This is a genomic window from Streptomyces sp. NPDC007875, assembly GCF_042868035.1.
GTDB classification, from domain to species: Bacteria; Actinomycetota; Actinomycetes; order Streptomycetales; family Streptomycetaceae; genus Streptomyces; species Streptomyces antimycoticus.
Genome location: NZ_JBIADZ010000003.1, coordinates 97,590 through 150,463 on the forward strand (window position 1 = coordinate 97,590; position 52,874 = coordinate 150,463).

Genomic DNA, 52,874 nt, shown 5'->3' on the forward strand with positions numbered 1-52,874 from the left:
CCCCGCCCCGCCCCTCCCCCAGGCCCGCGCGCCGCCCCCCGCCCACCCCGGCCCGCTGCAGCCCCGCCCCCCCCCCCCGCCCGCCCGGGGCGCCCCCCCCCCCCCCCCGGCGCCCGAGGGCCCGGGATCAGGGGCGGAGCCCCGGCAGGCCCGCGGCGTGGGTCAGGCCCGCGACGCCGTATCCGGTGCGACCCGGCGGGCCTTGCGCAGCCACAACAGGCCCGTGACCGGCAGGAAGATCGGGATGAACAGATAGCCCATCCCGTAGTCGGACCACACCGTCTGGTCGGGGAAGGCCGAGGGGTCGGCAAGGGTCCAGGTCCCCACGGTCAGTACCCCCACCAGCTCCGCCGCACAGCAGATCATCGCCGCCTTGCGCGCGCCCTCGCCGCCGCGCACCAGCGAGACCGTGATGAACGCGTACACCACGGCGGAGACCGCCGAGAGGATGTAGGCGAGCGGGGCCTCCTGGTACTGGGCGATCAGCTGGTAGATCGAGCGGGACGCGGCGGCCACGGTGAAGACCCCGTAGAGCAGCACCAGCAGCCGCCCGGGGCCCTGCCCCAGTCCGGTGCGCGCGGCCGGTTCCGGCTTTCCGGCCGTCGTCCCGGCCGCCGAGTCCTCGGCCACCGACGCCTCCCGTGCTTCAGCCACCGACGCCTCCCGTGCCTCCTGTGAATCAGCCACCGACGCCTCCCCAGATGTCGTACAGCCGCACCTCGAGCACGGCCAGTACCACGGCCGCCGCGGAGACCGTCGCCGAACCCCAGCGGGTCCGCTCCGTGAGCGACATGAACGCCGCGACCGGCACCGCGAGCGCCGAGCCGATGAGATAGGCCACGAAGATGGCCACCCCCTGCTGCGGGTCGGCACCGCCCGCCAGCCGCACCACTCCTATGACCAGCTGCACGATCGCCAGCAGCGCCACCACGGCCATGCCGATGAAGTGCCAGTCCTTGGTCGGCTGGTCCCGGTAGGCGGCGAAGCCGCACCACGCGGCGAGGAGGAGCGCGGTCACACCGAGCGCGACCGTCAGCGCGTCGATCAACGGGACCTCCGCGCGGTGCGGCGGCGCACCCGAGGGCGGCGCACACAGGGAGTGACAAGCATGGGACGAGGGTAATCGGCCCGCCCGCCCGCGCTGCGCTCGGCCCCGCGCCCGAGGGCGTCCGCGCCCTCCACGTACGCTGCGGCTCATGAAGATCTCCGCTGACGCGCTGCTGTTCGACAACGACGGAACCCTCGTCTCCTCCCTGGACTCGGTGCATCGCTGCTGGACCCGCTGGGCCGAGGAGCAGGGGATTCCGGCGGAGGACTTCGCGGCGGTCGAGCTGCACGGCCGCCCGGCGGACGACATCATCGCCGATCTGCTCCCCGCCGACCGCGCCCCGCGGGCCCGGGCGCGCATCGACGAGCTGGAGCTGGAGGACGTACCGGGCGGGGTGAAGCTGCTCCCCGGCACCGCCGAGCTGCTGGCGGGGCTGCCCGCCGCACGCTGGGCCGTGGTGACCTCCGCCAACCGCCCGCTGGCCGAGGCCCGCCTGGCCGAGGTGGCGATACGCCCTGGGACGCTGATCACCTCCGACGACATCACCCGCGGCAAGCCCGACCCCGAGCCGTTCCTGCTCGCGGCCGAGCGGCTCGGAGTCGACCCGGCACGCTGTGTGGTCTTCGAGGACGCGCCCGCCGGGCTCGCGGCAGGCCGCGCGGCCGGGATGCGGACCGTGGCATTGACCACAACGACCGCCCGCGAGGAGCTGGTCGCCGACATCGTGGTCGAGGACCTGTCGGCCGTGTCCGCGCGGCTCCTCGACGGGGGCGTGGAGATCACCTGCCGGGTCTGAACCGGGTCCCGGCCACCCCCTTCCACCGTCCACGGACCGGTCAACGACGTCCGCTATGCGGACATGCTTGATGGGCCCGTACGGGTGTCTGCTTTACTTGCAGCCATGACCACGACGAGCTGCCGCATCCCTGCGACCGAGGCGAACCCCACGCCCGGTGCTCGTTGTCGGTGTCGAATGTGTGACTGCTGAGGGCCCCCGCCTGAGCCTCGCGCCCCGAAGCGAGACCGGCTGAGCCGGACCCGCGTGCCCAGCGCGCCGGACCGCGCCGCCCCGCGTCACCGGAACCCGAACCGCGCCCACACATCGCGCAGCTCCTCGGGTCCGCCCTGCCGCGTTCCGAAATGAACGAGCCGTGCCCGGCGGCACCAACCGCCGTGCACTCAACAGTGACGGAAACCCTGTGATCACCACCACGGACCTGACCAAGGTCTACCGCTCACGAGGCCGCGAGGTCACCGCCCTCGACGGCGTCGATCTGCATGTCCGCGAGGGCGAGGTGTACGGCGTCGTCGGCCAGAGCGGCGCCGGGAAGTCCACCCTCATCCGCTGCGTCAACCTCCTGGAGCGCCCCACCTCCGGCACGGTCACCGTGGCCGGCCAGGACCTGACCGCACTCGCCGGGCGCCGCCAGAGCGCCGGCTCCGCGCTGCGCCAGGCCCGCAGCCGTGTCGGCATGGTGTTCCAGCACTTCAACCTGCTCTCCTCGCGCACCGTGCGGGACAACGTCGAGCTGCCCCTGGAGATCCTCGGCGTCTCCGGCAAGGAGCGCACCCGCAAGGCCCTGGAGCTGCTGGAGTTGGTGGGGCTCAGCGACAAGGCCAGGGCGTACCCCGCGCAGCTCTCCGGTGGTCAGAAGCAGCGCGTCGGCATCGCCCGTGCGCTCGCCGGCGACCCCAAGGTGCTGCTCTCGGACGAGGCGACCTCCGCGCTCGACCCCGAGACCACCCGCTCGATCCTCCAGTTGCTGCGCGACCTCAATGAGCAGCTGGGCCTGACCGTGCTGCTCATCACGCACGAGATGGACGTCGTCAAGACGATCTGCGACTCGGCCGCGCTGATGCGCGACGGCCGGATCGTGGAGTCCGGCACGGTCAGCGAGCTGCTGGCGACGCCCGGCTCCGAGCTGGCCCAGGAGCTCTTCCCGGTCGGCGGGGTGCCCTCGGGCGAGGACCGTACGGTCGTGGACGTCACCTTCCAGGGCGAGGCGGCCACCAAGCCGGTCATCTCCCAGCTGTCCCGTACGTACAACATCGACATCTCGATCCTGGGCGCCGCGATGGACACCGTCGGCGGCCACCAGGTCGGCCGGATGCGGATCGAGCTGCCCGGCCGGTTCGAGGAGAACGTCGTACCGATCGGCTTCCTGCGGGAGCAGGGCCTGCAGGTCGATGTGGCGGCCATCGCCGACGGCCCGCGCGCGAACCCGACCCCGCTGCTCAAGGAGGGCGCCAAGTGACCTGGTCCGAGATGGAGCCCCTGCTGGAGCAGGCCTGTTGGGACACCCTCTACATGGTGGGCTGGTCGGCGGTGATCGCGGTCGTCGGCGGACTGCCGCTCGGCGTGCTGCTGGTCCTCACCGACCGCGGCGGAGTGCTGCAGAACGTCGTGGTGAACAAGGTCGTCGGGCAGATCGTCAACGTCGCCCGCTCGATGCCGTTCATCATCCTGATGGTCGCCCTGATCTCCTTCACCCGGGCGATCGTGGGCACCACCATCGGCCCCGAGGCCGCGATCGTGCCCCTGGCCATTGGCGCCATCCCCTTCTATGCCCGGCTCGTGGAGACCTCGGTGCGCGAGGTGGACGGCGGGCTGGTCGAGGCCGTGCAGGCGATGGGCGGCTCCACCTGGACCGTCGTCCGCAAGGTGCTGCTGCCCGAGTCGCTGCCCGCGCTGATCTCCAGCGCGACCACCACGATCGTCGCGCTCATCGGCTACTCCGCGATGGCCGGCACGGTCGGCGCCGGCGGCCTCGGTGACCTGGCGGTCCGCTACGGCTATCTGCGGTTCGAGACCAAGCTGATGTGGATCACCGTCGCCATCCTCGCGGTGGTCATCTCCGTCATCCAGTTCGCGGGCGACCTGGCCGCCCGCGGCCTGTCGCACCGCGGCCGCTCCTCGGTCGCCCCGCGGCTGGTGCTGCTGCGCGGCGGCGCGTCCCGGGCCGGGAAGCCCGCTCCGGCCCCGCAGCCGGATGCCGCGCCGGCCGAGATCGAGTCCGTGGAGCCGACCAAGGTCCCCTGAGCCCCCACCCACCTCCCGTCCCCTCCTCTCCTCCGTATCACCCCGCCCGTCATTCCGCTTCCGCACCCGCGGCGGATCCGTGCGCCCTCAAAGAAAGGCACTTTTCGTGCGTAACACCACCAAGACCGTCACCACCGTCCTCGCCGCCGGCGCGCTCGCCCTGGGCGCCGCCGCCTGCAGCCCCTCGTCCTCCGACGACAAGAACGGCGCGCTGGTCGTCGCCGCGAGCCCGGTCCCGCACGCGGAGATACTCAACTACGTCAAGGACCACCTGGCCGACAAGGCGGGCCTCAAACTGGAGGTCAAGGAGTTCACCGACTACAACACGCCGAACCTCTCCACCCAGGACGGCTCGGTCGGCGCCAACTACTTCCAGAACCAGCCGTTCCTGGATGACTTCAACAAGAAGAAGGGCACCGACATCGTGCCCGTCGTCACCGTGCACCTCGAGCCGCTCGGCCTCTACTCGCACAAGGTGAAGAAGGCCGGCGAGCTGGGGAAGGGCGCCACCGTGGCCGTCCCGAGCGACACGGTCAACGAGGCCCGCGCGCTGAAGCTGCTGGACGCCAACGGGGTCATCAAGCTCAAGAGCGGTGTGGGCAACGAGGCCACCCCCAAGGACATCGTCACCAACCCCAAGGGCCTGAAGTTCAAGGAGCTGGAGGCCGCCCAGCTGCCGCGGTCGCTCGACGACGTGGACGCCGCGGTCGTCAACGGCAACTACGCCATCGAGGCGCACCTCAAGCCCGCCAAGGACGCCATCCTCCTCGAATCGCCCAAGAACAACCCGTACGCCAACTTCCTGGCCGTGAAGAAGGGCAACGAGGACGACCCGCGCGTCAAGAAGCTGGCCAAGCTCCTCACCTCCCCCGAGGTGAAGAAGTACATCGAGGACCAGTACCAGGGCTCCGTGCTGCCGTCCTTCTGATCCCCGGCGCACCGCGACACCACCGCAACGATCGCGCCAACCTTCCCGCCCACCGGCGGATCCCCAGGGCTCCGCATCCGGACCACAACCGGATGCGGGGCCTTCCGATTCACCCCCCGTGCTGCATTTCCCCTGCGTGATGCTGCATGCTGGGCCTCTCTACGGCCCTGAAACGACCCCCGGTTACGGAGCGGCGCATGACATCCACCTTCCCGGACATCTCCATCAGCACGGAACGGCTGGTGCTGCGCCCGTTCGAGGAAGCGGACATACCCGCGCTCGCGGACATGATGAACGACGAACACGTCATCGCCTGGACCCGGGCGCCCAATCCGTACAGCCCCGCCGACGCGCGCGACCAGGCGCTGCGGCTCGCCCCGGCGGAACGGACCACGGGCCGGGGCATCGTCTTCGCGGTCGCCGAATTCCTCACCCAGCGGCTGGTCGGCATCGTGCATCTGAGCCATACCGACTGGAGACTGCTGGCGACCGAGGCCAGCTATATCGTCGCCCCCTGGGCGCGTGGTGAGGGCTATGCCTCGGAGGCGGTGCTGGCCGTGGCCCGCTGGCTGTTCCAGGACCAGAAGTTCGAGCGCCTGGAGCTGCGCACCGCCGCCGGCAACACCGCCGCCCAGCAGGTCGCCCAGAAGGTCGGCTGTATCAGCGAGGGTGTGTTGCGCAACGCCTGGATAGCCCGCACCCAGACGGAGGACGGCGGCTGGACCGATATGCGCACCGACCTCATCGTCTGGAGTCTGCTCGCCGAGGACCTCGACGGCGCCCCCGACCGGATCTCCGGGCCCGAGGGCTTCGGCGTCTATCCCACCTACTCCGACTGGGGCTGACGCCCCACCGGGCCCCGGCCGGGGCGGAGATCCGGCGCATTCGCGCGGTCCGCGCCCCCGGCGCACCACCCCCGCGCCCGCCCCCGCTCCAGCGGTCCGGACCAGCCGGGGTACTCTTCGTCCGCGCCGAGCACCCGCGCCTTGGCCGCATCCGGGACCGTGCCCCGCGCATCCGCGGCGCACCGACCGCGACCCGCCCGTGAACCCTCACAGGCACACCATGCGACGCACGCGGCCCACCGCGACGCACCCGACAGACCCGAACCCGCCACACATAGGGGAGAACAAGGACGATGGCCGACCGCGTCACGGTGATCGGTTGGGACGGCACCCCGCTGACGGACGCGGCCCGCTCCGCCCTCGCGGCGGCCACCCTCGTGGCCGGCGCCGCCCACCACCTGGCGCGGCCCGAAGTCCCGCCCGGCGCCGAACGGATCCGGCTCGGCAGCGTGGACCTCGCGGCCCGCAGGATCGCCCAGCACCGCGGCTCCGCCGTGGTCCTGGCCGACGGCGACCCCGGCTTCTTCGGCGTCGTCCGCGCCCTGCGCGCCCCCGAGCACGGACTCGAGGTCGAGGTCGTCCCCGCCGTCTCCTCCGTCGCCGCCGCCTTCGCCCGGGCCGGGATGCCCTGGGACGACGCCCAGGTCGTCGTCGCTCACAGCCGCGATCTGCGCCGCGCGGTCAACGTCTGCCGCGCCCACACCAAGGTCGCCGTCCTCACCTCGCCCGGCGCCGGCCCCGCCGAACTCGCACTGCTGCTCGGCCCCGTGCACCGCACCTTCGTCATCTGCGAGGCGCTGGGCACCGAACGCGAGCAGGTCACCGTCCTGACCTCCGACAAGGCCGCCGACCACGCCTGGCGTGACCCCAACGTCGTCATCGTCATCGGCGGCTCCGGCATAACTCCCGTCCACGGCGGCCCGGCGGCCGGCGCCGCCCGCGGCGCGCTGCAGAGCGGCGGCTGGATCGCCGGGCGGGACCCCGGCTACCCGGGCGCCGTCCGCGGCTGGGCGCTGCCCGGCCCCGCGTACGGGACCGTGCTGGGCGAGAGCGAGTCCCCGCAGCTACGCGCCCTTCAACTCGCCCGCATCGGCCCCCGCCTGGGCGACCTGGTCTGGGACATCGGAGCGGGCAGCGGCGCGGCGGCCGTCGAGACCGCCGGGTTCGGCGCCGCCGTCATCACCGTCGACCGCGACCCGGACGCCTGCGAGCGCACCGACACCCTGGCCCGCCGCTTCGGCGTACAGCTCCAGGTCGTCCAGGGCGTCGCCCCCGAGGTGCTGGAGGACCTGCCGGAGCCGGACGTGGTGCGGATCGGCGGAGGGGGCGCACCCGTCGTCGCCGCGTGCGCCGCGCGCCGCCCCGAGCGCATCGTCACCCATGCCGCGACCCGTGACGAGGCCGAGGCCATCGGCCGGGCGCTGGAGGACGGCGGCTACGCCGTCGAATGCGTGCTGCTGCAGTCCGTCGAGTTGGACACGCGGGGCTGGACCGAACGGGAGCGCGCGGTCGCCTTCATGCTCTGCGGCCACCGCCCGCACCAGTGATTTTGTCCTTGTGACGTTCGCCCCGAGCTTCGCCCCGGTGACCTGCCCGGGGCACCGCGCGGGGTAGGCTGGCGGATCGTTGTACTGCCTGTACCGCTGCCCGGCGTTCGGCGCTTTATTGGCCAAAGGCCGGAAAATGCTCCTCCCTTGGAGGGGTGGCGGTAGGCAAGCCTCGGGCGTGTCTACGTGCCGCGCACGGCGCATGCTCGTTCTTGCTCAGGGGGCTTGCTCTCGGCGGTAGGCGGTTGGAAGGAGCACTAGCGATGGGCGAGGGGTACGCATGACCGACACCGGCCAGGTCCCGGGAGAGGGACTGCCGGAGAACGCAGGCGGACGACTCGGACATCCGCACCCGGCGGATGTCCATGCCCCGCCTGCCGACGCCGGTTACATCGAACAGCCGCATCCCGGTGTCGCTCCCGGCGCCGCCTACACCTTCCTCGACGGGCCCGAACACGTCGGTGAGGAGGACGATCTGCTGCTGATGCCGGGCGCCCAGGGTGCCTGGAGCGAGCAGCAGGCCCAGTACCAGACCGGGGCGTACGAGGCGGGTGCGCTCGACCCAGGCGCCGCCGCGTACGCCGAGACTCAGATGCCCGAGCCGCAGCCCGTGGCGGAGCAGCCCGTACCGCAGTCGGCCCCCGCCCAGGCCGCGTACGCGGCGCCCGCCGCCCCCGCCCGGCGGCCGCTCCACATGGGCCCGCCGGTGCCCGACACCTCCAACGGCGTGGTGCGTTCGCTCGCCGACCGGGGCCCGGCCGCGGGCCGGCACGCCGCGCCCGTACGCCAGCCGGAGCCCGAGCCGCAGGCCGTGCCGGAACCGGAGCCGGAGTCGCAGCCGCAGGTGCCGCACCAGGTCGCCTCCCAGCCCGAGTACGGGGCGGGGCCGCAGCAGGGCGTTCCGGCGCCTGAGCAGGACGGGATGGCGGAGCAGCAGTCCGCCGGGCCCGAGCACTTTGCCGGGCCTGAGCAGCAGCAGTTCGCCGAGGGCGCGCAGTTCGCTGAGCCCGAGCAGCAGTTCGCCACTCCTGAGCAGTTCGCTGAGCCCGAGCAGCAGTTCGCCGCGCCTGAGCAGTTCGCCGCGCCTGAGCAGTTCGGCGCGCCTGAGCAGTTCGTTGTTCCCGAACAGCCGGTCATGCTCGAGCAGCCGCTGGCGGCCGACTACTCCACCGCGCCCCAGTACGCCGCCGGGCCGCAGTACTTCACCCCGCAGCCCGACGACCTGAGTCGGCTCCCCGGGCCCCAGCTCGCGGACCTCCCGCAGATGGCCGACGCCCCGCAGCCGGGGGACGCCTGGGACTCCACGCCGCCGGCGCAGCAGGCCGCGCAGGCCGCTGCGCCCGCGCCCGCGCCCGCGCCCGCTCCGGCGGAGACGGCCGGTACGGCCGAGGAGCCTCAGGTCGTGGAGGGGCCCGAAGCAAAGCCCGCTCCCCAGCAGTTCGTCCAGCCCGAGGCGATGGCGCCGGAGGCACAGCCGGTCGCGATGGACCAGGCGTACGGGGATTCGGCGGTCGCGGACCCGCACCCGATGGGCGCGACCATCCCGGCCCAGGCCGGGGAGCCCGTCATGGAGCCCGCCCCAGAGGCAGCCGTGGCCGAGGGGCAGGTCCTCGACATCCCGACCCAGGCGCAGACCGAGCCCATCACCGGACAGGCCGAGGCCCGGCCCGCCCCCGCCCCGGTCGCGGAGGTCACACCCGAGATCCCGGCGCAGTTGGCCCATGAGCCGGTCACGGCCGAGGAGCCGTACGCTGCCGCCGCCGAGGCCCCCGCCCAGGACGCCGTTCAGGAACTCCCGGATCAGCCCGCCGAATCGGTGGAGCCGATCGCTGTGGACCCGGCTCCCTCGATAGTGGCCGACGTGGCCGACGAGACGCCTCAGCCCGAAGAGGCCGCCGCCGAGGAGCCCGCCGCTGCCGAGACGCCTCGGCAGGAGGCGCCCGTCGAGCCGGAGGCGGAGGTCGCGCCCGAGGCGGAGGCCGTCCCGGAGGCGGAGGCGCCTCGGCAGGAGGCTCCCGCCGAGACGCCTGAGCAGGCGGCGGCAGAGCCGGAGCCCGAGCCCGAGCCGATCGCCGAGGCGGAGACCGCGGAGACCGCGGAGACCGCGGCCGAGGCTGAGGAGCAGTCCCCGGAGGAGCAGGCTCCCGAGGCCGAAGCGGCGGACGCCCCGGAGGCCGAGGCCACCGAGAGCGAAGCCGCTGAGGCGGAGGCACCCGAGACCGCCGAGGCCGAGGCGGCGCCCCCCGAGCCGGACGCGGAAGCGGCGGCCGAGGCAGCGCCCGAAGCCACCGGGCCCGAAGTCACCGGGCCCGAAGTCACCGGGCCCGAAGCCACCGGGCCCGAAGCCACCGGGCCCAAGGCTGAGGCAGGGACGGAAGTCCAGCCCACCGAGCCCGAGGCCATGACGCCCGAAACGGCGCCCGAAGCCGAAGCCACCGAGCCCGAAGCCCCCGAGCCCGAGGCCACCGAGCCGGAAGCCACGGAGCCGCAGGCCGGTGCCCCCGAGGCCGATAGCTCGGAGGCCGCCGAACCCGAGGCCGACGTGACGGAATCCCCCGAGCCCGAGGCCGGGACCGCCGAACCGGAGCCCACGGACCCGGAAGCCGCCGAGCCCGCGGCCACGGACGACCCCGAGGCGCACACCCCGGAGCCGGAGCCCGAGCCCCAAACGGATCCCGAAACGGCCACCGATCCCGTAACGGACGAGGCCCAGGGATCCACACCGGAGCCCGAGACCGACACCGAGCCCGAGCCCGAGCCCGAGCTGATCCCCATCCCCATCGGCCCCCGCGCCGAGGGGTACGACGAGGCCGAGCGCGCCGCCGTCCACCGCGTGATGCGCGAGCGCCGGGACATCCGTAACGGCTTCCGGTCCGACCCCATCCCGCACGAGGTGCTGCTGCGCGTTCTCGAAGCCGCGCACACCGCGCCCAGCGTCGGGCACTCCCAGCCGTGGGACTTCGTCGTCATCCGCTCGGCGGAGACCCGGCGCGCCATGCATGAGCTGGCCATGCGCCAGCGGGACGCGTACGCCAAGTCCCTCCCCAAGGGCCGGGCCAAGCAGTTCAAGGAACTGAAGATCGAGGCCATCCTCGAGACCCCGGTCAACATCGTCGTCACCGCCGACCCCACCCGCGGTGGCCGCCACACCCTCGGCCGGCACACCCAGCCGCAGATGGCGCCGTACTCCTCCGCGCTCGCGGTGGAGAACCTCTGGCTCGCCGCCCGCGCCGAGGGCCTCGGCGTCGGCTGGGTCAGTTTCTTCGACGAGCGCGAGATGGTGCGGGAGCTCGGGCTGCCCGACCATCTGGAGGTCGTGGCGTATCTGTGCGTCGGATACGTCGACGAGTTCCCGCAGGAACCGGAGCTGATGAAGGCCGGGTGGTCCAAGCGCCGCCCGCTGTCCTGGGTCGTCCACGAGGAGACGTACGGCCGCCGCACCCTGCCCGGCGGCGATCCGCACAACCTGCTCCAGGAGACCCTGCGCGGCATCCGCCCGCTGGACGCCAAGGCGCTCGGCGAGGCGTGGGAGCGGCAGAAGCGGATGACCAAGCCGTCCGGTGCGCTCGGCATGCTGGAGATCATCTCCGCCCAGCTCAGCGGGCTGTCCCGGCAGTGCCCGCCGCCGATTCCGGAGCCCGCGGCCGTCGCGGTCTTCGCGGGCGACCACGGGGTGCACGCCCAGGGCGTCACCGCCTGGCCGCAGGAGGTCACCAGCCAGATGGTGGCCAACTTCCTGGGTGGCGGCGCGGTCTGCAACGCCTTCGCCGCCCAGGTGGGCGCCGAGGTGTGCGTCGTGGACGTCGGGGTGGCGAGCGATCTGCCCAGCACCCCCGGGCTGCTGCCGCGCAAGGTGCGGGCGGGCACCGGAGACTTCACCGTCGGCCCCGCGCTCACCCGCGAGGAGGTGCTGCGCGCCATCGAGGTGGGCATCGAGACGGCCCGCGATCTGGTGGCCGCCGGGAACAAGGCGCTGCTCACCGGAGAGATGGGGATCGCCAACACCACCGTGTCGGCCGCCTTGGTCTCCATCTACACCGGCGCCGACCCGGCCGAGGTGACCGGGCGCGGCACGGGCATCAACGACGAGATGCACGCCCGCAAGATCGATGTCGTACGGCGCGGTCTCGAGCTGCACCAGCCCGATCCGGCCGACCCGATCGGCGTCCTGTCGGCGATCGGCGGCCTGGAGCACGCCGCGATCACCGGGCTGCTGCTGGGCGGCGCCTCGCTGCGTACGCCCGTGATCCTGGACGGGGTGAGCGCGGGCGCCGCCGCGCTGGTCGCCCGGGCCATCGCGCCCGAGGTGCTGGCGGCCTGCATCGCGGGCCACCGCAGCGCTGAGCCGGGCCATGTGGCGGCCCTGAACAAGCTGGGTCTGCGCCCCCTGGTCGACCTGGATCTGCGGCTCGGCGAGGGCACCGGGGCGCTGCTCGCCCTTCCGGTGGTGCAGAGCGCCGCACGGGCGATGCACGAGGTGGCCACGTTCGACTCCGCAGGGGTCACGGAGAAGAACTGATGCGCGCCCCCGCCGCGTAGGGTGTCGGCGGGGGCTCCGCCCCAGAGTCGAGCAAGCCCCAGCCGATCAGCCGCTCCAGCGCCGCAGCGGCCGCGCATTCGCACGAGGAGAGCCGCACCGCCATGTCCGAACACTTCGCATACCCCGTCGGACTGCGCCTTTCCGGGCGGCGTGTGGTCGTCCTCGGGGCGGGGCAGGTCGCCCAGCGCCGGCTGCCCGCGCTGATAGCGGCCGGTGCGGACATCCTGCTGATCTCGCCGTCCGCCACCGCCTCCGTCGAGGCCATGGCCGAGGCGGGGGAGGTGCGCTGGGAGCGCCGCCGCTACCAGGAGGGCGACTTCGAGGACGCCTGGTACGTCCTGATCACCACGGACGACCCGGAGGCCAACGCCACCGCGTCCGCCGAGGCCGAGGCGCGCCGCATCTGGTGCGTCCGCAGCGACGACGCCGAGGCCGCCTCCGCCTGGACCCCGGCCACCGGGCGGAGCGAGGGCGTCACCGTCGCCGTGCTCACCGGACAGGACCCGCGCCGCTCCGCCGCCGTCCGGGACGCCGTGGTGGAGGGGCTGCGCGACGGCACCCTCGCCGCGCCCCGCCACCGCGTCCGCGGCCCGCGGGTGGCGCTGGTGGGCGGCGGGCCGGGCGATCCGGACCTGATCACCGTGCGCGGCCGCCGCCTCCTCGCCGAGGCGGACGTGGTGGTGGCCGACCGGCTCGGCCCGCGCGATCTGCTCGATGAACTTCCGCCGCATGTCGAGGTGATCGACGCGGCGAAGATCCCGTACGGCCGCTTCATGGCCCAGGAGGCGATCAACAACGCGCTGATCGAGCACGCCAAGGCGGGCAAGTCGGTCGTCCGCCTCAAGGGCGGCGACCCCTTCGTCTTCGGGCGCGGCATGGAGGAGGCGGAGGCGCTCGCGGAGGCCGGTATCCCGTGCACGGTCGTCCCCGGCATCTCCAGCTCCATCAGCGTCCCGGGCGCGGCCGGGATCCCGGTGACCCACCGGGGCGTCGCGCATGAGTTCACGGTTGTCAGCGGCCATGTCGCGCCCGACGACCCCAGCTCCCTGGTGGACTGGGCGGCGCTGGCCCGGCTGCGCGGCACGCTGGTGCTGCTCATGGCCGTGGAGAAGATCGGCGCCATCGCCGCGACCCTCGTCGCCCACGGCCGGGCCGCCGACACCCCCGTCGCCGTGGTCCAGGAGGGCACCACCCCGGCCCAGCGCCGGGTGGACGCGACCCTCGCCACCGTCGGGGAGAAGGTCGCGGCCGAGGGCGTACGGCCCCCGGCGGTCGTGGTGATCGGCGATGTCGTCGCCCTCTCGCCCCGTGACCACCGCTGACGTAAGCGGACGTAACCGCCGGTAACTTATTCGCGTCGGGCTCATTGGCACCGCATCCAGGACAAGGCAGTATCACTTAAGTGGCTGATCTCATCACCGTCGATGATCCGGACGACCCGCGGCTGCGCGACTACACGGGTCTGACCGATGTGGAGCTGCGACGCAAGCGGGAACCGGCCGAGGGCCTGTTCATCGCCGAAGGCGAGAAGGTGATCCGGCGCGCCCGCCTCGCCGGCTACGAGATGCGCTCGATGCTGCTGTCGTCCAAGTGGGTCGATGTGATGCGGGACGTCATCGAGGACGTCCCCGCCCCCGTCTACGCCGTCAGCCCCGAACTGGCCGAACGCGTGACCGGCTACCACGTCCACCGCGGCGCACTCGCCTCCATGCAGCGCAAGCCGCTGCCGGACGCGGAGTCGGTCCTCCAGGGCGCCCGGCGCGTCGCCATCATGGAGTCCGTCAACGACCACACCAACACCGGCGCGATCTTCCGCAGCGCGGCGGCCCTCGGCATGGACGCCGTGCTTCTCTCGCCGGACTGCGCCGACCCCCTCTACCGGCGCTCGGTCAAGGTCTCCATGGGCGCCGTCTTCTCCGTGCCGTACGCCCGCCTGGAGAGCTGGCCGCGCGGGCTGGAGGCGGTCCGGGAGGCCGGGTTCAAGATCCTCGCCCTGACCCCCGACGAGAAGGCCACCACCATCGACGACGCGGCTCCGCACCGCCTGGAGCGGGTCGCGCTGATGCTGGGCGCGGAGGGCGACGGGCTCTCCACCCAGGCGCTGATGGCCGCGGACGAGTGGGTCCGGATCCCGATGGCCCACGGCGTGGACTCCCTCAACGTGGGCGCGGCGGCGGCGGTCGCCTTCTACGCGGTCACCTCGGGCAGACCGGGGCTCTGACCCCTACCGGCCGTCCGGCCCGGCCGCCGCCTCCGCCGAGTGCGGGGCCTGCGCCGAGTGCGGCGCCTGCGCCGAATATGGCGCCGCCGCCGAGACCGACCCCGTCGGCCCATGCGGTGCGCCCAGGCCGTTCGCCGGGCCCTGACAGCCCTGCGCCGCCGCGATCCCCAGCGCCACCAGCAGCGTCACCACGACGAACACGGTCAGCCGCTGACGCAGCAGCCGGCGGTTCGGCCCGCTGGGGCGGCGTCCGCCCGGCGAGGTGCGAACGGTGTTGGCCGGACGACCCGAGCGGTCCGTGCGCGCGGGCGGCCGCGGGGTCCGGCGCTGTGCCTGCGCCGGACGCGCCGGGGTGTTCCGCCCCGTGTTCCGCCCCGGGGCCCCGCCCGTACTGGCTCCCGGCCGCGGGGACGGCGACCCGTTCCGCGGCGTCGGCGTACTGCCGGGGCGCCGCTCCGTGTGCTGGTCGGCGTATGCCTCGGGGCGCCGCGCCGGGGGGCGGCTCGGCCCGTCGCCGTAGCCCCCGGCACCGTGCCCGTGCCCTTGTGCCTCGCGTGCCGCGATCTCCTTCAGCCGCAGCGACAGTTGCAGGGTGCTCGGCCGGTCCTCCGGATCCTTCGCCAGACAGGCGTGGAGCAGCGGCGCCAGGGCGTCGGGAACGCCCAGCAGCTGCGGCTCCTCGTGCACCACCCGGTACAGCATCACCTCCGAACTGCCGTGCCCGAACGGCGAGTCCGCCGTCGAGGCGTACGCGAGCGTGGCGCCCAGCGCGAAGACATCGGTCGCCGGGGTCACCGCCGCGCCCCGCACCTGCTCGGGCGCGAGGAAGCCGGGCGAGCCGACCGCCGTGCCGACGTGGGTGAGGGTGCTGGCCCCGGTCGCCCAGGCGATACCGAAGTCGATGATGCGCGGGCCCTTGGGGGAGAGCAGGATGTTCGAGGGCTTGAGGTCACGGTGGACGACCCCCGCCTCATGGACCGCCAACAGCCCCTCTGCCAGCGCCGACCCGATCGACGCGACCTGGGCGGCGGGCAGCGGGCCCTCCTCGTTCACCTTGTCGTGGAGGGAGGGGCCCGGTACGTACTGGGTGGCGAACCAGGGGCGGTCGGCCTCCAGGTCGGCGGCCACCAGCCGGGCCGTACAGCCGCCGCGAATCCGCCGCGCGGCGGAGACCTCCCGGGCGAACCGCGACCGGAACTCCCGGTCCTCGGCGAGATCCGGCCGGATCACCTTCAGGGCCACCCGCTGGCCGCGCCGGTCGGAGCCGAGGTAGACCACCCCCATGCCGCCCGCGCCGAGCCGCCGGTGCAGCCGGAAGGAACCGACGACACGCGGGTCCTCGCGCCGGAGCCGCATCATCGCCATGTCCGTCCCCTACCTCCGGTGGGGAGCCCCTCCCTTAACCCCTGGTGGGGAGCCCCATCCGCTGCCGTCTGCTTGCCGTTTGCCGCTGATCTGACGTCAGTCCGCCGCAGTTGTCCGTCGCCGTCCGTCTGACGTGCACAGCTTACGGATTGACAGCCCCGCGCGCTGAGAGGCCGCGCATGCGTCGGCCGATGGATTGTCAGTGGTGCCTGAGATCCTGGAGAAGTGGGCCGGAATCGTGGCAATCCACGCTCGGCTCCGTGCTGCGTGATCTCAAGAGGCCGTCTCAGAAGGGGGATTGAGACCGTGAAGGGTGATCGTGTGGAGATAGTCGTGGATGCGGGGGACACGACGCGGACGTATGAAGTGGTGGCCAGCAGGGCGGGCCGGAGGGTCGAGACAGCGGTCCGGCGGGGGGTGGTGGAAGTGAGCGAAGTCACCCGTAATGGGTCCGTGGTGCGGACGGCCCGTTTCATGGCCAACCGCGTCCTGGCACTGGTGGAGCAGCCGGTACCGCGGGGCGAGGAGGGAGACGGTGAGTAGAGCTCGCACGCGCTCGGAGGGGCACACTCCGTGGACTCCGGAAGGGCTCCGGAAGGATCGATTCCCCGGACCCCTCCGGGAAGACCCCAAGGCGTGAGGGCGCATCTCCACCCAGGGGAGTAGTCGACGCCTCCCGGGGTCATCCTCCGGGAGGCCCGGCAATGGGTACGAAGGCATGACGCCGAGCACCGGGGTGCGCGCCTAATGTTGTGGTCAAGCGGCGGGCGCAGCACTCGTCCCCCGAGGTCAGACGCTCGCCGCCCCCAGATGTGACGGAGGAGGGACGATGGCGGACACGGCTGGACGCACGGTCATCCACACGCGTCGTCGCAGGTCCATTCGTGCGGCGGCCGACGCCTTCGGCGGCCCGCAGACCGGCACCCGCCACCCTCTGGTCGCGGCGGCGATGGTGCTGCCGATGGCCATCCTCCTGACCATCACCTTCGGCGGCTGGGAAGCCGTCGTCACACAAGCGTCGTCCGTGGCGGGAATGCTGGGGCGCTGAGCGCCCCAGGCCCGGGAGAGCGGCCCGGGCCGGGGACTTCCGGCCATTAACCCCGTGGGGACGGGGGTGCGGCGGACGGCACGAATGCCCGGACAGCTGGGCACCTGTTGCGGTAAAACATCCGCAACGGTGACTAGCTCCGGACCTGCGAAAACAGGTCCGGGTCCGGGCGTCGAACGGGCCCTGTTCGGCATCGCTGGGGAGCGATGGCGAGCAGGGCCCGGTGCGTTTGGGCGGCGGCCCGGACAGGGGCCCCGGCCGCCCCCTGGGGGATTAAGGGGCAACCGGGCCGGTATGGGGGCTATGCGATCAGCTCAGCTCGGCAGACCACTTTCCGCGGCCGAGGAACGTACGACCGTCAGGTGTGATGTCCACCCGGGCCCCTCGTACCGGTAGCTCGCCGTTGCTGAGCCAGTAGTCGCGGACCTTGTCGAGGGCGTCCCACAGCCGACGGGGGCCGCCCTGGTGCACGGTGGGCCGCTCGTTCCCGGTCGCCGTGGCCCGGGCCCACGATCCGTCGGCATGTGCCATGAGCGCGACACGCTGCTCGCCGTCCTCCCGGTACTCGTGCTCGACACCGGGCACCGTGATGTCCAGCATGGACGCGAGGTCCCACGCGTCCGCCACGTCGACGACGGGATACGGACCGCGCGTTACTTCATCTCCGTCCAGCTCCGCGGCCTTGGCGAGGCGAACGGCCGCACTGGGCGGATAGTCGTCACCGTGGCGAGCGTGCATGAACCCTGCCCGGTCCCACTCGACGCGCCCCGTCGCGCCTCCGTCCTTGTCCTTCTCGGCTGTGACGAGGAGGGAGGTACCGGCGATCGCGGTCACCAGCCGACCGCCCGGAAGCAGACCGGTACGGGCGCCGGCCGCGTGCTGGTGGGCGCGGGCGAGGTAGGACACCCCGACCCCTGGCCACGCCAACGACACGGGCACACCCCGGTCACATGATCGCCCGGACACGTCTGTTGGCCGCTTTCGGCAGCGCACATGGCGCTTGGCCGCAGCGGGATTCAGAACGTCACGCCACTGGGCCCAGGTGCCGGGTCGTCGCCCACAGCAGCAGGGCTGCGCAGCTGAATGCCGCTCCCAGGGCGGACACCGCTGTCCACCCGGCCGCCGCGTACGCCGCGGAGGAGCCGATGGCGCCGAGGGCGCTGCCGGCCGAGTAGAAGACCATGTAGCCGCCGATGATTCTGCTTCCCGCGTCCGGATGGACGGCGTAGATGAGGGACTGGTTGGTGACGTGCACGGCCTGGACGGCGAAGTCCAGGAGGACCGCTCCGATGGCCAGGGCCCAGAGCGACTGCCGGGTGAAGGCCAGGGGGAGCCATGACACGGCGAGCAGGACCAGCGCGGCACCCGTGGTCCGCTGGGCGAGGCCGCGGTCGTTCCATCGGCCGGCGGCTCCCGCGGCCGCGGCTCCGGCCGCTCCGGCGAGCCCGAACGCGCCGATCGCGGTGTGCGTCAGCGACCAGGGGGGACTGCTGAGCGGCTGGACGACGCCGCTCCACAGCGTGCTGAAGGCCGCGAAGACCAGCAGCGCCAGCATGCCGCGGACCCGGAGCAGAGGGTGGCGGGCGAACAGGGCGACGGTCGATGTCAGCAGACGCCGGTACGGCATGGTGACGGTCGGCGGCCGGTCGGCCGGCAGGGCGAGGCGCAGGAGCACGGCGAGCGTCGCGGTCACCACGGCCGAGAAGAGGTAAACGGCGCGCCATCCGGCCAGGTCGGCCAGGACGCCTGCCACCGTGCGGGCCAGCAGAATGCCGGTGATCACCCCGCTGGTGACCGCTCCGACGACCCGCCCCCGAAAGGCGGGAGCGGTGAGGTGGGCCGCCGCGGCGACCATGGTCTGGGCGACGACGGCGAGCGCACCGACCGCCGCGAGGGCGCTCAGCAGCGCGGCGGTCCCGGGTGCCAGACCCGTGAGCAGCAGCGCGGCGGCGAGCAGGCCGAGCTGGAGTGTGATCAGCCTGCGCCTGTCGACGAGGTCGCCGAGCGGGACGAGCAGGAACAGACCCGCGGCGTATCCGAGTTGGGTGATGGCGACGATGGCGCCGAGCAGGCCGGGGCCGAGCGCGAACTGCTCGCCGAGCGTGACCAGCAGGGGCTGGGCGAAGTAGACGTTGGCCACCGCGCTGCCGCAGGCAACGGCGAAGAGCAGGATCAGGCGCGCGGACGGCGGCCCGGATGGAACGAGTGCGGTAGTCGCGGCCGTCCGGCCGCCGGCCGTCGAGCAGTCGCTCGGCATACGGCGCCTCCCCCTCATTGATGGTTGCAACTTGCTACCTGCCGGACCTTAGGGCAGGAGGTAGCATGTTGCAACCGAATGTGGTGCGAAGGAGGAAGCGCGATGGTCGCCCGCACGCGATTCGACGCCGAACCGTGTCCCGTTGCCCGGTCGATCGACGCCATCGGCGACTGGTGGTCCCTGCTGATCGTGCGCGACGCGTTCGACGGCAGTCGCCGCTTCGGCCAGTTCCAGCGAAGCCTCGGCATCGCCAAGAACATCCTCACCAGCCGGCTGCGCACGCTGGAGCAGACCGGAGTGATGACAACCGTGCCCGCCTCCGACGGCAGCCGCTACCAGGAGTACGTGCTCACGGAAAAGGGCCGCGCGCTCTTCCCCGTCGTCGTGGCGCTGCGCCAGTGGGGCGAGGCGCACTGCTTCGGCCCAGGGGAGGAGCACTCACGACTCCTCGACCGTCGGAACGGGCACCCGCTGAGCCCGCTGGAGATCCGCTCCAGCGACGGGCGCTCCGTGGGCCCGGACGAGACCGTCGTCGAAAAGCTCAGCAGTACGGACGACATGGGCTGACTCGACCGACGGCCACGGCGCAGCCCGTCCCTTTGCGGACGGATCAGCGGGAGCGCAGGCCGTTGACGAGCAGGGCGCAGACGGACTCCAAGGCGGCCTCGGCGCCCGGGGTCTGCCACTCGGGGGCGTGCGCGGGGTGGTGGTAGGCCGTCGTGGCGTCGAAGACGGTCCGGGCCGTCGCGGCGGGGTCGGCACAGGTGAAGTCACCGCCGGCGACGCCGTCGGCGATGATGACGCGCAGCTGCTCGATCAGATCGGCCACATGGTCGGCGGCCGCGTCACTGTGCTCGGCCGCCAGGACCCGGTAGGTGGCGAAGAGCTCCGGGTCCTCGGACAGCAGCTTCCGCTTGGCGGCGAACAGCGTGGTGAGCCAGGTGCGCAGTCGCTCGGGCGCGGCCTGCCGGGTGTCGGCCGCGACCGCCGCGATGTCCTCGCGCGCCCGGCCGAGCCAGCGCCGCGTGACAGCTTCGCGCAGCGCCGCCTTGGACGAGAAGTGCCGGTAGACGCTGGCGTGGCTGACCCCTAGCGCCCGCGCCACGTCGAGCACCGTGGCCTTCGCCGGTCCGTGACGGCGCAGCACGTCCTCGGTGGCCGTCAGGATGGTCTCGGCGTCGAGCGCCGGGCCCGAACGCATCAGCGCTCGCCGTTCCGTACGAACCGCACCGTGCGGCTCCCGGCCCCGGCGGCGGGCACCGGCTGCTCCCTCACTGCCAGTTCCTCCTAGTGGCCCGTCAGAAGACCGCGAGCGGGTTGACGGGCACCCCGGTCAGCCCGTGGATACGTGGCGGCGCCACCGTGAGCAGAAAAGCATAGCGGCCCAGCTCGGCGCAGACGGTGGCGAGCTCGTCCACCTCGGCGGCGTCGATCAGCGGCAGGCCCATCATCGGCAGAGCGATCCGGTGCAGCGGCAAGGGGCAGGCGGGGTCCAGGTCCGGGTGCGCGTCGCCGACGTCGCCCGCGTAGAGCGACACGCCGCGCCGGTGCATCCAGCGCACCGCGTCCAGGCTCATCCCCGGCATCGGCCGCTCGGGGTCGGGCGTCATGGGCCATCCGCAGCGCACCACCAGGGCGTCCCCGGACTCCAGCCGTACGCGGTGACGTTCCTCGGCCGCCTCGAGGTCCCGTGCGGTGACCGCATGTCCACTGGGCAACGGGCCGTCGGCCGCAAGGTCGAGCAGGATCCCCCGGGTGGCGAGCCCGGCGGCGAACGCCGTCGTGGAGCCGTGCCGGGCGCCGGCCGGTGTCACGGCCTCGTCCACGGGCCGCCCCGGATAGACCCGCCCGTCGCGGATCGCGTGCCCCAGCGCGTCGAGGTGCGTCGAGCGCGGGTGGTGATTGGTCACCAGCATCACGTCCGCCATCGCCGGCGCCGGGGAACCGACGTAGACCATCATCTGCTGAACGGGCGAGGCGTCTTGGGTGGACGGTGCGAAGGGGCCGCTGATGAGCGGCGTCGGCTGGACCGGAACCGCGAGGGACACCGTCCGCCCGGTGCGGGCCTCCGAGGCGCCCCTGGCCCGGGCCCCCGCGGTGATGAGGTTGAGCGTGCCGAGTTGGTCGTCCTCACCCCACCGGCCCCAATTGTTCGGCAGATCCTCTGAGTTGCTCGTTCCCGTATGCGATGCGTCCATGGCGCCGAACCGTATCGGGTTGAGGTTACAGAATCCAAACTCTGTAACCGTGGAGCGTGACGCCGCATGCGCCCACGGCCCGCACTCGGGTGAGCGCCCGACACCAGGAGGGGTGGAGCACCGGCACCCCGCCCTGCAGGGGCTACGATCCCGGGGCAGCCGATGACATGGGGGAGCCGTGAGCCAAACCGCGGCGCAGCTCGTCGCCGCCCTTCGCCGGGGCCGGCGTGATGCCACCGCCGAGGTGACCGTCCTGGCCGACCGGCCCGACGCCACCGTCGTGCGGTGCGGCCATGTCGTCGCCAAGGCGCACCCGCCCGGCACGGACCCGGCCGAGCTGGCCGTCCGGCTCGGGGTGGCGGCCCACCCCCGGTGCGCGGGGATACTGCTGCCGCCGGTCGACGGGATGGGAGCGCTGCCCGACGGACGGCAGGTCACCCTCTGGCCGTACGGCGAACCCGTGGCGCCCGACGCGCCGGACGCCGCCCCGTGGGTCGAGGCGGGGAAGCTGCTGGCCCGGCTGCACGCCGTGCCGGTCGCCGAACTGCCCGGCCCCCTCCCGGCGATGCGCGGCCCGGTCAAGGCGGCCCGCGCCATCGCCCGGCTGCGGGCGGCGGCGCTCCCCGACAGCGCGGCCATCCGGGCCGTGTTGCACGCCTGGGCCGGTCTGCCGGGCTGGGCGCGAGGCGTGGACCGCACGGACGACCGTACGGACCGCGTGGACCTGGACCGCACGGACCGCCGGGACCCCGGGGATCGCCGGGATCGAGCCGACCGGCAAGAGGCCGACCGGCTCTGCCACGGCGATCTCCACCTCGGTCAGCTCATCCGCCACCGCGCCACCGACTGGCGGCTCATCGACATCGACGACCTCGGCCTCGGCGACCCGGCCTGGGACCTCGCGCGGCCCGCCGCCTGGTACGCCGCCGGACTGCTCGCCCCCGAGGACTGGGACCGGTTTCTGGGGGGGTACCGGGCGGCGGGCGGTTCCGCCGCGGGGCAGGGCGACCCCTGGCCGCGGCTGGACGTGCCCGCCCGCGCCCTCACCGTGCAGACCGCCGCGCTCGCGCTCGCCAAAGCGGCGGCCGCCGGACGAGCGTTGGACGAGGCCGAGGAGGCGATGGTGGAGGCGGCTGTCCGCATCGCCCGGTACATGGAGGCCGTAGGGTGAAGTCCACGCGGTCGGACGGATGTTCCGGCGCGTTGTTGTCCGAAGCATGAGGAGTTGAGCGGACCATGCAGTGTCCCAAGTGCCATGCGCCGATGCACACGTATAACCGCAATGGCGTGCAGATAGAGCAGTGCAGCGGCTGCCGGGGGATCTTCCTGGACTACGGGGAGCTGGAGGCGCTGACCCGCCTTGAGACGCAGTGGACCCAACAGATGCCGCCCGCCGCGCCCGGCCCGCAGGGGTACCCGGCCGCGCCCGCGCCCGCGTGGGGCGCGCCGCAGCACGGGCACCACGGTGGTCACCACGGCCACCACAAGCGGGGTTTCGGGCACATGCTCTTCTCGTCCTGAGGACCGAGAAACGTCGGAGGGCCGGAGCTCTTCGCTCCGGCCCTCCGACGATCAGTGTGGACGATACTGGGATTGAACCAGTGACCTCTTCCGTGTCAGGGAAGCGCTCTCCCGCTGAGCTAATCGTCCGCGGGACTGCGTGCGCGATACTGGGATTGAACCAGTGACCTCTTCCGTGTCAGGGAAGCGCTCTCCCGCTGAGCTAATCGCGCAGGTGGATCCGCGAGGATCCGAGTGGACGATACTGGGATTGAACCAGTGACCTCTTCCGTGTCAGGGAAGCGCTCTCCCGCTGAGCTAATCGTCCGAGGTGGAGACGGGATTTGAACCCGTGTAGACGGCTTTGCAGGCCGTTGCCTCGCCTCTCGGCCACTCCACCAACCGTGGAGGTCGAAACCCCCACTCCGAGCGGACGACGAGATTCGAACTCGCGACCCTCACCTTGGCAAGGTGATGCTCTACCAACTGAGCCACGTCCGCAGGTGCCGTATGTCCGGGGCGCTTCCGCGTCCCGGCGACGTGTTGAACTCTAGCGGATTCCCCGGCCAGCTCAAATTCCGTTTCCGCAGCGTGCTGCCCTGCTCGGGTGCCGCGCGCCCTCCCGAGGCCGCCCTGACCTGGGCACCATAGACTCGCAACCGTGCACGATCTGCCCCCGCTCGCCCGCTTCGGCGGCCTGCTCGCCACCGATCTACGCGATGTGACCAGCGACCCGTCGGCCCTGGACACCCGGGGTTTCTGGGCCGTTGTCGCGGACTTCGAAGGCCGTCTGGTCTGTGCACGCTTCGGGGACGTACGCGCCGAGCCCGTGCCGCCCCCCGCGCCCGGGGGCTGGTACGGCCCCGCGGCCGGGGAGTGGACCTCGTCCCTGGACCGGGCCGCCTACACCGCGGGGGTGCGTGACATCCGGCGGCGCATCGCGGCCGGCGAGGTCTACCAGGCCAATCTCTGCCGGGTGCTGACCGCGCCGCTGCCCGATCCGGCAGGGGCCGATGTGGACGCGCTGACCGCGCTGCTGGCCCTGGGCAACCCCGCCCCGTACGCGGGCACCGTAAGGCTGCCCGGCCACGGGGTGGAGGTCGCCACGGCCTCGCCCGAACTGTTCCTGCGGCGCACCGGGCGCACCGTGGAGTCCGGCCCCATCAAGGGCACCGGCCGAGGCCCTGAAGACCTGCTGGAGAAGGACCACGCCGAGAACGTGATGATCGTGGACCTGGTCCGCAACGACCTGGGCCGGGTCTGCGCCACCGGCTCGGTGACCGTCCCTGCCCTCTGCGCGGTCGAACCGCATCCGGGACTGGTCCACCTCGTCTCCACGGTGCGGGGCGAACTCGCCCCCGGCACCGGCTGGCCGGAACTGCTCGCGGCCGCCTTCCCTCCCGGATCGGTCACCGGCGCGCCCAAGTCCAGCGCGCTGCGCGTCATCGAGGAGCTGGAGACCGCGCCCCGCGGCCCGTACTGCGGCGGCATCGGCTGGGTCGACGCCGACCGCGGCACCGGTGAGCTGGCGGTCGGGATACGCACCTTCTGGATCGACCGCGGCCCGGCCGGGGCCGTGCTGCGGTTCGGCACCGGGGCGGGCATCACCTGGGGCTCCGACCCGGAGCGCGAATGGGACGAAACGGAACTCAAGGCCGCCCGGCTGCTCGCGGTAGCGTCGGGCGTACAGCAGCCGACGGGAAGGGCGACGCGATGAAACCGGCCATCTGGCTCGATGGATCCCTCTGCGACGCGGACAGCGCCAGGGTGTCCGTCTTCGACCATGGGCTCACGGTCGGCGACGGTGTCTTCGAAACCGTCAAGGCCACCGAGGGACAGCCCTTCGCCCTCACCCGCCATCTGCGGCGGCTGGCCCGCTCCGCCGAGGGCCTGGGGCTTCCCGAGCCGGACCTGGACGAGGTGCGGCGGGGCTGCGAGGAGGTGCTCAAGGCCCACCCGGTGCCGTTCGGGCGGCTGAGGATCACCTACACCGGCGGGCTCTCGCCGCTCGGCTCCGACCGGGGCACGGCCGGACCCACCCTGGTGGTCGCGCTGTCCGAGGCGTCCCGCCGGCCCGACGCCACGGCCGTGATCACCGTTCCGTGGGCGCGCAACGAGCGCGGGGCGCTCACCGGCCTGAAGACCACCTCGTACGGCGAGAACGTGGTCGCGCTCGCCCGCGCCCGTGAGCACGACGCCTCCGAGGCCCTCTTCGGCAACACGGTCGGCGCGCTCTGCGAGGGCACCGGCACCAACGTCTTCGTGGTCCTCGACGGCGAGCTGCACACCCCGCCGCTCGCCTCCGGCTGCCTCGCCGGGATCACCCGCGCCCTGGTGCTGGAGTGGGTGGGCGCCAAGGAGACCGATCTGCCGCTGGAGGCGCTGCGCCGGGCCGAGGAGGTCTTCCTGACCTCCACGACCCGCGACGTACAGGGCGTGCACCGTGTGGACACCCGCACCCTGCCCGGCGCCCCCGGTCCGGTCACCGCCGAGGCCCTGCGGATCTTCACCGAGCGGGCCGCCGCGGATATCGACCCCTGACCGGCCGGTAGCGGCGGATCCGCGCGGAAAACGGGTGACGTCGGCCCGGCGGACCGGTAGAACACCCTCGTGACCACCACTCTGCGGCCCATCGCGCCCGAACAGCACACCGAAGGCGGCGGGCGTGCCCGCTCGTACGAGGTGTGCGTCAACAGCCGCCCCGTCGGCTCCGTCCAGCTCACCACCGACGCCCGCCTGGGCCCGGCGGCCGGGCGCATCGAGCGGCTCCACATCGACGAGGGCGAGCGGCACCGGGGCCGCGGCACGGTCGCCGCGCTCGCCGCCGAGGAGGTGCTGCGCGGCTGGGGCTGCACCCAGCTGGTGGTGAGAGTCCCCGCACCGGCCACGACCGCCCTCGGGCTCGCGGCCGCGCTCGGCTACCGCGAGCGCGGTCGCAACATGCTCAAGCGGCTCACGGAGCCGCCCGAACTGCCCGGGGACAGCGCGATACGCCCCATGGCGGACGCCGAGTACCCGGCCTGGCGCGCCCGCGAGCGGGCCGGATACATCGCCGACCTGCTGGAGCGCGGAGTCACCCGGCAGCAGGCCGAGACCAAGGCGGACACCGACTACGCGACGCTGCTGCCGCAGGGCCCGGACACCCCCGGGGCCCTGCTGCGCGTCCTCGCCCACGGCGGTACGGACGTGGGCACCGTCTGGGTCGCGCTGCGCGAGGGGGAGGCCGACGCCGCAGAGAGCGGGGAGGCGTACGTCTACGCCGTCGAGGTCACCGAGGCGCACCGCGGCCGCGGACACGGCCGCACCCTGATGCTGGCCGCCGAGCGCGCGAGCCTGGCGCACGGGGCGCGCAGCCTGGGCCTGCATGTCTTCGGCGGCAACACCCCGGCGCTGCGGCTGTACGATTCGCTGGGCTACGAGCCGACCGAATACCAGCTCTACAAGCCGCTGCTTTGAAGGCCTGCTCCGAGGGCCTGCTCCGAGGGGACAGCTCCAAGGCCTTCCGGGGCCCTGCCGACGGCCTTACGGCCGCTCGGCGATGAGGCGGGCGGCGATCTCCTCGACGCGCTCCCGCAGCCCCTCCTGGCTCTTGCCGCCGTCCAGCCGCTCGCCGCCGATCACATACGTGGGGGTGCCGGTGACCCCGATCGCCTTGCCCTCGGCCTGGTCCGCGTCCACGATCAGGATGTGCCGGCCGTCGACCAGCGCGGTGTCCATCTCCTCGGCGTCCAGCCCCAGTTCCCGGGCCACCTCCACCAGCAGCGGCTCACCGCTGGTCCCGAGCTCCTCGGCGCGCTCCAGGACGGCCTCGACATACGGCCAGCCGCGCCCCTGCGCGATGGCCTCCTCGGCCGCCTGGGCCGCCGCGTGGGCGTGCTGGTGGCGCTCCAGCGGGAAGTGGCGCAGCCGGATGTCCAGGGCGTCCTGGAAGCGCTCGCGCAGCGCGCGCAGATCGCCCAGGGCGGTACGGCAGTCGGGGCACTGCAGCTCGCACCAGACGTCGAGAACGGGGCGAGGGGAGGGGTCGGTGTGGCTCATGGGGCCAGTCTTCCAGCCCCTGGTCCCCGCTCCGTACCCGGAGATGTCCCTGATCCCGGGCCAGGGCCATGGCCCCCGCCGCCTTACGGGGTGCACGATGGACATACCGGAACGCCAGTCGCGGGAGGAACGATGCTGACCGACACCATCTGTGCCGCGCTGTCCGCGGCCGGTCTGGGCATCGCCGGGCTGACCGCCTACCGCAAGCGGTTCCTGGCCGCGACCCGGATCGCCGCCTACGCCCTGGTCCCGCTGGGCCTGGCGATGACCGGCATCCTGGACTGGATGGCGGACCTGGTCTTCAAGCCGACCGTCTGGCTGGGCTTCGGCGTGCTCGGCCTCTCCTGGGTGCTGTTCATGATCAGCCGGGCGGTCGAGCGCCGCTCCGGCGGCACCCGTAAGGAGCGCCGCGCGGCGGCCGCGGCCGAACGGGCCGGGGTGTCCGCGGGCGCCTCGGAGCCCGCGCTGGGGCCCGGCCGAGGAGCCGCCGGGGCGAAGGCCGCAGAGAGGCCGAAGGCCAAGGGCGGAACGAGCTCGGGCACAGATGACTTCTCCGACATCGAGGCCATACTCAAAAAGCACGGGATCTGACAAGCGACCGATCAAAAAACGATCACCGGTCGCAGGCGGGGTGAGGGCTGGGTCATGATCTCCGCGAGATGTTGCAATCACCGCCCGGGGAACAATCCCCCATCGAAGGACCCCCTGTTCCGCCGAGCGACGAGACCCGTGGCTGTCTCTTCGCCCTCTCGCAGCCGCCGCTGATGCTGTTCCTGGCGTTCATCGGCACCCTGCTCTTCGTGACCGCCGTTCACGACCTCCACCGGTGGTGAGGCGGCACTCCGCCCGGCCGCCGACCGCCGGGCGCGGGCGGTCAGCTCGCGGCCTCGCGGCGCCGGGCGCGGTACGCGGCGACATGCAGCCGGTTGCCGCAGGTGCGGCTGTCGCAGTAGCGCCGGGAGCGGTTGCGGGACAGGTCCACGAAGGCGTGACGGCAGTCCGGGGCCTCACAGCGGCGCAGCCGCTCCTGCTCGCCCGCCACCACGAGGAACGCCAGCGCCATGCCGCAGTCGGCGGCGAGGTGGTCGGCGAGCGAGGCCCCGGGCGCGAAGTAGTGCACATGCCAGTCGAAGCCGTCGTGGTCGGTGAGCCGGGGTGTGGTGCCGGCCGCGGCGATCATCGCGTTGAGCAGCTCGGCGGAGCGGCGGGTGGCGGCCTCGTTCCCGGCCGCCGAGAAGACCTCGGCGAACCGGTCCCGTACGGCCCGGACGGCGGCGAGGTCGCGTTCCCCGAGCGTGCCGATGTCGCTGATGTCATTGCGCTCGACGAACCGGCGCAGGGCGGCGACATCGGCGAGGTCATCCTGGTCCGCACCCTCGGGCGCGGTATTCACCAGATCGACGACCGCGTCGAGCGCGCACCGGGTGTCGTGGTTGATCAGCACGATTGGCTCCCTGGCCGGCTGGGTCGGCGGCTGCCCCTGGGCTGCCCTCGATCTGCCCGACTCTAGCTCTGCCGGGCGCCGGGCGGTCACCGGACGGCCCGGGCGGGCACGCGACGGTGCCGCGCGCGGCATCACGACGGTGCCGTCGCCGCGGGGGGTGCCGCGGCGACGGCACCGTCGCCTGCCTCTGCCGTTGTCGGGTTGCCATGGTCGGGATGGTCGGTACTGAAAGGTTGCGCATGTCACGTAGATCGCGCCCAGGCTTGCGCCGTCTCCCCGAGTCGGACGGCCGAGCGCTCAGCTCTCGCCGGGTCTCAGCTCTCCGCCAGGATGTGGGAGAGCTCTGTGTCGAGGTCGAAATGGCGGTGTTCGGTACCGGGTGGCACCGCGGCGTCGGTTCGCTTCAGGAACGACTCCAGGGCCCGCGCCGGGGCTTCGAGCAGTGCCTCCCCCTCCGGGGAGCTCAGGGCGATGCAGACGACTCCCTGGCCGTGGCTGCGGGACGGCCACACACGGACGTCGCCGGTGCCGGTGGGCCGGTGCAGGCCCTCGGCGAGAAGATCGCGGGCAAACACCCATTCGACCGTCTCTTCGGCTCCGGTGTGGAAGGTGGCGTGCACGGCGTAAGGGTCGGCCGTGTCATACCGCAGGCCCGCGGGTACAGGCAGTGAGGATTCGCTCGACACAACGAGGCGCAGGTGCAGCTCGCAGCTGACCGTGGTGTTCATAAGCGCCAGGGCCTTTCGCTCAGTGTGCGCTCGGGGATTCGCACGTCGGCGAAATCGACATGCCACCTACGGTGCCGTTGTAAACCCCTCTGACCGTTTTGCGGCGCTTCCGGTAGCTCTTGCGGCCCAGCTCCGACATGGGTACTGCCGCCGTTCCGGTGACTTCAAATGATCAGGTAGGTTGGGTCACATGAATGCGGAGAGTGACGGGCGGCGGGGGGCTGCCGAAACGGCACCCCAGGCCGCGACGGGGGGCGACGGGTCGAAGCGGGAGCCGGTGTGGGGTTCCCGGGCGCCGCAGTTCATCAAGCGGTCACGCCCGCTCCACCTGAGCTGGCAGGTCGGCGTCTTCATCGTCGGCCTCGGGGTCGTGGGCCTGGGCATCATTCTGCTGCCCCTGCCCGGTCCGGGGTGGCTGGTGATCTTCGCCGGAATGGCGATCTGGGCGACCGAGTTCGTCTGGGCCCAGCTGGTGCTGGCCTGGACCAAGCGCAAGGTCACCGAGGCGGCGCACCGCGCCCTGGATCCGAGGGTGCGCCGGCGCAATCTCATACTGACCACGATCGCGGTGGTGATCTGCGCCGCGGCGGTGACGGTCTACGTGTGGAAGTTCGGCATCGTGATGCCGTGGAAGATCGAGCAGTGACCGGTCCGGGGTCGTAGGACTGGTCATGAGCACGGTCCGGCATGCGCTAATGTTGGCCGTGCGCCAGGGCGATTAGCTCAGTGGGAGAGCGCTTCGTTCACACCGAAGAGGTCACTGGTTCGAACCCAGTATCGCCCACCCTGGACCGGGGGCCCGGAAGGCATCTGCCTTCCGGGCCCCCGGCGTTCTCGCATGTCCGAAGCTGTCCGGCGGCTGTCCGAAGGTGTCCGGCGACAGGAGGCCGTCGATGCCGTCCCCAGTGATGTAGTCGAAGCGCTTCGCCTCAATCCTGATCGATCCTGTCCGAACCGTTGACGCGCGCGTCGTTGGTCCTTAGCTTGTCCCGGCAAGCGCTTGCCTAAAACGTTTCAACCAACGGGGGCGGTCGGACGGCCTGCCCGGGAGGGGCGTGTCATGGGTGCTCGGCGATGGACGGCGAGAGCGAGAGGGGCCCGCGCGGTCGCGGCCGTGGTGGCCGCGCTGGGGCTGCTGGTCACCGGCTGCGGCGGGGGAAGTGACTCGGGGGGCGGCAAGGTGACCATCCGCTACTCCTGGTGGGGCGCCAAGGATCGCGCCGAGCTGATCCAGAAGACGGTGAAGCTGTTCGAGAAGGAACATCCGAACATCAAGGTCAAGACGGACTTCTCGGAATACACCGACTTCTGGAGCAAGTTCAACACCCAGGCCGCGGGCGGAAACGCACCGGACGTCTTCCAGAACTCCTACGCCTTCCTGCGCAAATACGGCGACAAGAATCTTCTCCTGGATCTGAATGGTCAGGCCAAGGCCGGAAATCTCAGCCTGAAGGGTTTTCGCGATGGGCTGGAGAAGGCCGGGGATATCGACGGCAAGCTTCTGGGAGTGCCGGTCGGCGCCAATACCTTCGCCCTCTTCTACAACCCGGACGCGTTCAAGAAGGCCGGAGTGACCGTCGAGGACGGATGGACCTGGGACGACTTCTTCGCGGCCGCCAAGAAGGTGCGCAAGAGCGACGACACGCTCTACGGGGCCAGCGACAACGCCAATGTGATGTATCTCTACGACCTGTACCTGCGGCAGAACGGCAAGGCGTTCTTCACCAAGGACAGCAAGCTCGGCTTCACCGAGGACGACCTCACCGAGTGGTGGGGCCGGTGGCAGCAGCACGCCAAGGCCGACGAGCTGGTGCCCGGCAAGAAGTCCGAGCAGGCCAAGCCCAAGGCGTCGATCAGCGCCGACCTGTCGGCCTCCGAGTTCACCTGGGACAACTTCCTGGTCCGCTTCGCCGCCGAGACCAAGACCGACCTCGACCTCGGGCCCATCCCGACCACCGACGGCAAGCGGACCGGCCAGTACCTCTCCTCGCTGATGCTCAGCGGCTCCGCCCGCACCCAGCACCCCAAGGAAGTCGCCCAGTTCATCGACTTCATGACCCACGACCCCGAGGTGGGCAAGGTCATGGGCTACAACCGCGGCATCCCGGCCACCAACTCCCAGTACGACGCCTACCGGCCCCAGGGCGTCGACGCCAAGATCGCCGCGTATGAGAAGAGCGTGAGCGCCGAGCTGGAGCCGATCACCCCGCATCCGGCGGGCGCCGATGTCGCCGAGGCCGCGTTCCTGAGGATCTACACCCAGGTCGCGCTGGGGCAGACCTCGATGGGCAAGGCCGTCGACCAGTTCTTCAACGAGGCCGAGTCCGCGCTCGGCTCGTGAGGAGAGCTTCCGTGACACCGACCACGACGCGTGCGACGGATGGAGCGCGGCCTCCCACCGGGAAGCCCCGGGCCAAGGCCGCCCCCGGCACCCGCCCTGCCCCCGCGGCGGGGCGGCGCCAGGGCCGCCGCGAGAACCTCGCGGGCTATCTCTTCCTGACGCCCTGGTGCATCGGGATCCTGCTGCTCACCCTCGGCCCGATGCTCGTCTCGCTCTATCTGGCGTTCACCGACTACAACCTCTTCGACTCGCCGCGGTGGATCGGGTTCAAGAACTTCCAGGACCTCTTCCAGGACGACCGCTGGTGGACCTCGGTCCAGGTGACGCTGAAGTACGTACTGATCGGCACCCCGCTGAAGCTGGCCGCGGCGCTCGCCGTGGCGCTGCTGCTGGTCAAGCCCCGTAAGGGCCAGGGCTTCTACCGTTCGGCGTTCTACGCCCCCTCGCTCATCGGCGCCAGTGTGAGCGTCGGCATCGTCTGGCGGGCGATCTTCAACGACGACGCGATCGTCGACAAGTCGATGAACCTGTTCGGATGGGATGTCGGCGGCTGGATCGGCGACCCGGACTGGGCGCTGCCTACCCTCATCACCCTGACCGTCTGGCAGTTCGGCGCCCCGATGGTGATCTTCCTTGCCGGGCTGAAGCAGGTACCGGGCGAACTGTACGAGGCCGCCGAGATGGACGGCGCCGGCCGCTGGCGGCGGTTCCGGTCCATCACCCTGCCGATGATCTCGCCGGTGCTCTTCTTCAACCTCCTGCTGGAGCTCATCCACTCGTTCCAGGTCTTCACCTCGGCGGTGGTGATCGCGGGGTCGGGCACCAACACCGGCGGACCGGGCGACTCCCTGCTGGTCTACGGCTGGTACCTCTACGAGCAGGGCTTCCGCAATCTGCGCATGGGCTACGCCGCCGCGATGGCCTGGATGCTGATGCTCGGCATCGGCCTGGTGACCGCGGTGCTGTTCAAGACCCAGCGCGGCTGGGTGCACTACGAGGAGGATGCCAGATGAGCGTGTCCCGGCGCGCTGCGCGGGCTGGACTGGGGAGCCGCGCAGCGACGAAGGAGCGGGCAGTGACGAGGGAAGCCCGCGCAGGGGAGCGCGCCGGGACTGAGCGGGAGGCGCCGTGAGTGCTTCTGCGACGGTCGGGCGGCAGCGCGGGGCGCGCTCCGTGATCTGGCATGTGGGGGCGCTCGCCGTGCTGGCGGTGATCCTCTACCCCGTGGTGTGGGTGATCGGCGGCTCGTTCAAGCCCGGTGACCAGATCATCGGCAGCCTCCAACTGCTGCCCACCGACCCGATCACCGACAACTACCGTCGGCTCAGCGACGGCATCGCGGACGTGCCGATCTCGACCTTCTTCACCAACTCGCTGCTGTTGGCGGGCGGTTCGGTGATCGGCGTGCTGTTCTCCTGCTCACTGGCGGCCTACGCCTTCGCCAGGATCCGCTTCGTGGGGCGCGACGCGCTCTTCACGCTCATGATCTCCACCCTGCTGCTGCCGTTCCAGGTGCTGATCATTCCGCAGTACATCCTGTTCCAGAAGCTGGACCTGATCAACACGTATGTGCCGCTGCTGCTCGGCAAGTACCTGGCGGCGGACGCCTTCTTCGTCTTCCTGATGGTGCAGTTCATGCGCGGGCTGCCCCGGGAGCTGGACGAGGCGGCCCGGCTGGATGGCTGTGGCCATCTGCGCATCTACTGGAACATCGTGCTGCCGCTGTGCCGCCCGGCGCTGATCACCAGCGCGATCTTCACCTTCATCTGGTCGTGGAACGACTTCATCGGGCCCCTGCTCTATCTCAACGAACCGGACAAGTACACGGTCTCGCTGGGCCTGAAGCTCTTCATCGACCAGGACTCCGTCGCCGACTACGGAGGCATGGTCGCCATGTCGCTCGTCGCCCTGCTGCCGGTGCTGCTGTTCTTCCTGGCCTTCCAGCGCTATCTGGTCGAGGGCGCGGCGACCTCCGGGCTGAAGGGCTGAGGCCGCCATGGGACAAGCCACGGGAAGCGCCATGGGACAAGCAGCGGGAGCCGCCATGGGCCAAGCCGCCGTACGACGCACCGCGCAGCGGCCCGCCCGCGGCACACTGCGCTTCGCGCTGTTCGCCGAATGCCTGCTGACCGGCGTCTGGATGGTGCTCGCCGCCCTGCCGGTGATCACCCTGCTGCCCGCCTTCGCCGCCGGCTGTGCGCACCTTCGCCGCCATCTGGACGGCGAGCGGTCCACCTGGCGGGACTTCCTGACCGGGCTGCGGGAGGCCACCCGCAGCGGCTGGCGGTTCTCCCTGCTGTGGTGGTCGGCGCTCGCGTTGCTCGCCTTCGATCTACGGGTGGCCCGCACCGGAGCGCTGCCCGGCGGGCCCGCGCTGATCGCCGTCAGCGTGGCGGGCCTGCTCGCGGTGCTCGTCCTCGGACTGCGGACGGCGACCGTAAGGCGGCCCGGCACCGCCTGGCCGGCCGCCGCCCGTACCGCCGCACGCCAGGGCCTGACCGCCGACCCCGGCGGATCGCTGCTGCTCATCGGCGGGCTCGCGGTGCTCGCCGTCGCCGCCTGGCAGATGCTGCCGCTGATCGCCCCGGCGGCGGGCGCCCTCGCGGGCTGTGCGGTCGCGGTGGAGCGCCGCGCCAGCATCTGACCCGGCGCCACCCGCCTCCCGGCGCCGACCCCTCCCGCCCGGCCCCGCTCATGTCATGCACCTGCCCCGTACGAAAGGTGAAGCGGACATGCCCCCGATCGCCCGACGCAACCTTCTCAAGGCCGCCGCCGTCACCGGCGCCGCCGTGCCGTTCTCCTGGCTGCTGGCCACGAACGGCCCGCAGGCCGCCGCCGACAGCCCCGCCGAGAAGTTGGCCGCCGAGCCCGTGGACATCACCTGGCTGGAGGACGGCGGCCTCGGCGCGGCCGCGGGCTCCACCTTCGGCGTCCCCTGGCCCAAGGGCACCCACCCCGGCGACCGGACCTTCACGCTGACCACCGCCGACGGCAAGGCGGTGCCCCTGCAGACCTGGGCCACCGCCCACTGGCCCGACGGCTCGCTCAAGTGGACCGCGCACGCGGCGGGGGAGGGGCTCACCGGCAGCGCCTACAAGCTCATCACCGGCACACCCGCCGCGCCCGCCAAGAAGGTCACCGTCGCCGAGAGCGGCGGCCGGATCACCGTCGACACCGGGGTGATCCGGGCCGTGATCGGCAAGGGCGGCGAGCAGCTCGTACGCTCTGTCACCCGCGGCTCCACCGAGATCGCCCGCGACGGCCGACTGGTCCTGCTCCGCCAGGGCGACCTCGACGACGGCGACCACGGCAGCGCCGCGTGGGAGCGGTTCGACGGCGAGATCAGCGGGGCGAAGGTGGAGCAGCGGGGCCCCGTACGCGCCGTCGTCCGCATCGACGGCAAGCACCGTAAGGGCCGCCGGGCCTGGCTCCCCTTCAGCGTCCGGCTCTACTTCTACGCGGGCGCCGAATCGTTCCGCATGGTGCACACCATCACGTACGACGGCGACCAGAACAAAGACTTCATCCGCGGCCTGGGTGTCCGCTTCTCCGTGCCCATGCGCGACGAGGCGTACGATCGCCATATCCGCATCGCGGGCGAGGGCAAGGGATTCCTCACCGAGGCCGTCAAGGGCATCACAGGGCTGCGCCGCGACCCCGGCGCGAAGATCCGCACCGCCCAGGTCAAGGGCGAGAAGCTGCCCGACCCGGCCACCTGGGACCAGCGCGTCACCTCCCGGCTGCACCTCATCCCCGCCTGGGGCGACTACACCCTCTCCCAGCTCTCCGCCGACGGCTTCACCCTGCGCAAGCGCACCAAGCCCGGCCACGGCTGGATCGCGGCGGGCGGCGGCGGCCGGGCGAGCGGCTTCGGCTATGTGGGCGGCGTCAGCGGCGGACTCTCCTTCGGACTGCGCGACTTCTGGGAGAAGTTCCCCGCCCAGCTCGACATCCGCGGCGCCGCCGGGGACACGGCCGAGGTCACCCTGTGGCTCTGGTCGCCCGAGGCCCAGCCCATGGACCTGCGCTTCTACCACGACGGCATGGGCCAGGACACCTTCCCCGAACAGCTTGAGGGCCTCGAGATCACCTACGAGGACTACGAACCGGACTTCGGCACCCCGTACGGCATCGCCCGCACCAGCGAACTCACCTTCTGGGCCAACGCGGCCACCCCCGACGCCGACACCCTCGTCCGGCAGGCCGCCGCCGTGCGCACCCCGCCCCAACTGGCCGCGGGCCCCGCCGACATCGCCCGCGCCAAGGTCTTCGGCGGCCTCTTCGCCCCCGTCGACCGCTCCACCACCGCCAAGGCGAAGATCGAGGACCGGCTGGACTTCCTCTTCGATTACCACAAGGGCCAAGTCGAACAGCGCCGTTGGTACGGCTTCTGGGACTACGGCGACATCATGCACACCTACGACGGGGACCGGCACCAGTGGCGGTACGACGTCGGAGGCTACGCCTGGGACAACTCCGAGCTCTCGCCCGACCTGTGGCTGTGGCTGGCGTATCTGCGCTCCGGCCGCTCCGACATCTTCCGCTTCGCCGAATCCATGACCCGGCACACCGGCGAGGTCGACGCCTACCACCTCGGCACATGGGCCGGGCTCGGCACCCGGCACGGCGTCCAGCACTTCGCCGACAGCGCCAAACAGCAGCGCATCTCCACCGCCCTGTACCGCCGCTACTACTACTTCCTCACCGCGGACGAGCGGATCGGCGACATCATGCACGCCCTCGTCGACTCCGACGAGACGTTCCTCGTCCTCGATCCCCTGCGCAAGGTCCGCGAGGACCCCGACTACGAGCCCGATCCGCACGCCCTGTCCATCGGCTTCGGCACCGACTGGAGCGGCCTCGCCGGCGCCTGGCTCACCGAATGGGAGCGGCGCGGCCCCAAGGCGAAGAAGGCCGAGGCGCGGCTGCGCTCCACCATGGAGACCATCGCGGCTCAGCCCAACGGCTTCGTCCAGGGCAGCGGGCTGTACGACCTCGACACCGGCAAGTACGCCATCGAGGACGAGCCCAAGGTCAGCGTCTCCCATCTGTCCGCGGTCTTCGGCCTGGTCGAGGTCTGCGCCGAGGTGATCGACCTCATCGACATGCCGAAGTTCACGGAGGCATGGCTGGACTACTGCCGCTACTTCAACGCCACCAAGGCCGAGCAGAAGGCCCGCTACGGCACCGACTTCGGCTCCCTGATCCTGGTCCAGGGCCACTCACGGCTCGACGCCTACGCCGCCGTCCGGCTGGGGGACGACAAGCTGGCCGCCCGCGCCTGGCAGAAGTTCACCGAATACCACGAGGGCGACGGCTATCCCGACGCCACCACCAGCTGGAAGACGGTCGAGCTAGAAGGCCCGCAGGTGCTGGAGCCCGGCGTGGAGGCGGCCTGGGTGAGCACCAACGCCACCGCCCAGTACGGCCTCGCCGCGATCCAGAACCTCGCGCTCGTCGGCGACAAGCTGCCGGACTAGCCACGCGGTCACGGTTCCGACGACACTTGAGGGCATGGACTGGTGCCATTACCGCTTCCACAGCCGATGGGACCTCGACGCCGCCCCCGCCGCGGTCTTCGCGGCGCTGGCGAACGGCGACGACTATCCGCGGTGGTGGCCCCAGGTCCGTGAGGTCCGGCGGATCGACGAGCGCAGCGGCGCCGCCCGCTTCCGCTCCCTGGTCCCGTACGACCTGCGGTTGATCGTCAGCGAGGCACGCCAGGACCCGGCGGACGGCGTGCTGGAGATCGGCTTCTCGGGCGATCTGGAGGGATGGGCGCGCTGGACGGTGCTGCCCCACGGGACCGGCACCCGTGCCCTCTTCGAACAGGAGGTGGTGGCCCGCAAGCCGCTGCTGCGCCGCCTCGCGCTGCCTGGCCGTCCCGTCTTCCGGGCCAACCACGCCCTGATGATGCGCTCCGGACGGCGGGGGCTGCGGGCGCATCTGGCCGCACGGCCCGCCGGTCCGGCCTCGCCGCCCTCCGGCGGACATACGGTTTGAACCAAACCCGCCGCGACCTGTATTGTTCAGGTCGTTCCGCCGGGGAGACCCCGATGAGGACAACCCGGGCGATTAGCTCAGTGGGAGAGCGCTTCGTTCACACCGAAGAGGTCACTGGTTCGAACCCAGTATCGCCCACCACCCCATGAGGCCGGGCCGCCAGCAGGCGGCCCGGCCTCATGTCTGTCCGCTGGTAAGGCCGGTCCGTGTGCTTGTACGGCCAAGAGCTGGGTATCCGGATAAAACTTCCGTGGGTGACGATATGGAGGGGAACTCATGGCCGTAGCCAGCGCAGCCGTCCTGTCCCTGGACTGTGCCGAACCCGAAGAGCTCGCCGAGTTCTACGCCCGGGTGCTCGGCGCCGAGATCCAGCCGATGACCACCCCCGACCGGATCGAGATCGTCGCACCCGGCGGGTCGCGGATGGCGTTCCTGCGGGACCATGGCTTCGCCCCGCCGAGCTGGCCGCGGCCGGACGACTCCCAGCAGGCCCATCTGGACCTGCTGGTGGAGGACATCGACGCCGCGGAGCGCCAGGTCATCGACCTGGGCGCCCGCCCGCTGGACACCAAGAACAACGGCGGGCCGCGCGACACCCGGATCTACTCCGACCCGGCGGGCCATCCCTTCTCGCTCCGTCGCGCCTGAGCCTCCTTCTCGCTCCGCCGCCCCGAGCGTCAGGCCGCGGCCGCGAGGTCGGGACGCAGCGGCCAGGCCGGGTCGCAGACCTCGTCCGAGCCGTTGAGCGCGAACCACGCCTGCAGCCCCCGGGCCTGCGCCGCGTACCAGATCGTCTGGCGGGCGTGCAGTTCGGCGGGTGTGAGTGTCTCCAGACGCGAGGCGAACCGGCGGCCCACCGCCCGCACCACGTGCAAGGAGGCCGCCGCGTCCGCCGCAGCGTCATGCGCGCCGGTCAGCTCCACTCCGTAGTGCGCACACAGATCGAGCAGGGTGCGGCGGCCCTTGCGATAGCGGTCCAGATGCTTGTCCAGCACGCGCGGATCCAGCACGCTCATCGAGCGCAGCGAAAGATAGCCCGCCAGGCTGGAGTTGCGATGCCGCTTCAACTCCCGGTCCAGCAGGGTCAGATCGAACGGCGCGTTCATCACCACCAGCGGGGTGCCCCGCGCGGTCTGCTCGGCTATCGCCCGCGCCATCTCGTCCATCACCGGCGCCGGCCATCTGCCGTGGCGCTGCAGATGGGCATCGGTCAGGCCGTGTATCTCGGTGGCGGCCGGCGGCACCGGCACCCCCGGGCTCACCAGCCAGCGCCGGACCTCCGGCAGACTTCCGGTCCCGCGCTGCACCACCAGCGCCGCCGACACAATCCGGTCATGCTCGACATCGACACCCGTGGTCTCCGTGTCAAAGGCAGCAAGCGGCCCCTCGAACCAGGACGGCATGGCCCCAACTCCTCGTGCTTTTCCCGTCGATGACTCCTGCATCCCGCCCCGACCAGGTGATACCCGGAGCGGGCACCTCGAACCGCCGCTGTTTGCCGAGGTCCTGACGCGGAGACAACACAGGTGTACGTATGCCGGCGACGACCGGAAGGCGTCACGGACATGACGCTCGCGAAACCCGACCCGGCCCCGGCGGTGAGCGGCCTTGCCCTGAGCGGAACACCCCCCGTGCGTGGCCAGATCGCGGCCACCGCCTGCATGGAGACCCTTCAGGTGGGGTATCTGCACGCGGTCGCCGCCGCCGCTGGCTGCTCACTGGCCCAGCCCTTTCCCGACCACGGCATCGACTGGCATGTCAGCCACAGCGCGCCCGGCCACGCCGTGGACGACGAGGTCACCATCAAGGTGCAGCTCAAGGCCACGTACCAGATCGCACCGGACCCTCCGGGCCCGACCTTCGCCTTCACCCTCGACAACGACCACCTGATCAAGCTGGCCCGCAGCCCGGTCTCCGTGCACAAGATCCTCGTGGTGATGATCGTGCCGCGCCGCCAGGAGGACTGGCTGCGAGCCGGGTATGACCGACTGTCCCTGCGCCACTGCTGCTACTGGATCAATCTGGCCGGCCACCCGATCACGGGCCGCCGCCGGACCACCGTGCGGATCCCGACCTCGCGGGTCTTCGACGACCGCGCGCTCTGCGAGATCATGACCCGGGTCGGGGCGGGAGGGAGACCGTGATGGACCGACCGTGGCCCCAGGACGACCCGGCACCCCCGTCGGTCCCGCACCCCGACGAGACCGATCCGGCCGTCCTCGGCGCCCTGCTCGCCCGGCACGGCTGGCGCCGCCGCGGCGGCACCCCGGGGCGCTACGCCCGCTGGACCCCGCCCGGCCGGCTCTCGGGCGCGACCAGCCTGCTGGTGCCCGAGAGCCGGGACTTCCCCGACAGCGGCGATCTGCTCGGCGAGGCGCTGATGGCGCTCAGCCGCAGCGCCGCCCCCTCCGCCCGCGAGGTGCTCACCGGCCTCGCCGTGCCCAGCGATGAGATCCGCTGGCGGCGCGAGGTGCCCGAATCCCCCGGCGGCACCTCCGCCTGGACCGCGCAGGAGCGGCTGCGCGCCGCCGCCCGCGACACCCTGCTGGCGGCGGCGCTCGCCGCCCGCGGCCGGGCGGGCTACTACGGCGCCCGGCACCGCCGCGCCGCCGAGGCGTCACTGGAGCGGGTGCTGACCGGGCCGCCGGGCGCGGATCCCGGTGGCCGTGAGCTGACCGTCTTCGTGCCCGTCGAGGAGGACGGCCGCGCCACCGCCGTCACCTTGCTGCGCGCGCTGTACGCCCTCCGTGACGCCGCCGACTACCACCGGACGACCGGCGGTATGGAGGTGTACGACGCGGCGGTCGCGGCGGGGGCCTGCCGGGAGCTGACCGAGGCGGTGGTCGCGCTGGTCCAGGGCACGGAGGGGGCGCGGGTGGCGCTGGAGTGGTCACCGGCCGCCGGTCCGCCGCCGGGGTTCGCGGTCCGGCCCGATCCGGTGGAGTTCTCACCCGGCGATCTGCCGGGGCTGCGGGAGGCGGCTGCCCGCTATGTCCGGGATGAGCCGTCGGTGCCCGTATGCCTCACCGGTGCGGTGGTGCGGCTGCGCCGTACCGGCCCCGGCGGTCCCGGGACGGTGCGGCTGCGGGTGCTCTCCGGGGCGGATGTCTCACTGGTGCGGATCACCCTGGACGAGGAGGACTACCGGATCGCCGGCCACGCCCATCTGGTGGGGCTGCCGATCCGGGTGCGGGGGCGGCTGGAGAGCCGCGGCGGCTTCCGGCGGCTCAGCGGGGCCACCGGCGTCACCCCGGTCCAGGTGGACGACGCCGAGCGGGACCGGCTGGTCAAATCGCTCCAGGAGAACCTGGACTTCTTCGAGGAGGCATGCGGCGGCGGCCCCTGACCGGCCGCCCCGGCGGTCGCCCCCCGCGGTGACGGCGTGCACAACCGTTTCGCGGTCCCACCCGTCGGCTCGGTACGATTCACGCTGCGCCGCATTAGCCGCGGTGAGCCATCCATCAGTCAGGAGAGACCGGTGTCAGACGTCCGTGTGATCATCCAACGCGATTCCGAGCGGGAAGAACGCGTGGTGGCCACGGGCACTACGACGGCGGACCTCTTCTCCGGCGACCGCTCGATCGTCGCCGTGCGTGTGGGCGGACAGCTCAAGGACCTGGCGTACCAGCCGGCCGAGGGCGACGAGATCGAGCCCGTGGAGATCACCAGCAAGGACGGCCTGGACATCCTGCGCCACTCCACCGCGCATGTCATGGCCCAGGCGGTGCAGGAGCTGTTCCCCGAGGCGAAGCTGGGCATCGGCCCGCCGATCAAGGACGGCTTCTACTACGACTTCGACGTCGAGACCCCGTTCCACCCGGACGATCTCAAGCGCATCGAGAAGAAGATGCAGGAGATCCAGAAGAGAGGGCAGCGGTTCTCCCGCCGCGCGGTCACCGACGACGAGGCGCGCGAGGAGCTGTCTGCCGAGCCGTACAAGCTGGAGCTGATCGGGCTCAAGGGGTCGGCCGCGGACGCCGCCGAGGGCGCGTCGGCCGAGGTCGGCGCGGGCGAGCTGACCATCTACGACAACCTCGACGCCAAGTCCGGCGAGCTGTGCTGGAAGGACCTGTGCCGTGGTCCGCACCTGCCGACCACGCGGAACATCCCGGCCTTCAAGCTGATGCGCAGCGCCGCCGCGTACTGGCGGGGCAGCGAGAAGAACCCCCAGCTCCAGCGGATCTACGGCACCGCCTGGCCGACCAAGGACGAGCTGAAGGCGTACCTGGACTTCCTCGCCGAGGCCGAGAAGCGCGACCACCGCAAGCTGGGCGCGGAGCTGGACCTGTTCTCCTTCCCCGACGAGCTGGGCTCGGGCCTCGCGGTGTTCCACCCCAAGGGCGGCGTGATCCGCAAGGAGATGGAGGAGTACTCGCGGAAGCGGCACGAGGAGTCGGGGTACGAGTTCGTCAACACCCCGCACATCACCAAGGCGCGCCTTTTCGAGACCTCGGGCCACCTCCCGCACTACATGGACGGCATGTTCCCGCCCATGGAGTTCGAGGGCCAGGACTACTACCTCAAGGCCATGAACTGCCCGATGCACAACCTGATCTTCAGGGCGCGCGGGCGGTCCTACCGCGAGCTGCCGCTGCGGCTCTTTGAGTTCGGCACGGTCTACCGCTACGAGAAGTCCGGCGTCGTCCACGGCCTGACCCGGGCCCGGGGCTTCACCCAGGATGACTCGCACATCTACTGCACCAAGGAGCAGATGGCCGATGAGCTGGACAATCTGCTCACCTTCGTGCTGAACCTGCTGCGCGACTACGGTCTGAACGACTTCTACCTGGAGCTGTCCACCCGGGATGACTCCGACAAGTTCATCGGTGGGCCGGAGCAGTGGGAAGAGGCCACCGAGGAGCTGCGCAAGGCGGCTGAGAAGCAGGGCCTGGAGTTGGTCATGGACCCGGGCGGCGCGGCCTTCTACGGCCCCAAGATCTCGGTGCAGGCGCGGGACGCGATCGGCCGTACCTGGCAGATGTCGACCATCCAGGTCGACTTCAACCAGCCGGAGCGGTTCGAGCTGGAGTACACCGCGGCCGATGGCTCGCGTCAGCAGCCCGTCATGATCCACCGGGCGCTCTTCGGCTCGATCGAGCGCTTCTTCGCGGTCCTGCTGGAGCACTACGCGGGTGCCTTCCCGGTGTGGCTCGCCCCGGTCCAGGCCGTCGGCATCCCCATCGGCGACACCCATGTCCCGTATCTGGAGGAGTTCGCCGCGCAGGCCAAGGCGAAGGGCCTGCGGATGGAGGTGGACTCGTCCTCGGACCGGATGCAGAAGAAGATCCGCAACGCCCAGAAATCCAAGATCCCGTTCATGGTGATCGTCGGTGACGAGGACGTGGCCAACAGCGCCGTGAGCTTCCGCTACCGCGACGGCTCGCAGAAGAACGGCATCCCGATCGACGAGGCGCTGGCCGAGATCGCCGACGCCGTGGAGCGCCGGATCCAGGTCTGATCCACTGCGGTCTCCCACGGAGGCCGGGATTCCGAGGGGCGGCCCTGACCAGGGCCGCCCCTCGGCTCTTCCTCACCGCGGCCGGGCGAATATGCTGGCCCGCATGACGAGTGAGCCGGAACAGCAGATCGGAGTGGGGACGCCTGACGCGTTCCAGCGCCTGTGGACGCCCCATCGGATGGCCTACATCCAGGGGGAGAACAAGCCGACCGGCCCGGGCGCGGGCGATGGCTGTCCGTTCTGCTCCATTCCGGAGAAGTCGGACGAGGATGGCTTGATCATCGCTCGAGGCGCCTCCGTGTACGCCGTGCTCAATTTGTACCCGTACACCGGCGGCCATCTCATGGTCGTCCCGTTCCGGCACATCGCCGACTACACCGAGCTCACCGCCGAGGAGACGATCGAGCTGGCGGAATACACCAAGGCCGCCATGACCGCGCTCCGTACCGCCTCGGGTGCGCACGGTTTCAACATCGGCATGAACCAGGGCACCGTCGCCGGAGCCGGGATCGCGGCGCATCTGCATCAGCATGTGGTGCCGCGCTGGGGCGGGGACACCAACTTCATGCCCGTCATCGGCACGACCAAGGTGCTGCCGCAACTCCTCGCCGACACCCGTCAGTTGCTGGCCGACGCCTGGCCGCAGGCCCAGGCATAGCCAAGCCGCATACCGCATGAGGAAGGCCCCGGCCGCATGGCCTGGGCCTTCCTCATGCGGTGCGTACGGCGGCTTACGCGTCGTACAGGTCGGCCTTCTTCGGGGCCGCCTCCTGGATCTGGCCGCTGAGCGCCAGCGAGCGGTTGCCGAAGCGCTCGGTGTCCACGCCGTGGTGCTTGAGCACCCCGAGGGCCGCCTCATGGACCACCCGCAGCACCGGTGTGGCGGTGCGCAGCGCGTCGTCCGCCATGAAGCGGTGCCGCCAGGGCTTGTCGGCCCAGGCGTGCCGCAGACCGAACGGCTCGGGCAGGACCAGCTTGCCCCCGAGATGGTCCAGTATCGGCGGATACCAGGTGAAGGGGGCGCGCGCGGTCAGCCGCACGACCTCCTTCGCGTTCACCAGCGGCAGCGGGATGGACTTGGTCTCCCAGAACCGGAAGGTCTTGGCGACCGTCTTGCTGGGCGCCGACGGCTTGTTGTGGAACAGCGGATGGATCGGCCCGAGCGCATGCCCGGTGACCTCGATCCGCAGCGTCTTGTGCAGCAAGGTCACCGTGATCATCAGGGTGATCACCAACTGGCCGTCCCAGAGCACGAACTGCACACCCAGATAGTGCCGGTCGCCGGCGCCGAACTGCTGCTTGTCGCAGATCCGCTGCAGCTCGACGCCCTTTATCTGGAAGCCCTCCTCCTCGGAGGTGCCACCGCGCTCGACCGACTTGGCTCCCTCGCCGATCGGTGAGACCACCCAGTGGCGCACGGAGGGCTTGGGGAAGCCGCCGGTGTGCAGCGGGGTGCGCTCCAGCATGCGGAGCTGGTCATGGATCGCCCGTATGACGTCCCAGCTGCGGAAGGGGTCGATCTCCTTGCCGGGGTCGGCCGAGACCAGGTCCTCGGCCAGCTGCCAGCTGCCCCAGCGGGTGCCCATGCCCAATATGCCCTTGGGACCGGCGTAGAAGACCACATTGCTGTGCTGCTCGGCGGTGAGCTTGTGGAGCGCCTTGCGCAGCTCCTCGGCGGCGGTCTGGCCCGGGTGGTTGGGCACCGTCTCGGGCACCTTGGCGCCGATGCCGCCGCCCGAGAGCAGCCCGCCCCAGGAGTCCCGGAGCTCCTTGGCGGTGCGCTCGCAGATCTGCTTGGCGATGTACCAGCCGATGACCGGGGCGACCACGACGCCGCGCAGGTATATCCCCCAGAATCCGCCGAAGGGCAGCTTGATCAGGAAGATGAGGACCATCACGCCGAGTGCCACCAGCAGCGCGGTGCCGAGTGCTCCCATCCGCTTGTCCTGCGCCCCGGCGACCGAGCGGCGCAGCTGGAAGACGCCGAGCCAGAGCAGCGTCCCGGGCAGGAACAGCAGCCCGAAGATCACCATGACGGCGGTGAGCCGGGCGTCACGGGTCTTGCGGATGCGGTTGGCGGCCAGACAGTGCTCGACGACCGTCTGTGGCTCTATGCCGAAGGACTGGATCACCTGGCCCCGGCCGCCGCCGAGCATTCTCGTCTGGACGGCGCGTGCGAACGCCTCGCCCAGATTCGGCTCGAAGAGCGACATTTTCGGCGCCTTGACCTCGGAGACGGTCCACTCCGAATTGGCGTCGAGCAACTTTGCCACGGGGTCGTCGCGGTAGGCGGCCGAGGCGAGTGCCTGGGTCGCTGCCGTCTGTCCCGCCGCTCCCGAGAGGGGAACCTGCGCCCCGGGACTGAAGTCGAATCCGTCCGTCACCAACGCCCCCAATACGGCACGCTCTTGCGCTGCGACCTCAGCGTATCCGGGGTGTGCACCGCCTGTCGCCAGTGCGTGTGCGGCCTGTGGAAAACACTCGTGCAGAAGGCCACCCGCGGGCCCGCCGCTGGACGGCGGACGGCAAAGGCCCGCCCGCCCCGGCGCGGTGGGGGCGGGCGGGCCGTGAAATACGCCCTGGACCGACCGTGAGATACGCCACGGGCGGGCCGTGAACTACGCCTCGGCGGCGACCTGTTCGCGCATCCGCTCGGCCAGCTGATGGGGCATCGCCTCATGCCGGGCGTAGCAGCGGCTGAATCGTCCCGTGCCGTGCGACAGCGATCGCAGATCGACCGCATACCGGCCAATCTCGATCTCCGGCACATCCGCCTTGATCAGAGTCTGTCCACCGCCCGACTGTTCGGTGCCGACGACCCGGCCGCGCCGGCCGGACAGATCGCTCATGACGGCGCCGACATAGTCGTCCGAGACCAGCACGCCCAGCTCCACCACCGGTTCCAGCAGGTCGATCCGGGCGTCGGCAGCCGCCTCGCGCAGTGCGAGCGCGCCCGCCGTCTGGAAGGCGGCGTCGGAGGAGTCCACCGAATGCGCCTTGCCGTCCAGCAGCGTGACCCGCACGTCGACCAGGGGGTAGCCGGCCGCGACACCGCGCGCCGCCTGGCCACGCACGCCCTTTTCGACGGACGGGATGAACTGCCGGGGCACCGCGCCGCCGACGACCTTGTCCACGAATTCGATGCCCGAGCCCTCCGGCAGCGGCTCCACCTCGATCTCGCAGATCGCGTACTGGCCGTGCCCTCCGGACTGTTTGACGTGGCGGCCGCGCCCGGCCGACTTCCCCGCGAAGGTCTCGCGCAGCGAGACCTTGTACGGCACCGCGTCCACCTGGACCCCGTACCGGCTGCGCAGCCGTTCCAGCGCGACGTCCATATGGGCCTCGCCCAGGCACCACAGCACCACTTGATGGGTGTCCGGGTTCTGCTCCAGGCGCATCGTCGGGTCCTCGGCGACCAGCCGGGACAGGCCCAGCGACAGCTTGTCCTCGTCCGGTTTGCTGTGTGCCCGGATGGCCACGGGCAGCAGCGGATCGGGCATCTGCCAGGGCTCCATGAGGAGCGGCTGGTCCTTGGCCGAGAGCGTGTCGCCGGTCTCGGCGCGGGTCAGCTTGGCCACGCACGCCAGATCGCCCGCGATGGCCTGGGCGAGGGTGCGCTGCTGCTTGCCGAAGGGCGCGGACAGGGCGCCCACCCGCTCGTCCACGTCGTGGTCCTCATGGCCGCGGTCCTCCATACCGTGGCCGGAGACATGGACGGTCTCGTCGGGGCGGAGCGTGCCGGAGAAGACCCGCACCAGGGAGATCCGGCCGACATACGGATCGGATGAGGTCTTGACCACCTCGGCGGCCAGCGGGCCGTCCGGATCGCAGCTCAGCGGCGGGCGTGCGGCGCCCTGCGGGGTGGTGACGGCGGGCGTCTCGCGCTCCAGCGGGGACGGGAAGCCGCCGGTCACCAGGTCCAGCAGTTCGACGGTGCCCAGACCCTGCTTGGACCCCTCCGCGGCGGGCGCCGCCGCCAGCACGGGGTGGAAGCTGCCGCGTGCGACGGCCTTCTCCAGGTCCTCGATCAGCGTCTTGACGTCGATCTCCTCACCGCCGAGATAGCGGTCCATGAGGGTCTCGTCCTCGCTCTCGGCGATGATCCCCTCGATGAGCCGGCCGCGGGCCTCCTCGACCAGCGGCAGCTGGTCCTCCCGGGGCGGCGATTCGGTGCGCACCCCCGAGGAGTAGTCGAAGACCCGCTGGGTGAGCAGCCCGATGAGGCCGGTCACCGGGGCGTGCCCGTCGGGCCCCGGCTCGCCCCGCAGCGGCAGGTAGAGCGGCAGTACGGCGTCGGGGTCGTCGCCGCCGAAGCTCTCCCGGCACAGCTCGGTCATCTCCTCGAAGCTGGCGCGGGCCGCTTCCAGATGGGTGATCACGATGGCGCGCGGCATTCCGACCGCGGCGCACTCGTCCCAGATCATGCGGGTGGCCCCGGTGATGCCCAGGGCGTCCTGGGCGGCCGAGACAACGAAAAGGGCCGCGTCCGCCGCTCGCAGACCGGCCCTGAGTTCCCCGACGAAATCGGCGTAGCCGGGGGTGTCCAGGAGATTGATCTTCATCCCGCCCCATTCGACGGGGACCAGGGACAGTTGAATCGAACGTTGCTGCCGGTGCTCGATTTCGTCGTAGTCGGAGAGGCAGCCGCCGTTCTCGACTCTGCCCGCCCGGTTGACCGCGCCCGTCGCCAGTGCGAGAGCCTCCACCAGCGTCGTCTTTCCGGTCCCACTGTGGCCGACCAGAACCACATTCCGCAGGGAGCTGGGCCGGTCGGCCGCCGCTGCCCTTCCGGCGGCCCCTGGGTGCGTACTCGTTTTGTCGCCCATGTGTCTCGCCTCCCGGTCGACACCTTGCGATACTTCGAGCTTTCCACCGCCGTAACGGTGCGTCCATACGTCACACATGCGGCCGTAGCACGCGTGGGGTCACGGAGCTGTCCGACAGGTGCACGGCGCCCCTCCGGGGCGTGGCTACGATGGGCGCGCCGGTGGCCTCTTGACCATCCGGCCCGTATCGACCCCCCGGGAAGGCCATGCTGAACAAGTACGCGCGTGCATTCTTCACGCGTGTTCTCACACCGTTCGCCGCCCTGCTCATCCGTCTCGGGATCAGCCCCGACGCGGTGACCCTTACCGGCACCGCCGGCGTGTGCGCGGGCGCACTGGTCTTCTATCCCCAGGGGGAGTTCTTCTGGGGAACGGTCGTCATCACGCTGTTCGTCTTCTCGGACCTGGTCGACGGCAATATGGCGCGGCAGCTGGGGCGCTCCAGCCGCTGGGGCGCGTTCCTCGACTCCACGCTGGACCGGGTGGCCGACGGCGCGATCTTCGGCGGTCTGGCGTTGTGGTACGCGGGCAGCGGGGACGACAATGTGCTGTGTGCGGTGACGATCTTCTGTCTCGCCAGCGGCCAGGTGGTCTCGTACACCAAGGCGCGCGGCGAGAGCATCGGGCTGCCGGTGAACGTCAACGGGCTGGTGGAGCGCGCCGAGCGGCTGGTGATCTCCCTGGTGGCCTGCGGCTTCTCGGGTCTGCACAAGTTCGGCGTGCCGCATATCGACATCCTGCTCCCGATCGCGCTGTGGATCGTGGCCGTCGGCAGCGCGGTGACCCTCGTCCAGCGGGTGGTGACCGTGCGCCGGGAGGCCGCCGAGGCGGACGCCGAGGAGCGGGCGGTGCCCCAGGGGGGCGAGACGCGGTGAAGGACAGGCTGACCGACGCGCTGTACGGGCTCGGCTGGAGCGTGGTCAAGAAGCTCCCGGAGCCGGTCGCCGTGCGCCTCGGGCAGCGCATTGCCGACGAGACGTGGAAGCGGCGCGGTAAGGGCGTGCTGCGGCTGGAGGCCAATCTGGCCCGGGTGGTCCCGGACGCCTCGCCCCGGCGGCTGGCCGAACTGTCGCGGACGGGCATGCGCTCGTATCTGCGCTACTGGATGGAGTCCTTCCGGCTTCCGGCGTGGAGCCCCGAGCGCATACAGAGCGGCTTCGACGTCAAGGACCTGCACTATCTGGTGGACGGTCTCGCCGAGGGCCGGGGCGTGGTCCTGGCACTGCCCCATATGGGCAACTACGACCTCGCCGGGGCCTGGGTGACGACACATCTGGGGGTGCCCTTCACCACGGTCGCGGAGCGGCTGAAGCCGGAGTCGCTGTACGACCGGTTCGTGGCCTACCGCGAGGGGCTGGGCATGGAGGTGCTGCCGCACCAGGGCGGGAGCGCCTTCGGGACGCTGTCGCGGCGGTTGCGCTCGGGCGGTCTGGTGTGCCTGGTGGCCGATCGCGATCTGTCGGCCTCGGGCGTGGAGGTGTCGTTCTTCGGCGAGCGGGCGAAGATGCCGGCCGGGCCCGCCGCACTCGCCCTGCAGACCGGTGCCCTGCTGCTGCCGGTGACCCTCTGGTACGACGAGTCGCCGGTGATGCGCGGGCGGGTGCACCCGCCGGTCGAGGTGCCCGGGGACGGGAACCGCGCGGAGCGGACCGCCGTCATGACCCAGGAGATGGCCGACGCCTTCGCCTCGGGGATCGCCGAGCACCCGGAGGACTGGCACATGCTGCAGCGCTTGTGGCTCGCGGATCTGGATCGCGGTCCCGGAAGTCCTGGAATGGAGAAGCCTTGAGGATCGGGATCGTCTGCCCGTACTCCTGGGACGTCCCAGGCGGCGTCCAGTTCCACATCCGCGATCTGGCCGACCATCTGATCCGGCGCGGCCACCAGGTCTCCGTGCTGGCCCCGGCGGACGACGAGACGCCGCTGCCGCCGTACGTGGTCTCGGCCGGGCGCGCCGTGCCGGTGCCGTACAACGGCTCGGTGGCCCGGCTGAACTTCGGCTTCCTGTCGGCGGCGCGGGTGCGCCGCTGGCTGCACGACGGCGGCTTCGACGTCATCCACATCCACGAGCCGACCTCGCCCTCGCTGGGGCTGCTGGCCTGCTGGGCGGCCCAGGGGCCGATCGTCGCGACGTTCCACACCTCCAATCCGCGCTCCCGGGCCATGATCGCGGCGTATCCGATCCTGCAGCCGGCGCTGGAGAAGATCAGCGCGCGCATCGCGGTGAGCGAGTACGCGCGCCGGACGCTGGTGGAGCACCTCGGCGGCGACGCGGTCGTCATTCCCAACGGCGTCGATGTGGACTTCTTCGCCGACGCCGAGCCGAAGGAGGAGTGGCAGGGGGAGACGATCGGCTTCATGGGCCGGATCGATGAGCCCCGTAAGGGGCTGCCGGTGCTGATGCGCGCCCTGCCGAAGATCTTCGAGGCGCGGCCGGGGGCGCGGCTGCTGATCGCCGGGCGCGGCGACGAGAAGGAGGCGGTGGCCGCTCTGCCGGCGGCGCTGCGGGAGCGCGTCGAGTTCCTGGGGATGGTCAGCGACGAGGACAAGGCGCGGCTGCTGCGCAGCGTGGATGTCTATGTCGCGCCCAATACGGGCGGCGAGAGCTTCGGCATCATCCTCGTCGAGGCCATGTCGGCGGGGGCCGCGGTCCTCGCCAGCGATCTGGACGCGTTCGCCCAGGTGCTGGACGGGGGAGCGGCGGGTGAGCTGTTCGCCAGCGAGGACGCCGACGCCCTGGCGGCGGCCGCGGTGCGCCTGCTGGGCGACCACAAGCGGCTGGCCGAGCTGCGGGAGCGGGGCAGTCGGCACGTACGCCGCTTCGACTGGTCGACGGTGGGGGCGGACATTCTCGCGGTCTACGAGACGGTGACGGACGGGGCGGCGTCCGTGGCCGCGGACGACCGTACGCGGCTGTGGGCGCGTCTGGGGCTCGCCAGACCCTAGTAGCTCCCGGGTCGGCCCGGGAGGGGCGTACGGCGCCGTACACGGCCGCACCGAGCGACTCCGGCGTGAGGTCTCCACCCCGGACTCCTGGGGCGGCAGGCGGTAGCGTGGCGGGCCGTGAGCACCTTGATCTGGATCGCGGTCGCGCTGGTCGTCATCGCCGTCTACCTGAGCTGGACCGCCGGACGCCTCGACCGGCTGCACAGCCGGCTGGACGCGGCGCGGGCCGCACTCGACGCGCAGCTGCTGCGGCGTGCCTCCGTCGCACAGGAGCTGGCCACCGCCGGAGTGCTCGATCCGGCCGCGTCGATCGTGCTGTACCAGGCCGCGCACGCCTCCCGGCAGTCCGAGGAGGAGCACCGCGAGGTCGCCGAGAGCGAGCTGAGCCAGGCGCTGCGGGCCGTCTTCCAGGACAGCGCCCAGGCCGAGGCGGTACGGGAGGCGCCGGGCGGCGAGGACGCGCTGGGGGAGCTCACGGAGGCGGTGCGCCGGGTGCCGATGGCCCGGAGGTTCCACAACGACGCGGTGCGCGCGGCGCGGGCGCTGCGCCGCCATCGCACGGTGCGCTGGTTCCGGCTGGCGGGTCACGCCCCGTTTCCGCTCGCCTTCGAGATGGACGACGAGCCCCCGGCGGCCCTCGGGCGGGTGCCGGGCGCCGAGGAGGCCGACCGCTGACGGAAGCCGTGCGGTGCGTCGGCGCAAGAGCCCGCGCCCTGACCCCTTCCGCGCACTGAGGATTCACCGGCTGTTTCGAGCCACCGGCCTTCGATTGGCCCTTGCCGAGCCCCGCCCCGAGTCGCTTTTGTCATTCGTGTAGCACACACGCTCGTGACCTGGACCAGATGGCCGGGTCATGTTCCGGTATCGAACGGCCCTACGATGGGCTCATCGCACTTTTCATTATCGAGTGAGGTCAAACGTGTCCATCACGCCCGCCAGCACGCCCAACTCCGACGCCCCCGCGACCGGCACCGCCCGCGTCAAGCGCGGTATGGCCGAGCAGCTCAAGGGTGGCGTGATCATGGACGTCGTCACCCCCGAGCAGGCCAAGGTCGCCGAGGACGCCGGTGCCGTCGCGGTCATGGCACTCGAGCGGGTGCCGGCCGACATCCGTAAGGACGGCGGCGTGGCCCGGATGTCCGACCCGGACATGATCGAGGGCATCATCGGCGCCGTCTCCATCCCTGTCATGGCCAAGTCGCGGATCGGCCACTTCGTCGAGGCGCAGGTGCTGCAGTCGCTCGGCGTCGACTACATCGACGAGTCCGAGGTCCTCACCCCCGCCGACGAGGTCAACCACAGCGACAAGTGGTCCTTCACCACCCCGTTCGTCTGCGGAGCCACCAACCTGGGCGAGGCGCTGCGCCGGATCGCCGAGGGTGCGGCCATGATCCGTTCCAAGGGCGAGGCCGGCACCGGCAACGTCGTCGAGGCGGTCCGCCACCTGCGTCAGATCAAGGGCGAGATCGCCCGCCTGCGCGGCCTGGACAACCACGAGCTCTACGCGGCCGCCAAGGAGATCCGCGCCCCGTACGAGCTGGTCGCCGAGATCGCGCAGACCGGCAAGCTGCCGGTCGTGCTGTTCTCCGCCGGCGGTGTCGCCACCCCGGCCGACGCCGCGCTGATGCGCCAGCTGGGCGCCGAGGGCGTGTTCGTGGGCTCCGGCATCTTCAAGTCGGGCGACCCGGCCAAGCGCGCCGCCGCGATCGTGAAGGCCACCACCTTCTACGACGACCCCAAGGTCATCGCGGACGCGTCCCGGGACCTCGGCGAGGCCATGGTCGGCATCAACTGCGACACCCTCCCCGAGTCCGAGCGCTACGCCAGCCGCGGCTGGTAGCCGGCGCCCGCACGGCACCACATGGCACCACGCGCCCGGCGTCCCGGCCCGGCGCGTGGTGCTCCTGACGTTCGAGAGGTCTTCGCTTCCGTGACTACGTCGTCCACTGCTTCCCTGCCGACCACGTCCACCCCCGACGCGCCCGTGATCGGTGTGCTCGCCCTCCAGGGCGATGTCCGCGAGCATTTCGCCGCGCTCACCGCGGCCGGGGCCACGCCCCGGCAGGTCCGCCGTCCCGAGGAGCTCGCCGAGGTCGCGGCCCTGGTGATCCCGGGGGGCGAGTCGACCACCATGTCCAAGCTGGCGGTCATCTTCGGGCTGCTGGAGCCGCTTCGCGAGCGGGTCCGGGCCGGAATGCCGGTGTACGGTACGTGCGCGGGCATGATCATGCTCGCGGACAAGATCCTCGACGGCCGGGACGACCAGGAGACCATCGGCGGCATCGACATGATCGTGCGCCGCAACGCCTTCGGCCGTCAGAACGAGTCCTTCGAGGCCCGGGTCGATATCGAGAGCATCGAGGGCGGCCCGGTCGAGGGGGTCTTCATCCGCGCGCCGTGGGTCGAGTCCGTGGGCGGCGGTGCCGAGGTGCTCGCGACGTTCGACGGGCACACCGTCGCCGTCCGGCAGGGCAATGTCCTGGCGACCTCGTTCCACCCCGAACTGACGGGTGACCACCGGGTGCACAAGCTTTTCGTGGAAATGGTGCGGGG

The 52,874-nt window shown here is 71.6% G+C and carries 50 protein-coding genes and 7 tRNA genes; 39 read left to right on the forward strand and 18 right to left on the reverse strand.

Annotated elements, in window-relative coordinates; translation table 11 throughout:
- Positions 1 to 162: 162 nt before the first annotated feature.
- Together ACFYOY_RS07365 and ACFYOY_RS07370 are read right to left on the reverse strand one after the other, a co-directional pair.
- On the reverse strand, positions 163 to 630 hold the full coding sequence (locus ACFYOY_RS07365) for a hypothetical protein (RefSeq protein ID WP_351902718.1): 468 nt from the start codon (positions 628 to 630) through the stop codon (positions 163 to 165).
- 49 nt (positions 631 to 679) lie between these two features.
- Entirely contained in the window at positions 680 to 1,048 is a 369-nt protein-coding gene (locus tag ACFYOY_RS07370) for a hypothetical protein (RefSeq protein ID WP_059147974.1), read from the reverse strand.
- A 148-nt stretch (positions 1,049 to 1,196) separates the two neighbouring features.
- Between ACFYOY_RS07370 and ACFYOY_RS07375 the strand changes: the two genes are divergently transcribed.
- The 9 genes from ACFYOY_RS07375 (at position 1,197) to ACFYOY_RS07415 (ending at position 14,169) form a co-directional block, all read left to right on the forward strand.
- A complete protein-coding gene (locus tag ACFYOY_RS07375) occupies positions 1,197 to 1,844 on the forward strand; it encodes an HAD-IA family hydrolase (RefSeq protein ID WP_351902561.1) in 648 nt (215 codons plus the stop codon).
- 403 nt (positions 1,845 to 2,247) lie between these two features.
- Positions 2,248 to 3,303: an ATP-binding cassette domain-containing protein gene (locus ACFYOY_RS07380; protein WP_351902564.1), complete on the forward strand. Its 1,056-nt coding sequence runs from the start codon at positions 2,248 to 2,250 to the stop codon at positions 3,301 to 3,303.
- Positions 3,300 to 4,088 (forward strand): methionine ABC transporter permease, encoded by a 789-nt coding sequence (locus ACFYOY_RS07385; protein WP_351902567.1) that lies wholly within the window; start codon positions 3,300 to 3,302, stop codon positions 4,086 to 4,088. Before ACFYOY_RS07380 ends, ACFYOY_RS07385 begins: the two co-directional genes overlap by 4 nt.
- Positions 4,089 to 4,194: 106 nt before the next feature.
- Positions 4,195 to 5,016: a MetQ/NlpA family ABC transporter substrate-binding protein gene (locus tag ACFYOY_RS07390; protein WP_351902570.1), complete on the forward strand. Its 822-nt coding sequence runs from the start codon at positions 4,195 to 4,197 to the stop codon at positions 5,014 to 5,016.
- A 197-nt stretch (positions 5,017 to 5,213) separates the two neighbouring features.
- Positions 5,214 to 5,861 carry a GNAT family N-acetyltransferase gene (locus ACFYOY_RS07395; RefSeq protein ID WP_351902573.1) on the forward strand — a complete coding sequence of 216 codons (648 nt, stop codon included), beginning with the start codon at positions 5,214 to 5,216 and terminating at the stop codon, positions 5,859 to 5,861.
- Positions 5,862 to 6,154: 293 nt separating this feature from the next.
- A complete protein-coding gene (gene cbiE / locus ACFYOY_RS07400; protein WP_351902576.1) occupies positions 6,155 to 7,408 on the forward strand; it encodes a precorrin-6y C5,15-methyltransferase (decarboxylating) subunit CbiE in 1,254 nt (417 codons plus the stop codon).
- 280 nt (positions 7,409 to 7,688) lie between these two features.
- A complete protein-coding gene (cobT, locus tag ACFYOY_RS07405; RefSeq protein WP_388585424.1) occupies positions 7,689 to 11,927 on the forward strand; it encodes a nicotinate-nucleotide--dimethylbenzimidazole phosphoribosyltransferase in 4,239 nt (1,412 codons plus the stop codon).
- Positions 11,928 to 12,049: 122 nt separating this feature from the next.
- Positions 12,050 to 13,270, forward strand: coding sequence for a uroporphyrinogen-III C-methyltransferase (cobA, locus tag ACFYOY_RS07410; protein WP_351902582.1), 1,221 nt, complete (start codon positions 12,050 to 12,052; stop codon positions 13,268 to 13,270).
- 80 nt (positions 13,271 to 13,350) lie between these two features.
- Complete coding sequence (locus ACFYOY_RS07415; protein WP_351902585.1) at positions 13,351 to 14,169, forward strand: RNA methyltransferase; 819 nt, start codon at positions 13,351 to 13,353, stop codon at positions 14,167 to 14,169.
- 3 nt (positions 14,170 to 14,172) lie between these two features.
- Here the strand turns inward: ACFYOY_RS07415 and ACFYOY_RS07420 are convergent, their stop codons facing one another.
- Positions 14,173 to 15,534, reverse strand: coding sequence for a protein kinase (locus ACFYOY_RS07420; protein ID WP_388585429.1), 1,362 nt, complete (start codon positions 15,532 to 15,534; stop codon positions 14,173 to 14,175).
- Positions 15,535 to 15,840: 306 nt separating this feature from the next.
- Between ACFYOY_RS07420 and ACFYOY_RS07425 the strand changes: the two genes are divergently transcribed.
- Positions 15,841 to 16,077, forward strand: coding sequence for a hypothetical protein (locus ACFYOY_RS07425; RefSeq protein ID WP_078639914.1), 237 nt, complete (start codon positions 15,841 to 15,843; stop codon positions 16,075 to 16,077).
- 286 nt (positions 16,078 to 16,363) lie between these two features.
- Positions 16,364 to 16,582 carry a hypothetical protein gene (locus ACFYOY_RS07430; protein ID WP_014056182.1) on the forward strand — a complete coding sequence of 73 codons (219 nt, stop codon included), beginning with the start codon at positions 16,364 to 16,366 and terminating at the stop codon, positions 16,580 to 16,582.
- A 309-nt stretch (positions 16,583 to 16,891) separates the two neighbouring features.
- Here the strand turns inward: ACFYOY_RS07430 and ACFYOY_RS07435 are convergent, their stop codons facing one another.
- Positions 16,892 to 17,488: a hypothetical protein gene (locus ACFYOY_RS07435; RefSeq protein WP_388585432.1), complete on the reverse strand. Its 597-nt coding sequence runs from the start codon at positions 17,486 to 17,488 to the stop codon at positions 16,892 to 16,894.
- A 118-nt stretch (positions 17,489 to 17,606) separates the two neighbouring features.
- Positions 17,607 to 18,839 carry an MFS transporter gene (locus tag ACFYOY_RS07440; RefSeq protein ID WP_351902596.1) on the reverse strand — a complete coding sequence of 411 codons (1,233 nt, stop codon included), beginning with the start codon at positions 18,837 to 18,839 and terminating at the stop codon, positions 17,607 to 17,609.
- 102 nt (positions 18,840 to 18,941) lie between these two features.
- Here ACFYOY_RS07440 and ACFYOY_RS07445 point away from each other — a divergent pair, with 102 nt between their 5' ends.
- A complete protein-coding gene (locus tag ACFYOY_RS07445; RefSeq protein ID WP_388585435.1) occupies positions 18,942 to 19,406 on the forward strand; it encodes a winged helix-turn-helix transcriptional regulator in 465 nt (154 codons plus the stop codon).
- Positions 19,407 to 19,449: 43 nt separating this feature from the next.
- Here the strand turns inward: ACFYOY_RS07445 and ACFYOY_RS07450 are convergent, their stop codons facing one another.
- Both ACFYOY_RS07450 and ACFYOY_RS07455 read right to left on the reverse strand, forming a co-directional pair.
- Positions 19,450 to 20,040: a TetR family transcriptional regulator gene (locus tag ACFYOY_RS07450; RefSeq protein ID WP_351902602.1), complete on the reverse strand. Its 591-nt coding sequence runs from the start codon at positions 20,038 to 20,040 to the stop codon at positions 19,450 to 19,452.
- Positions 20,041 to 20,137: 97 nt separating this feature from the next.
- A complete protein-coding gene (locus tag ACFYOY_RS07455) occupies positions 20,138 to 21,037 on the reverse strand; it encodes a cyclase family protein (protein WP_351902605.1) in 900 nt (299 codons plus the stop codon).
- A gap of 178 nt (positions 21,038 to 21,215) precedes the next feature.
- Here ACFYOY_RS07455 and ACFYOY_RS07460 point away from each other — a divergent pair, with 178 nt between their 5' ends.
- Positions 21,216 to 22,208 carry a phosphotransferase gene (locus ACFYOY_RS07460; protein WP_351902607.1) on the forward strand — a complete coding sequence of 331 codons (993 nt, stop codon included), beginning with the start codon at positions 21,216 to 21,218 and terminating at the stop codon, positions 22,206 to 22,208.
- A gap of 65 nt (positions 22,209 to 22,273) precedes the next feature.
- Positions 22,274 to 22,558 (forward strand): zf-TFIIB domain-containing protein, encoded by a 285-nt coding sequence (locus tag ACFYOY_RS07465; protein ID WP_014056196.1) that lies wholly within the window; start codon positions 22,274 to 22,276, stop codon positions 22,556 to 22,558.
- Positions 22,559 to 22,615: 57 nt separating this feature from the next.
- Here the strand turns inward: ACFYOY_RS07465 and ACFYOY_RS07470 are convergent.
- The 5 genes from ACFYOY_RS07470 to ACFYOY_RS07490 form a co-directional block, all read right to left on the reverse strand.
- A tRNA-Val gene (locus ACFYOY_RS07470) sits at positions 22,616 to 22,687 on the reverse strand.
- Between the two features lie 11 nt (positions 22,688 to 22,698).
- Positions 22,699 to 22,770, reverse strand: a tRNA-Val gene (locus ACFYOY_RS07475).
- A gap of 23 nt (positions 22,771 to 22,793) precedes the next feature.
- Positions 22,794 to 22,865: transfer RNA gene (locus tag ACFYOY_RS07480), tRNA-Val, on the reverse strand.
- A gap of 1 nt (position 22,866) precedes the next feature.
- Positions 22,867 to 22,937, reverse strand: a tRNA-Cys gene (locus tag ACFYOY_RS07485).
- 28 nt (positions 22,938 to 22,965) lie between these two features.
- Positions 22,966 to 23,038 (reverse strand) — tRNA-Gly (locus ACFYOY_RS07490).
- Between the two features lie 160 nt (positions 23,039 to 23,198).
- On the opposite strand from ACFYOY_RS07490, the gene ACFYOY_RS07495 reads away from it, so the two are divergent.
- The 3 genes from ACFYOY_RS07495 (at position 23,199) to ACFYOY_RS07505 (ending at position 25,993) form a co-directional block, all read left to right on the forward strand.
- Positions 23,199 to 24,254, forward strand: coding sequence for a chorismate-binding protein (locus tag ACFYOY_RS07495; RefSeq protein WP_351902610.1), 1,056 nt, complete (start codon positions 23,199 to 23,201; stop codon positions 24,252 to 24,254).
- Entirely contained in the window at positions 24,251 to 25,078 is an 828-nt protein-coding gene (locus tag ACFYOY_RS07500; RefSeq protein ID WP_351902613.1) for an aminodeoxychorismate lyase, read from the forward strand. Before ACFYOY_RS07495 ends, ACFYOY_RS07500 begins: the two co-directional genes overlap by 4 nt.
- A 69-nt stretch (positions 25,079 to 25,147) precedes the next feature.
- Positions 25,148 to 25,993, forward strand: a complete 846-nt coding sequence (locus ACFYOY_RS07505; RefSeq protein WP_388585441.1) for a GNAT family N-acetyltransferase — start codon at positions 25,148 to 25,150, stop codon at positions 25,991 to 25,993.
- A 66-nt stretch (positions 25,994 to 26,059) separates the two neighbouring features.
- On the opposite strand, the gene ACFYOY_RS07510 is transcribed toward ACFYOY_RS07505, so the two are convergent.
- The gene (locus tag ACFYOY_RS07510; RefSeq protein ID WP_351902619.1) at positions 26,060 to 26,575 is read right to left on the reverse strand and encodes a DsbA family protein; all 516 of its coding nucleotides are present in this window, start codon (positions 26,573 to 26,575) and stop codon (positions 26,060 to 26,062) included.
- Between the two features lie 132 nt (positions 26,576 to 26,707).
- Between ACFYOY_RS07510 and ACFYOY_RS07515 the strand changes: the two genes are divergently transcribed.
- Positions 26,708 to 27,166 carry a hypothetical protein gene (locus tag ACFYOY_RS07515; protein ID WP_351902622.1) on the forward strand — a complete coding sequence of 153 codons (459 nt, stop codon included), beginning with the start codon at positions 26,708 to 26,710 and terminating at the stop codon, positions 27,164 to 27,166.
- Positions 27,167 to 27,234: 68 nt separating this feature from the next.
- Positions 27,235 to 27,408: a hypothetical protein gene (locus ACFYOY_RS07520; protein ID WP_165455915.1), complete on the forward strand. Its 174-nt coding sequence runs from the start codon at positions 27,235 to 27,237 to the stop codon at positions 27,406 to 27,408.
- A 41-nt stretch (positions 27,409 to 27,449) separates the two neighbouring features.
- Here ACFYOY_RS07520 and ACFYOY_RS07525 read toward each other — a convergent pair whose 3' ends face one another.
- Both ACFYOY_RS07525 and ACFYOY_RS07530 read right to left on the reverse strand, forming a co-directional pair.
- Complete coding sequence (locus ACFYOY_RS07525) at positions 27,450 to 28,019, reverse strand: CGNR zinc finger domain-containing protein (RefSeq protein WP_388585445.1); 570 nt, start codon at positions 28,017 to 28,019, stop codon at positions 27,450 to 27,452.
- A gap of 314 nt (positions 28,020 to 28,333) precedes the next feature.
- Complete coding sequence (locus tag ACFYOY_RS07530; protein ID WP_003959770.1) at positions 28,334 to 28,747, reverse strand: SsgA family sporulation/cell division regulator; 414 nt, start codon at positions 28,745 to 28,747, stop codon at positions 28,334 to 28,336.
- A 190-nt stretch (positions 28,748 to 28,937) separates the two neighbouring features.
- On the opposite strand from ACFYOY_RS07530, the gene ACFYOY_RS07535 reads away from it, so the two are divergent.
- From ACFYOY_RS07535 to ACFYOY_RS07580, 10 genes are all read left to right on the forward strand, one after another.
- The gene (locus ACFYOY_RS07535; RefSeq protein WP_351902628.1) at positions 28,938 to 29,393 is read left to right on the forward strand and encodes a TIGR02611 family protein; all 456 of its coding nucleotides are present in this window, start codon (positions 28,938 to 28,940) and stop codon (positions 29,391 to 29,393) included.
- 66 nt (positions 29,394 to 29,459) lie between these two features.
- Positions 29,460 to 29,531, forward strand: a tRNA-Val gene (locus ACFYOY_RS07540).
- 276 nt (positions 29,532 to 29,807) lie between these two features.
- Positions 29,808 to 31,088 (forward strand): sugar ABC transporter substrate-binding protein, encoded by a 1,281-nt coding sequence (locus tag ACFYOY_RS07545; RefSeq protein WP_351902631.1) that lies wholly within the window; start codon positions 29,808 to 29,810, stop codon positions 31,086 to 31,088.
- An 11-nt stretch (positions 31,089 to 31,099) separates the two neighbouring features.
- Positions 31,100 to 32,101, forward strand: coding sequence for a carbohydrate ABC transporter permease (locus ACFYOY_RS07550; protein WP_388585449.1), 1,002 nt, complete (start codon positions 31,100 to 31,102; stop codon positions 32,099 to 32,101).
- A gap of 115 nt (positions 32,102 to 32,216) precedes the next feature.
- Positions 32,217 to 33,077: a carbohydrate ABC transporter permease gene (locus tag ACFYOY_RS07555; protein ID WP_388585452.1), complete on the forward strand. Its 861-nt coding sequence runs from the start codon at positions 32,217 to 32,219 to the stop codon at positions 33,075 to 33,077.
- A gap of 31 nt (positions 33,078 to 33,108) precedes the next feature.
- A complete protein-coding gene (locus tag ACFYOY_RS07560) occupies positions 33,109 to 33,732 on the forward strand; it encodes a DUF624 domain-containing protein (RefSeq protein ID WP_388585454.1) in 624 nt (207 codons plus the stop codon).
- Positions 33,733 to 33,820: 88 nt separating this feature from the next.
- Positions 33,821 to 36,568 carry a Tat pathway signal sequence domain protein gene (locus tag ACFYOY_RS07565; protein ID WP_388585457.1) on the forward strand — a complete coding sequence of 916 codons (2,748 nt, stop codon included), beginning with the start codon at positions 33,821 to 33,823 and terminating at the stop codon, positions 36,566 to 36,568.
- Positions 36,569 to 36,602: 34 nt separating this feature from the next.
- Entirely contained in the window at positions 36,603 to 37,091 is a 489-nt protein-coding gene (locus ACFYOY_RS07570; protein WP_351902646.1) for an SRPBCC family protein, read from the forward strand.
- A 66-nt stretch (positions 37,092 to 37,157) separates the two neighbouring features.
- A tRNA-Val gene (locus ACFYOY_RS07575) sits at positions 37,158 to 37,232 on the forward strand.
- Positions 37,233 to 37,367: 135 nt separating this feature from the next.
- Complete coding sequence (locus ACFYOY_RS07580; protein ID WP_351902648.1) at positions 37,368 to 37,739, forward strand: VOC family protein; 372 nt, start codon at positions 37,368 to 37,370, stop codon at positions 37,737 to 37,739.
- Positions 37,740 to 37,768: 29 nt separating this feature from the next.
- On the opposite strand, the gene ACFYOY_RS07585 is transcribed toward ACFYOY_RS07580, so the two are convergent.
- Positions 37,769 to 38,494 (reverse strand): 3'-5' exonuclease, encoded by a 726-nt coding sequence (locus ACFYOY_RS07585; protein ID WP_351902651.1) that lies wholly within the window; start codon positions 38,492 to 38,494, stop codon positions 37,769 to 37,771.
- A gap of 162 nt (positions 38,495 to 38,656) precedes the next feature.
- On the opposite strand from ACFYOY_RS07585, the gene ACFYOY_RS07590 reads away from it, so the two are divergent.
- The 4 genes from ACFYOY_RS07590 to ACFYOY_RS07605 all read left to right on the forward strand — a co-directional run bounded on the left by ACFYOY_RS07590 (position 38,657) and on the right by ACFYOY_RS07605 (position 43,207).
- Positions 38,657 to 39,235, forward strand: a complete 579-nt coding sequence (locus ACFYOY_RS07590; RefSeq protein ID WP_351902654.1) for a DUF4365 domain-containing protein — start codon at positions 38,657 to 38,659, stop codon at positions 39,233 to 39,235.
- Positions 39,235 to 40,437, forward strand: coding sequence for a hypothetical protein (locus tag ACFYOY_RS07595; RefSeq protein ID WP_351902657.1), 1,203 nt, complete (start codon positions 39,235 to 39,237; stop codon positions 40,435 to 40,437). The genes ACFYOY_RS07590 and ACFYOY_RS07595 overlap by 1 nt, the downstream gene beginning before the upstream one ends.
- 132 nt (positions 40,438 to 40,569) lie before the next feature.
- Positions 40,570 to 42,549 carry a threonine--tRNA ligase gene (gene thrS, locus ACFYOY_RS07600; protein WP_351902660.1) on the forward strand — a complete coding sequence of 660 codons (1,980 nt, stop codon included), beginning with the start codon at positions 40,570 to 40,572 and terminating at the stop codon, positions 42,547 to 42,549.
- 91 nt (positions 42,550 to 42,640) lie between these two features.
- Positions 42,641 to 43,207 (forward strand): HIT domain-containing protein, encoded by a 567-nt coding sequence (locus tag ACFYOY_RS07605; protein WP_364008986.1) that lies wholly within the window; start codon positions 42,641 to 42,643, stop codon positions 43,205 to 43,207.
- 73 nt (positions 43,208 to 43,280) lie between these two features.
- Here ACFYOY_RS07605 and ACFYOY_RS07610 read toward each other — a convergent pair whose 3' ends face one another.
- Together ACFYOY_RS07610 and ACFYOY_RS07615 are read right to left on the reverse strand one after the other, a co-directional pair.
- On the reverse strand, positions 43,281 to 44,933 hold the full coding sequence (locus tag ACFYOY_RS07610) for a hypothetical protein (RefSeq protein WP_351902666.1): 1,653 nt from the start codon (positions 44,931 to 44,933) through the stop codon (positions 43,281 to 43,283).
- A 234-nt stretch (positions 44,934 to 45,167) separates the two neighbouring features.
- Positions 45,168 to 47,375 carry an elongation factor G-like protein EF-G2 gene (locus ACFYOY_RS07615; protein ID WP_351902669.1) on the reverse strand — a complete coding sequence of 736 codons (2,208 nt, stop codon included), beginning with the start codon at positions 47,373 to 47,375 and terminating at the stop codon, positions 45,168 to 45,170.
- A 206-nt stretch (positions 47,376 to 47,581) separates the two neighbouring features.
- Between ACFYOY_RS07615 and pgsA the strand changes: the two genes are divergently transcribed.
- The 6 genes from pgsA to pdxT all read left to right on the forward strand — a co-directional run.
- Positions 47,582 to 48,250, forward strand: coding sequence for a phosphatidylinositol phosphate synthase (pgsA, locus tag ACFYOY_RS07620; RefSeq protein WP_216343862.1), 669 nt, complete (start codon positions 47,582 to 47,584; stop codon positions 48,248 to 48,250).
- Positions 48,247 to 49,164 (forward strand): phosphatidylinositol mannoside acyltransferase, encoded by a 918-nt coding sequence (locus ACFYOY_RS07625; RefSeq protein WP_351902673.1) that lies wholly within the window; start codon positions 48,247 to 48,249, stop codon positions 49,162 to 49,164. The genes pgsA and ACFYOY_RS07625 overlap by 4 nt, the downstream gene beginning before the upstream one ends.
- A complete protein-coding gene (locus tag ACFYOY_RS07630; RefSeq protein ID WP_351902676.1) occupies positions 49,161 to 50,321 on the forward strand; it encodes a glycosyltransferase family 4 protein in 1,161 nt (386 codons plus the stop codon). The genes ACFYOY_RS07625 and ACFYOY_RS07630 overlap by 4 nt, the downstream gene beginning before the upstream one ends.
- 117 nt (positions 50,322 to 50,438) lie before the next feature.
- Complete coding sequence (locus tag ACFYOY_RS07635; RefSeq protein ID WP_351902679.1) at positions 50,439 to 50,996, forward strand: hypothetical protein; 558 nt, start codon at positions 50,439 to 50,441, stop codon at positions 50,994 to 50,996.
- Positions 50,997 to 51,240: 244 nt separating this feature from the next.
- The gene (gene pdxS, locus ACFYOY_RS07640) at positions 51,241 to 52,161 is read left to right on the forward strand and encodes a pyridoxal 5'-phosphate synthase lyase subunit PdxS (protein WP_014056223.1); all 921 of its coding nucleotides are present in this window, start codon (positions 51,241 to 51,243) and stop codon (positions 52,159 to 52,161) included.
- A gap of 90 nt (positions 52,162 to 52,251) precedes the next feature.
- Positions 52,252 to 52,874, forward strand: a 623-nt coding sequence (pdxT, locus tag ACFYOY_RS07645; RefSeq protein ID WP_388585466.1) for a pyridoxal 5'-phosphate synthase glutaminase subunit PdxT, incomplete at its 3' end; no start/stop codon positions are given.

Coding starts and splice junctions, on each gene's coding strand:
- ACFYOY_RS07520 (WP_165455915.1), top strand. CDS start 27,235: ATGTTGCAATCACCGCCCGGGGAACAATCCCCCATCGAAGGACCCCCT.
- pgsA (WP_216343862.1), top strand. CDS start 47,582: ATGCTGAACAAGTACGCGCGTGCATTCTTCACGCGTGTTCTCACACCG.
- ACFYOY_RS07395 (WP_351902573.1), top strand. CDS start 5,214: ATGACATCCACCTTCCCGGACATCTCCATCAGCACGGAACGGCTGGTG.
- ACFYOY_RS07585 (WP_351902651.1), bottom strand. CDS start 38,494: ATGCCGTCCTGGTTCGAGGGGCCGCTTGCTGCCTTTGACACGGAGACC.
- ACFYOY_RS07450 (WP_351902602.1), bottom strand. CDS start 20,040: ATGCGTTCGGGCCCGGCGCTCGACGCCGAGACCATCCTGACGGCCACC.
- ACFYOY_RS07590 (WP_351902654.1), top strand. CDS start 38,657: ATGACGCTCGCGAAACCCGACCCGGCCCCGGCGGTGAGCGGCCTTGCC.
- ACFYOY_RS07430 (WP_014056182.1), top strand. CDS start 16,364: ATGGCGGACACGGCTGGACGCACGGTCATCCACACGCGTCGTCGCAGG.
- cobT (WP_388585424.1), top strand. CDS start 7,689: ATGACCGACACCGGCCAGGTCCCGGGAGAGGGACTGCCGGAGAACGCA.
- ACFYOY_RS07455 (WP_351902605.1), bottom strand. CDS start 21,037: ATGGACGCATCGCATACGGGAACGAGCAACTCAGAGGATCTGCCGAAC.
- ACFYOY_RS07445 (WP_388585435.1), top strand. CDS start 18,942: ATGGTCGCCCGCACGCGATTCGACGCCGAACCGTGTCCCGTTGCCCGG.
- cbiE (WP_351902576.1), top strand. CDS start 6,155: ATGGCCGACCGCGTCACGGTGATCGGTTGGGACGGCACCCCGCTGACG.
- ACFYOY_RS07565 (WP_388585457.1), top strand. CDS start 33,821: ATGCCCCCGATCGCCCGACGCAACCTTCTCAAGGCCGCCGCCGTCACC.
- ACFYOY_RS07615 (WP_351902669.1), bottom strand. CDS start 47,375: ATGGGCGACAAAACGAGTACGCACCCAGGGGCCGCCGGAAGGGCAGCG.
- ACFYOY_RS07440 (WP_351902596.1), bottom strand. CDS start 18,839: ATGCCGAGCGACTGCTCGACGGCCGGCGGCCGGACGGCCGCGACTACC.
- ACFYOY_RS07510 (WP_351902619.1), bottom strand. CDS start 26,575: ATGAGCCACACCGACCCCTCCCCTCGCCCCGTTCTCGACGTCTGGTGC.
- ACFYOY_RS07420 (WP_388585429.1), bottom strand. CDS start 15,534: ATGGCGATGATGCGGCTCCGGCGCGAGGACCCGCGTGTCGTCGGTTCC.
- cobA (WP_351902582.1), top strand. CDS start 12,050: ATGTCCGAACACTTCGCATACCCCGTCGGACTGCGCCTTTCCGGGCGG.
- ACFYOY_RS07500 (WP_351902613.1), top strand. CDS start 24,251: ATGAAACCGGCCATCTGGCTCGATGGATCCCTCTGCGACGCGGACAGC.
- ACFYOY_RS07580 (WP_351902648.1), top strand. CDS start 37,368: ATGGCCGTAGCCAGCGCAGCCGTCCTGTCCCTGGACTGTGCCGAACCC.
- ACFYOY_RS07530 (WP_003959770.1), bottom strand. CDS start 28,747: ATGAACACCACGGTCAGCTGCGAGCTGCACCTGCGCCTCGTTGTGTCG.
- ACFYOY_RS07535 (WP_351902628.1), top strand. CDS start 28,938: ATGAATGCGGAGAGTGACGGGCGGCGGGGGGCTGCCGAAACGGCACCC.
- ACFYOY_RS07570 (WP_351902646.1), top strand. CDS start 36,603: ATGGACTGGTGCCATTACCGCTTCCACAGCCGATGGGACCTCGACGCC.
- ACFYOY_RS07560 (WP_388585454.1), top strand. CDS start 33,109: ATGGGACAAGCAGCGGGAGCCGCCATGGGCCAAGCCGCCGTACGACGC.
- ACFYOY_RS07375 (WP_351902561.1), top strand. CDS start 1,197: ATGAAGATCTCCGCTGACGCGCTGCTGTTCGACAACGACGGAACCCTC.
- ACFYOY_RS07545 (WP_351902631.1), top strand. CDS start 29,808: ATGGGTGCTCGGCGATGGACGGCGAGAGCGAGAGGGGCCCGCGCGGTC.
- ACFYOY_RS07605 (WP_364008986.1), top strand. CDS start 42,641: ATGCTGGCCCGCATGACGAGTGAGCCGGAACAGCAGATCGGAGTGGGG.
- ACFYOY_RS07595 (WP_351902657.1), top strand. CDS start 39,235: ATGGACCGACCGTGGCCCCAGGACGACCCGGCACCCCCGTCGGTCCCG.
- ACFYOY_RS07465 (WP_014056196.1), top strand. CDS start 22,274: ATGCAGTGTCCCAAGTGCCATGCGCCGATGCACACGTATAACCGCAAT.
- ACFYOY_RS07515 (WP_351902622.1), top strand. CDS start 26,708: ATGCTGACCGACACCATCTGTGCCGCGCTGTCCGCGGCCGGTCTGGGC.